The sequence below is a fragment of the Clostridium celatum DSM 1785 genome (genome assembly GCF_000320405.1).
Lineage (GTDB): Bacteria > Bacillota > Clostridia > Clostridiales > Clostridiaceae > Clostridium > Clostridium celatum.
Genome location: NZ_KB291660.1, coordinates 1 through 57671 on the forward strand (window position 1 = coordinate 1; position 57671 = coordinate 57671).

Sequence of the window (57671 nt, forward strand, 5' to 3'; positions counted from 1 at the left end):
TTGTTTTTTACACAAATCTATCTACTCTCCCTGACAATACTATTTTTAATCCATTTTTATTATCTAATTCTTTAAAAAGCTTATGAGCATCTTTATAAATATACTTACTCTTTGCTTTATGATTAATAAATTCTCCTCTATCAATTCTTTCTTCAACTAATCCTAAAATATTAATCTTCTCATTATGGATATCAATAGATATTATTTCATTTTCTAATACATATATTTTTTCTTTTTTCAATTTATAAATTATCTCTTCTAATGCTTCACATCTCATTTCATTATTACCTGGTATATAAAAAACCGCTGTATATTTGTTTAAATCTCCTAAAAATCTAACTATTTTATCTATATTCTTCATATTAGAATCTATTATATCACCTGTGGCTACTACAAAATCTGGATTATTTGATAAAATACTTTTATATAACCTTTTGTTATTTTTACCAAACTCTTTGCTATGTAAATCAGAAATTTGTACCATTCTTATACTATTTTTTATATTGCAATTTATTTTTATTTTACTAGTATCTATACAATTATTTTCAAAATAAAAAAATCCATATGCTAATGCAGCTATTGAAATTACTCCTATCATAAATATACTCCTATATATATTCTTTAAATAATTTTATCTCATTAATTATAACCTTGCAATTAAAAAGAGAGTTATCTTAAATGATATATTCTTCATTTAAGAATAACTCTCTTAATATCTTATATTATTGTTCAGCTAATTTCTTTAAATCAGCATATTTTTGTCTAGCATGTTCTTCAGCCATTTGGAATAACTCTTCCGCTTGTTCTGGGAATTGTTTAGCTATTGCTGAATATCTTACTTGATCCATTATGAAGTCTCTGAAGCTTCCTTGTGGTTCTTTAGAGTCTAAGCTTAATGGGTTCTTTCCTTGCTCTTTTAATTCTGGATTGAATCTATATAGATGCCAGTATCCAGCCTTAACTGCTTCATCCATGTTTCTTATAGAGAATCCCATTCCCTTCTTTAATCCATGGCTGATACAAGTTGCATATGCAATAATGATTGATGGTCCATTGTGAGCTTCTGCTTCAAGCATAGCCTTAACAACTTGATTCTTATCTGCTCCTATAGCAACTTGTGCTACATAAACATTTCCATAAGACATCATCATTCTTCCTAAATCTTTTTTCTTAGTCTTCTTACCAGAAGCTGCAAGTTTTGCCATAGCTGCTACTGGAGTTGATTTAGAAGATTGTCCCCCTGTATTTGAGTAAATTTCTGTATCAAATACTAATACATTTACGTCTTGTCCAGATGCTAATACATGATCAAGTCCACCGTATCCGATATCGTAAGCCCAACCGTCTCCTCCAAGGATCCATTGAGATCTCTTAACTAAGTAATCAGCTCTTTCTTTAATTTCTTCAATTAAAGCTTTTGCTTCTTCATTTGTAATATTATTATTTTCTAATATAGCTTCAACTTCTCTTGAATAAACCTTAGACATTTCTCCATTATTCATATTTCCTAACCAGTTAGTAAATACTGTTTTATATTCTTCTGCTATATCCATAGAAATTAATTGTTCCATATTTGAAGCTATTTTCTTTCTCATTTGTTCTGCTGCTAAGAACATACCATATCCAAATTCAGCATTATCTTCAAATAATGAATTTGCCCAAGCTGGACCTTTACCTTCATGGTTCTTAGTATATGGTGTTGATGGCGCTGAACCTCCCCATATAGATGAACATCCTGTTGCATTAGCAATCATCATTCTATCACCAAATAATTGAGTAACTAACTTAATATATGGAGTTTCACCACAACCAGCACATGCTCCTGAGAACTCTATAAGTGGTTGTTTAAATTGACTATCTTTAACTGTTTTACCTGCAGTTAAATGTTCTTTGTTTGATACTTCTTTTGATACCGCAAAGTCCCAATTTGCAACTTCTTTTTCTACTTGAGTTCCAAGTGGCTTCATTTCTAACGCTTTACCTGGTGCTGGACAAATGTCAACACAGTTATTACATCCAGTACAATCTAATGTACTTACTTGAATTCTATAGTGTAATCCTGCTAAAGTTTTACCTGTAGCCTTTTTAACTTCAAATCCTTCTGGTGCCTTAGCTAATTCCTCATCATTTACTAGAACTGGTCTAATACAAGCATGTGGGCATACAAAAGCACATTGGTTACATTGAATACATTTTGACATATTCCATTCTGGAACATCTGTTGCAACACCTCTTTTTTCATATGCTGCAGTTCCTGCTGGGAATGTACCATCTTCCATTCCATTGAATGCACTTACAGGTAATTTGTCCCCTTCTAAAGCATTCATTGGTTGCATTATATTCTTAACAAAATCTGTAACTTCTTTAGTTTCTACTTTTGGTGCATCAACAGCAGTTTTCCATGATTCAGGTACATTAACTTTAACTAATGAATTCATACCAGCCTCAACAGCTTCGTAATTCATGTTAACAACCTTATCACCTTTCTTGCCATATGCCTTCTTAATAGAAGCTTTTAAGTATTCTTTAGCCTCTTCCTCTGGGATAATTTCTGCCAATTTAAAGAATGCAGATTGCATTATCATATTAATTCTTCTACCTAATCCAATTTCAGATGCTAACTTAGTTGCATTAACAGTATAGAAGTTTACTTCATTTTCAGCTATGTATTTTTTCATTCTAGCTGGTAATTTTCTATCTAATTCTTCTTCGTTCCAAATAGTATTTAATACGAAGTTTCCACCTTTTTTAAGTCCTTTTAATAAATCATATTGATTTACATAAGCTTGTACATGGCATCCTATATAATCAGCTTCATCAATAAGGTAAGTTGATCTTATTGGTGTATCTCCAAATCTTAAGTGAGACATAGTAGCTCCACCTGATTTCTTTGAGTCATATGCAAAATAAGCTTGTACGTATTTAGCCGTATTTTCACCGATAATCTTTATAGCTTGCTTATTAGCACCAACAGTACCATCTGAACCTAATCCCCAGAACTTACATCTAACTGTTCCTGGTGTAGAAATTCTTAATTCATCTTCTACTGGAATTGAAGTGAAAGTAACATCATCTTCGATACCAACTGTAAAGAAGTTTTTAGAATCTTCTTTCTTTAAGTTATCAAATACAGCTTTAATATCTGATGGAGTAACGTCTTTTGATGCTAATCCATAACGTCCACCAACTATCTTAGGTGCATTTTCTTTTCCATAGAATGCTGAACATACATCTAAGTATAATGGTTCACCATTTGATCCTGGTTCCTTAGTTCTATCAATTACACAAATCTTTTCTACTGTTTGTGGTATAACCTTTAATAAATGCTCTACTGAGAATGGTCTGAATAAGTGTACTTTAACTAATCCGTACTTTTCTCCTCTCGCATTTAATTCATCAATTGTTTCTTCAATTGCTTCTGTAACAGAACCCATAGCAACAATTATTTCTTTAGCATCTTCTGCTCCGTAATAATTGAATAATCCATAGTTTCTTCCTGTTCTCTTACTCATTTCTCCCATGTACTCTTCAACTATTGGGATTATGTTATTGTAGAACTTATTTGAAGCTTCTCTAGTTTGGAAGTATATATCTGAATTTTGAGCAGTACCTCTTGTAACTGGATTGTTTGGAGTTAATGCTCTATTTCTAAATTCTTTTAATGCTTCTCTATCAATCATTTCTGCATAATCTTCATAATCTAAAACTTCTACTTTTTGAATTTCATGTGATGTTCTAAATCCATCAAAGAAGTTTATAAAAGGTAATCTTCCTTTAATAGCAGAAAGGTGAGATACTGGTGCTAAATCTGCTACTTCTTGAACTGAACCAGCAGCAAGCATTACACATCCTGTCATTCTTGCAGACATTACATCTTGGTGATCTCCAAATATTGATAATGCTTGAGAAGCTAAAGCTCTAGCACTTACATGGAATACACCTGGTAATAATTCTCCTGCTACCTTATACATGTTTGGTAACATAAGTAATAACCCTTGTGATGCTGTAAATGTAGTAGTTAATGCTCCAGCTTGAAGTGAACCGTGGAATGTACCAGCAGCCCCTGCTTCTGATTGCATTTCTACAACACTAACAGTTTGTCCAAAAATATTTTTTCTTCCTTGTGCTGACCATTCATCAACAACTTCTGCCATTGTAGTAGATGGAGTAATTGGATAAATTGCAGCTACATCTGTAAACGCATATGCTACGTGAGCTGCAGCAGTATTACCATCTATAGTCATCATTTTCTTTGCCATGATAATTTACCTTCTTTCCTCATAAGTTTTAAATAATAATAATTATCTTATAGTAACTATTATAATACTTACTTTTATTTTTTCTAGTATTTTTCTTTATATTTTTTAATACTATATATTAATTAATATCTTAAATATTTACAATGTCAACTAACGCTTTAAATTTTACCCTCTATATATCATATATACAAGTAGGCACTTTTTTTATATATAGTATCTTTTTTGATACTATGGTATCTTTTTTGATACTATGGTATTATAATAATAAAATACTAAATAATAACTTAAACTACATAAGATAATATAAGGAGATATCCCTTTATGAAAACAGAACTTTTACTTAATAAAGAATGTGTGCTAGATGATTCCCTATCATTTCATAGCCAATGTCATATAAAACATCGTTGTGCTAAATATGAAACATGCCCAATGATTATTTTTCAAAAAATAATCTCTGGAAAATGGAAAATACTAATATTATGGTATTTAAGTAGTGGTCCTTTAAGATTTAGTGATTTAAAAAGAAAATTACCTAATACTACTCAAAAAATGTTAACTAATCAACTTCGTAGTTTAGAAGAGGATAAATTAATTTATAGAAAAATCTATGCTGAAGTTCCACCTCATGTTGAATATGGATTAACTGATATAGGAAAAAAAATAGTTCCTCTTTTAGAAGCTATGTATAAATACGGAATAGAATATTCTTATCATAATTAGTAAAACCTAAAACAAGCTAAAAAATCCTTAGTTTGTTTTTATTTTAACTTGTTTATTGACAATAGTTATTAATAAATTATAATTATTTATATAAAGTATTTTAAATATTTTTCTTGAAGGAGATTTTTTTAATATGGTGAACTCATTTAAAATAACTGATGATTTATTTTGGGTTGGTGCCCTTGACCCTAACTTAAGAATTTTTGATATCATTATGGAAACAAAGTTTGGTACATCTTATAATTCTTATATTTTAAAAGGTACTGAAGGTATTGCATTATTTGAAACAGTAAAAGAAAAATTCTTTGATGAACATTTAGATAAAGTACGTAATGTAGTAAATCCAGAAGATATTACTTACGTAGTAGTTAATCATACTGAACCAGACCATGCTGGATCAGTAGCTAAAATTCTTGATTATGCACCTAATGCAACAGTTGTAGGTAGTACTCTTGCAATTAAATATCTTAGCAATATAATTAACAGACCATTCAAAAGCAAGGCTGTTAAAGATGGTGAAACTTTATCATTAGGTAATAAAACTCTTAAATTTATAAGTGTTCCTCAATTACACTGGCCTGATACAATGTATACTTATGTAATTGAAGACGAAACACTTGTTACTTGTGATTCTTTTGGAGCTCATTATAGTGATCCATGCATATTAAAGAGTTCTTTACCAGAATCAAAAGAAGATGATTATGTAGAAGCATATAATTACTACTTTAGAATGATAATGGGACCATTCAAACCATTTGTATTAAAAGCTTTAGATAAAATTAAGGACTTAAACTTAAGCTATATTTGTCCTGGTCACGGTCTTGTTTTAGATAAATCAAATATAGATAAATATATGGATTTATATAGAGATTGGTGTGTTGAAGTTAAAGAGAAAAACCTAGCATAGTTATTCCGTACGTAACTGCTTATGGTTATACAGAAATTATAGCTAATGATATCAAGAGAGGAATTGAAGCTGCTAACGATAATGTAGATGTACTTATGTATAACTTAGTTGACGCTGACTTAAGTAAGGTCGCTGCTGATATTAATGAATGTAGCGGATTATTAGTTGGTTCTCCTACTTTACTATGTGATGCTCTACCTCAAATCTATACTTTACTTGCTTCTGTAAACCCAGTTATTCATAAAGGTTTACCAGCAAGCTGTTTTGGTTCTTACGGTTGGAGTGGTGAAGCTTTAAAGAATATAAACGAGAGATTTAAACAACTTAAATTAAATGTTGTTTCTGAACCTTTAGGAATAGTATTTAAACCTAGTGAAGATGAATCTGAAAAAGCATTTAACTTTGGTTATGATTTTGCTAAAAAAGTTTTAAATTAATATATATTATTATATATTAAAATGAGCTGTTAAAATTAACAGCTCATTTTATATTTTAATTAATTTCTATTTTTTATTATAAACTTAATTAAATCCATTATTAATGCTGAAAGTAATGCCAAACCTAAACATATTCCAAATTGCAATAATCCAAATGTATTAGGTATTGCAAATATTCCCCTTACTCCTGGTATAAGAACAACACAATATAACAATAAACATATTCCTATTGCTCCTATAACATACTTATTTTTAAATAACCCTAATTTTAAAATAGGTATATAATCTGATCTTGCTGGTAATGTTTGAAATATTCTAGCTAAAGTCACTGTTGAAAATGCCATAGATGTACCTAATTCAGGAGATATTAAATCCCCTATATATTGTGATGATATTACCACAACTCCTATAATAATACCTCTAACTAAGACTGCTTGCCATGTACCACCTGCAAGTATACCTTCATTTACATCCCTAGGCTTTTCTTTCATTATATTAGGTTCTGCCATTTCTAAACCTAGAGCAATAGCAGGAAGTGAATCATTAATAAGATTTATAAATAATAATTGTAATGCAGTAAATGGATTAGGCCAATTTACAAACACAGCAAAAATTATTGCTATAATGGCTCCTAAATTTCCTGCAAAAAGATATGTTATTGATTTTTTTATATTACTATATACAGTTCTTCCAACTTCAATGGCAGCAACTATTGTTGCAAAGTTATCATCAGTTAATATCATAGCTGAAGCATCTTTAGCTACATCAGTTCCACTTCCCATACCTATTCCTATATTAGCCTGTTTAAGTGCTGGCGCATCATTTACTCCATCACCAGTCATAGCTGTAATACAACCTTTCTTTTGCCAAGCCTTTACTATTCTTATTTTATTTTCTGGAGATACTCTTGCATAAACACTTATATGTTCTAATTCTTTATCTAATTCTAGTTCACTTAAATCATCTAATTCTTTACCAGTTAATGCTTTATCACCATCTTTCATTATACCTATGTCTTTAGCGATTGCTGCTGCTGTAGTTTTATGATCTCCAGTAATCATTATTGTTTTTATTCCAGCACCAATAGCTTCTTTTACTGCATCATAAACTTGTTCTCTTGGAGGATCTATCATTGCCATAACACCTACTAATGTCATATCTACTTCATCTTCAAGACAAGGAACAAAATTTTCATCTGGAACATCTTTTATAGCAAAAGCTAAGACCCTTAATGCCTTATTTGAAAATTCTTCATTTTTTTCTCTATATTTATTCTTAATTTCTTCTGTAATATTAATCTCTTCTCCATCATTTAAAGCCTTTGATGAACGTGCAAAAACAACATCTGGTGCTCCTTTAGTAAACATAATTGCATTGCCATTTATAGCATTTACTGTAGACATAAGCTTTCTATCTGAATCAAATGGAATTTCATTTAATCTATCATATTTTTCACGTATTTCTTTATAATCAATTCCTCTTTTAGTTGCAAATCTAAGTAATGCTACTTCTGTTGGATCACCAATCTCCTTACCTGTATTTGTTATTTCTGAATCATTACATAAGGTTGAACCTAAATTTATGGCTTCTACTTGTTCCTTGGTATCACCATCAACCCTATTTTCTATTACCTCATATTTATTAACTCCATACATATAAAAATCAACAACTGTCATTTTATTTTGAGTTAATGTTCCTGTTTTATCGGTACAAATTACACTTGTAGAACCCAACGTTTCAACAGCAGGCAACTTTCTAATAATTGCTTGTCTTTTAGCCATATCTTTAGTTCCAACTGCAAGTACTATTGTAACTATTGATGATAATGCCTCTGGTATAGCTGCAACTGCAACTGCTATAGCAAACATAAAAGAATCAAATATTAGAGATTTAAAATTATTTCCTGCAAAATATCCTCTAACTACCTGTATTCCAAAAATAACTGCTGCGAGAATCATTATAATTATTCCTAATTTTTTGCCAAAGTCGTCTAATTTTTGTTGAAGAGGTGTTTGTTTACTTCCTGCACTTTCTAAAAGCGTAGCTACTTTTCCTACTTCAGTATTCATTCCTGTAGCTGTAACTACCAATGTGCCTCTACCATAAACTACAGTTGCACCGCTAAAGACCATATTTCTTTGATCTCCAATAGCAACTTCTTCTTCAATTCTATCTGTATGCTTAAGAACAGCTTCAGCTTCTCCTGTAAGCATTCCCTCTACTACCTTTAAGGTTTGTGCTTCTATAAGTCTTCCATCTGCTGGTATATAATCTCCCGCTTCTAAAAATACTATATCACCAACAACTAATTCTTTAACGGGTATTGTTGATTTTTTACCATTTCTAATTACCTTTGCATTAGGTGATGATAATTTTTTTAAGCTATCTAAAGAACTTTCCGCCTTTCTCGTTTGAGTAACACCTAAAACTGCATTTAGAATTACTACAACAAATATAATTAATGATTCAACGAATTCACCTAAAAACATTTGTACTATAGCTGCAATAAGTAAAATTATTACTAATGGATCTTTAAAGTTCTTCTAAAAACATCTTCCATATAGGTGTTTTTTCACCTTCTTTAAGTTCATTATAACCATATTTATTTAATCTATTTTTAGCTTCCTCCTCCGAAATTCCATTAATACTACTATCTACTTCTTTTAATACATCAGTATACTCCTTCTTATAAAGCATATAATTACCCCTTTACTCTTTAGTTTAACTCTTCTTAGATATAGTATTTCTTTTTATCCCTATTTCTATTAATTTTAAATAATTATGTTTTTATAAAAACATAGTCATATTTAGTTATAACATTGTATTTACACAACATTTAAAACTAAATATGACTAAACATTCTTATTTCAAATTTTTATATAAGCTTCAAAATAAATTCTTTAATATTATTACTTAAGACTTCCTGATCTAATTATTGAAATTAATAACCAAATTCCAAATATAGCAGATAAAAAATATCCCCCTATTCCAATTACCGATACCCCATAAATTCTCGGTTCTGGATTTGAATTTATAATGATAGATGATGCAATTAACATACCTCCTACAACTAAAGAAAAGGCTAATCTATTAACCATCTTATTTAAACTATTCATATATTTATTAGTTTCATCAACTTTAACATTTAAGCTAAGTCTTCCACTTGCTAAAGTATCCGTTAATTCCATTATCTTAGCTGGCATTCTAATCAAATTTTTAGATATTCCATATGATTTAAATAAAATGTCATCGAAACTGAACTTTGAAAGTAAATATTGCTTATGAATATCCTTAACATATGTTATTACTAAAGTAATTATGTTAGTTTCAGGAGATAATTCTGCAACTATTCCTTCTACCATAATCATACATCTAATAAGTAATATAAATTCACTTGGTAATCTTAAATTATTATTCTTAGCAATTTCCATTACTTCTTGAAGTAATAACGATAGTTTTATATTTTTAAGTGACATAGAAACATAACTTTTAAAAATATAATTTATATCTTCATATAGCTTATTTCTATTTATTTTACCTGATTTTATTGCTATTCCTATAATAAAATCTGTAATTTTATTAATATCTTCACTTGCTAACCCATCTATTGCATTATTTAATCCATCTTTAAGTTCTTTTGATAACTCTCCAACTATTCCAAAGTCTATAAAACATATTTTTCCTTCAGAAATTAGTATATTACCTGGATGTGGATCACCATGAAAAAATCCATCTTTAAGAATTTGCTTAAAATATGATAATGCTAGCTTTTTGGCGATATCCTCTTTATCATATCCTAAAGCTTCTATTGCATATCTATCATTTATTTTAAATCCACTTATATTTTCTAAAGTTAATACTCTTTCTTTTGATAATTCCTCTACAATATATGGTGCATAAATACATGAAATATCTTTATTTAGTTCTTTAAATTTTTTTATATTATTGGCTTCTAAATTGAAATTCAATTCTCTTTCTGTTGACTTTTTTATTTCAATTAATGCCTCCTTAGGATCCATGATAGTATCCTTAAGCAACCATCTAAATTTTTCGCTTAAATCTATTAATATCTCAAAGTCTTTATACATCTTTTCTTTTATATTAGGTCTCTGAATCTTTATTACAACTCTATTACCATTTTTTAATATCCCGCTGTAAACTTGTGCTATTGAAGCTGATGCTAATGGATTTTTATCTATCTTTAAAAAAACATCCTCTAAATTTTTTGAGAATTCGTTATAAAAAACATTATTCATTTCTTCAAAACTCTCACTTGGAACATCATCTTGTAATTTTGATAATTCATTTAGATATATATCATTAATTAAATCTGGTCTTGTACTCAACACTTGCCCTATTTTAATAAAAGTTGGACCTAATTCTTCAAACGCTTTACGAAGGTTTATAGGGGATTTCTTTTCTTCTTTATTCTTTTTATCAACTATATATTCAAATCCATAGTTTGCAAAAACCTTTATTATTTCCATTACTCTATTATTAGAATTCCCCATATCTTAACCTTCCTCTTTATATAAATTATAAGTTGCTACTTTCAAAATATTAAAAATATACTTCTTCTTATATTATTATTTTAAAATTACTTCCTATTCTTTATTATTAAGTTGTTTTTCTAAACTATATACCCTTGCCTTTAATATTTCATATTCATCTCTAGTTACGTAATTATATGAATCTATTTTTATATCGCTATTTTCTTTATGAATTTTATTTGTATTTCCCAATGTATCTTTATTTGAAAGCTTCGCTGATTTTTCCTTAAAACTTCTCTTTAATTCATCTCCTAACTCTTTCCCCTCTTCTACAGTTATTTTCCCTTTCTTAACCAATTCATCTATAAGATCTACTGCCTTATCATACGTAGTTGCAACTGCCCCTACTCCAAATAACATAACTTTTTTTAATTCATCCATCATTTTTAAAACTCCTTTAACTATATTCTATTAATGATATTATTCCATTTTATTGAAATTATACTCATATTTATTGTTGCTATTCAATTCTATTACTTTTATTTATATTTAATTACTAATAAAAAGGCTAGTAAATAAAATTTTTACTAGCCTTTTTATAGTGGTTTATATTAAATTAATTCTAATAACTTCAATACTTCTATTGCAATCTTTCTTTCTTTGCCTTTATATGGATAAGAGTGTATATGAATTGCAGGATTAAAATTCAACTCTATTATTGCATAATTAGTGTTTTCATCTCTATAATCTTCAAGCATCATATCTACACCACATATTTTAGCACCAGCTGCTTTTGCAGCTAAAACTGCAATTTCTTTAAATTTTTCTGGTATATCATCAGTGTAATCTATACTATCTCCACCAGTGCTTATATTAGAGTTTTCTCTTAGGTATACAACTTCGTTAAGTAATGGTATATAATCAAAATCCTTCCCTTGCTGTTTCAAGAAAAGTTTAGCATTTTCCTCTAGATTTATTTTTTCAAGTGGTGTTACATATCCCTTACCTCTTAAAGGATCTTGATTTTTGATTTCTACTAATTCCCTTATAGACTTTTCTCCATCACCTATAACATTTGCTGGCACTCTATGAAGAATTCCAACCACTTTATCATCTATAACTAAAAATCTATATTCTTTTCCCTTAATAAATTCCTCAATTAACACCGTATTATCATGTTTAAACGCTAATTCAAAAGCTCGAATGATATCTTCTAAAGTTGCACCTTGTGGGAAAATATTTATTCCTATTCCAAAATTAGTACTTTTAGGTTTAATAACAATAGGTTTATTTACATAATTTTTTGCCATAAGCTTTGCTTCTTCTAAACTATTAAACTCATAGCCATTTGGTACCTTTACTCCCTTTTCTTCCAATACCCTCTTTGTAACAGTCTTATTTTCCATGATTAAAACTGACACATAAGTATCCTTTGAAGTTTTAGTCGCTTGTTTAACATACTCAATTTTATTATCTTTTTTTAGTGAAATAAAATTTTCACTTCTATCAACTATATTTACATTAATTCCTCTTTTAATAGCTTCCTTCATTAATATTTGAGTAGATAATTCTAAATCTTCATAGCCTTCAAGCTTAAATCTATTATTATAAGCATTTTTCTTATATTCATTAGCTAAAGTAATAAAGGATTCAATATATCCATTTTCTTCAATTAATTTAGTTACTTTATAAGCATATGTCAACTTACTATCTTTAACTTTTTTTATCATATTGCTTATAACATCTTCTTTACCTAAAGATAGTTCATTATTTATATACATAATCTCATTTAATATTTCTAATCCTAAAGATTCTCTACTTTTTAATAAACCATCACTTTTTAAGTTAACATCTTCTAATCCATTAATGGCAATTATTTGTTGATTTTCTAATGCCTCTTCTTGCCAATTTTTATAATCACTTTCCTCCTTAACTAATAAGAAAATATTAAATATTTGTAAGAATTTCAAATCATCTAATGCTATTCCACCCTTTTCAAAAGGATTAACATCTATACTTCTATATTCTAAATATTTTATCCCGTCATTAAGTAAAGATGTTGTAAAACTCTTTGTATCACTTGGCTTTAATCTAACTTGACTATAAAGTTCCTTATGACTTTCTATTATTCCATCTTCAATATAGTTAGCTATGCTTTCTAAATATGCTCCTATAGTATTATAGCTTGGAAATAGATCTATTTTATTCTTATATCCACATTTACCATTTCTATGAGATATAGCCCCTATACTACTATATCCAGCATTAGAAACCTTTTTTAGTGGACATTTGCATCCATCTATAAAACTTTCATGTACAACTGGTGCTGCTCCCAATAAATAAACAATTAACCATCTATATCTTAAATAATTTCTTGCAACTTTTAAGTAAATATTATTTTTAAACTCCTTATAACTAAGATTTTCATTGCTATTTTCATATAACCTTTTAATTATATTTTCATCAAAAGAAAAGTTATAATGAATTCCTGATATAAGTTGCTTTTTACCACCATATTTTTTAAGTAAATTTTCTCTATACTCCTCTGATGCTTTATTATCTTCACTATACTTAGCAACTGGTATTTTCTCATCTTCTGGTATTATACATGGCATTGACTGTGGCCATAAATACTCATCTCCAATCTCCATGGCAGCTATATCATAAAGTGCCCTTGTAAAATTATAGGTTTCTTCTATATTATCAAAAGCTGGTGTTATAACTTCTATTTGACTTTCTGAAAAATCAGTAGTTATATACGAATTATTTGCTTTATCTCCAAACTCCTCAGAGTGTAATGTCATAGCCAACTTCCCATCATTATCAACCCTTAAAGTCTCTCTTTCTATACCATAATTACCTTTAAGTATTTCATTTGATATAAATAAATTTTTAATCTTTTCTAACATATAAGTCTCTCCTTACCTTTATTGCATATATTAAATACGCTGCACTCCCCTTTAAAATACTTGATATTGCTATACTCCACCATATACCGTTTATTTTAAAATATTTCATTAATACTAATGCCATTGGAATTCTAAGTACTGTAAAAACTATACTTATAATAGCTGGTATTTTAGGCTTTCCTAGTCCAGTAAAAAATCCATTAGATACCATTTCTACAGTACTAAATGCTTGAGAAAATGCAACTGCTTGTAAATACCCATATGCAATTACAATAGTATCTTTTTCTCTTATAAATAGCCTTATAATTGGCGCTTTAAAAAATATAAATATAATTGACATAATTATAGAGTATGTAATCCCAATTAATAGGGCTGTATTATAACCTTTTATTATTCTATCAAATTTTTTAGCTCCAAAGTTTTGACCAGTAAAACTTGATATAGCTCCATTTAATCCTCCAATAACCATATATGTTATAGATTCAATTTGAAGACCTATCTTTTGAGCTGCTATAGCATCTGAACCAAATATAGCTATAATCTTTGCTAAAATAATATTTACAAGAGTAAATAAAATTCTTTGAAATGCCATTGGAAATCCTAATCTTATTATTTCCTTAGATTTATTTAAATCTATTCCTAACTTTTTATCATACTTTAATATTCCATTTGATTTAATTTTATATAAAATAAACATTGCTATATTTGCTATTAATGTAGCTATCGCAGCTCCTAGTACTCCAAATTTTAATATATATATAAATATTGGATCTAAAAGTATATTAATTATAATACCAGTAGCATTTATTTTCAGAGTTTCACTATTGTTTCCAAAACTTCCGAATATCCTAGAATATAAAAAATTAAAAAAAGAAAAGAATAATATTGGACCATTTAGTGCTAAATAATAATACGCATCTCTTTCTACAGTGGGATTATTAATATTTAAAAAATTTATGAAATTTTTTCCTAAAAAAATTAAAATCAATGCATACAATATAGCTATTACTAAATTAATGAATATTCCTGTATTTATATATTTTTTAACTTCAACTTTTTCTTTTTTGCCAATTTCAAGAGATACCTTAATTCCAGTTCCTATAACAACTAGTGAATTTATAGCATATCCTAATCCCACAAAAAAACTTGATGACCCTATACTTGCAACTGCATTGCTTCCTAAACCACCAACCCATAGCATGTCTATTAGATTATATGTAAATTGAAGCAATGAACTTCCCATAATTGGTAAAGCCAAAGCTGTAAGAACCGAAACAACCTTTCCTTGTGTTAAATCAACTTTTTTCATTATTCCTCCATTAATTAATTTTAAAGTAAAATCCACATAAAATAATAGGAATGTTAAAAACATTCCATATTCTAAAATAATTATTTATTGTTCGCCTTCACAAAGTTCTTTTTTAGAAATCAAATCATTTAAAAATGAAACAATTTTATTACAATTATTTATATTTTAACTATAATAATTCCATGTGCCTTTTTTTCTTGATATTACTAATCCACAATCAATAAGCACCTTCATATGATGTGATAACGTTGGCTGGGTTAAATTAAAATGTTCTAACAACTTACAGGCACATTGTTCTTCTGAAGATAATAGTTTTATTATTTTAATTCTATTAGAATCGCTAAGTGCTTTAAATACCTTTGAACTTACATCATATTCATTTTCCATTGCTTCCTCCTATATAGATAGTTATCTATATATTAATTTATTCTATATTTTTTAAATTGTCAAATTATAAATCTATATTTTACCTCACACTTATTACTCTAATATCAATTTTCCAGTAACACTTGATCCATTTTCTAACCTAAAACTCTTTTTAACTTTTTCATCTTTAAAAAATACATTTCCTTCAACTCTAAAGTTATCAAAAATTACATCACTTGCTTCTATATACATATTTCCTACATAAATTCCATCTTTTAAGATAGTATGATTACTTTTTATAATAAGTTTGGGAGAAGTTATAGTATAATTTGCATTATCATAACTAAAATTCAATCTTCTTTTTACTACCCTAACCTTATGTTTTTCGGTAGTATCGGTAATTAAAAAATCTCCTTCCATTACGAGATCATTATTAGCTGTTATATTATTTTTTATTGTTACGCTATAATTTTCTTTAAGCCCTGTTGTTAATTCATCTTCATTGGTTACTAGATATGTATCTCCCTGTACATCTGCTATTTTATTATTTTCTATATTATCTATTTCTTCTAATTCATCAATCTCTTTATTAACATCATTTTTTCTCTCAAAACATCCATAGCTTATTGTTGCATATATTAATATTAAAATTACAAAAAGCACTCTTTTCATAGCTACAACTCCTAACAATTCTATTAAAATATACAATAGTATTTATTTTAGTTTTTCTCTATTAATTTCAAATTATTCCTGAAACATCGCTTATATAAATTAAAAATCCAGTAAATATGAACTGCTTCTTTCATAATAGTAACAGTCCTATTATTTAACTGCTTACTATAACAGAAACATATCATATTTCACTGGATTATCTTTTACCTACATTTTTTTTGTCCTCTCAAAGCATACTTAAATCCACATTTAAATCCTACTTTTCTTCCCTCTTCATATCCTGCTTTATATGCTGATTCCCTACCTGATTCATCTCCCTCTTCTTTACCTACTACAAATCCTTTTTTATATCCTAATTCATATCCTCTTCTGCGACCTCTTTCAAATCCTTCCCTAAATCCTACTTTCTTTCCTTCTTCGAATCCTTCTCTATATCCTGCTTTCTTTCCTTTTTCAAATCCTTCTCTATATCCAATACTTCTACCCTCTTCAATACCGTCTTCTTTTCCACAACGATATCCTAGCTTTTTACCGGCTAAAAAAGCATCTCTTAATTCATCACATGTACATCCTTCTTTTTCTCTAGGTCCTTCACACCTAAAATCATCTTCACGATCTTTTTCTGATCTACACTCATCTTCATCTTCGTATTCACACTCTTCTTGATTACAATCTTCATCATAATTAAATTCTTCTTCATTATCATAATCATCTTCTGTATCATATATCTTTTGTTCATTATCCTCTTCTTTATAATAACTATATTCAATATATGCATTATCATCTACTTGCGCTTCTTCAACTGTCCCTAAATTTTCTGATTCCATATCTTTTGATTCCATATCTTCTGAATCCATATCTTCCTCTGGATCAAATTGGTCAAAAAATCTTTCGTCCATAATTTTATATCTCCTTTGAATATTTTATTCATAATTCATTATATGAAGATTAAAAACAAGTGTTATTCTTTACACTATAAATTTTACTTTTTCACCAATCTTAGACCTTATCTATTCTACTCTGTGATTATTTTTCAAATTTTCCAGCTGCATAATCCATTACACTTTCTAAGTTACTACAATTTTTTCCTGCTCCTTGTGCTTTAAATTGACTTCCTCCTCCTCTTCCGTCAATTAAAGTTATAGCATCTTTTAATAAATCATTCATAGATATATCTTTTAAATTATTGGAACTTGCAAAAATTAAATTTGCTCTATCTTCAAATTTTACAGCAAATAAAACTACTACATTTTCTTTTTGAACTAACTTATCTGCAATTTTAGTTAAGTGCTTAATATCACCATTTTCATATATCTTTTTAATTATAGAAATACCTTTTACCACTTTTGCATTTTCAAGCATTTCTTTAATTTGATACTCTCCTATTTCCATTTTAATTCTTCTATTTTCATCTAATATATTTTTTAAATCATTTGTAATATTTATTATAGTATTCTTTGCATCATTCTCTCCACAATTTAAGAATTTACATATTGCATTTCTAAAATCATATTTATTAAAATAATCATTAACTGCTCTTGTTCCTGCTAAATACTCTATTCTAGTATTTCCCTTATGTTTTTCCCATCTTATAATCTTTATTGCTTGCAAATCTAAAGTTCTACTTGGATGAACTCCACAACAAGCATTAATATCTAATTCACCTATTTTTACAATTCTAATCTGTTCATCTGTATTAGGTAGATCTCTTCTTAAATCAAGCTTTTTAAGTTCTTTCTTAGATGGTGTTAAAAAATCAACTTTTATATTTTCTTTAATTATTTCATTAGCTCGTATCTCAGCTTTTCTTATAGTTTCCTCATCTAAATATCCTTTAATATCAACTGTACTAACTTCCTTACCCACATGTACGCTAACTGTGTTAGCATTAAACATAGTGAAAAAACACCCTGATAATACGTGTTGTCCTAGATGTTGTTGCATTCCATCTAATCTTCTCTCCCAATCAATTTTACATTTTACTCTATGTATTTTTATTGGCTTTGTCTCAGTAACATGGTAAATAACACCCTTTTCTTCATATACATCAATAACCTTATGATTATCAATATATCCCAAATCACAATGTTGTCCTCCTCCACCTGGGAAAAAAGCACTTCTATCTAATTCAATATGAAAATTATTTTCCTTTTGTATTATATTAGTTATTTCAGCTGTAAACTCTTTCAAATATTGATCTTCATAATAAAGTTTTTCCATAATAATTAATCCTCCTCATTTATAACGACATTTCATCGTTAAATCCTTTTATTTTTAATTTATATATTTAATCAATTAAATTAAACTTATATATTTATATAAGTTTCCAGTAAATAAAAGGATGTTTTCTATTTTATTCTAAATTTTATATTACATATAATAATAATTCAACTTTTATATTTTCATCCACTCACCTTCCATTATTTGCAAAATATTCAAAAGTTGTGTTATAATTGTGTTTATTAACATCTATATTATTCTAATTTTTTCCTATTATTTGTTTTTTTCACTCTATTTTATATGTATTTTTAACACTTATAAGTAATATATAGGCAAAAAATTTGACATACAAACAATATTTATAGTATATACTATGTAAATGCAATTATTATTTTTAGGAGGTGCATTTTTCTGTTTAAGAAAATAATATCTTCTGGTGTTATAATATCACTTTTACTTTCAAGCGTAGATCCTATAATTGCTTACGCTGATACACCAGAATCGACAATCGAAGAAAATAAAGCTAAATATCAAGAACTTAACAGTAAAATAATAGAGTTAAATTCTGAAGTTGCATCATTAAATATTGAAATAGAACAACTTAATGCTAAGCTAGACGAAAATAAAAATGAAATTTCTACTATAAATGATGAAATTGATTCAACAGAAGCTGAACTTGAACAAACCAAATTAGATATTGAATCTGGACAAAAAGTATTAGATAACAGAGTTAGATCAATGTATAAAAGTAATATGTCTTCTAACATTATCTTAAGTATACTAACTTCAACAAGCTTATCTGATTTTGTTTCTAGAGTTCAATCTATATCAAGATTAGTTACTGTTGATAAAGAAATTTTGACTGATATTAACGAAAAAAAGGACAAGCTAAATGATTCTATAGAAAGACTTAATTCAAAAGAACAAGATTTAAGAAACCTTAAACTATCTATAGAAAATGATTTAGAAAAAATTACAGAGATTCAAAAATCTCAAGAAGAAGCATTAGAAGAGTTAAATAGTCAAAAAGATTCTGTTGCTGCAATAATAGAAGAAAATGAAAATCAATTAATTTCTCATTCATTATCTATAATTAATTCATCTACTTCTACTTCAGAACTTCAAAATGCAATAGATACATTAAATCTACTATTACCTCAATTAAGTAGCTCTAATGTTATTTCTAAAGCTAATGATGCAATTTATAATGCCAATTTAAAGATTGAAGAACTCAATACTATTGTAGTAGATAAACCTGTAATAGGCGAAAACATGGGTACATCTAAAAAGACTTTTACTATGGAAGCTACAGCTTATACAGGTGGTGGAATAACTGCTATGGGGTTACCCGTTGTTAGAGATCCTAATGGATTAAGTACAATTGCCGTAGATAAATCCATTATTCCTTTAGGATCTAAAGTTTATGTTTCAGGTTATGGTGTTGCAATTGCTTCAGATACAGGGGGAGCTATTAAAGGAAATATTATTGATGTTTACTTAAATACTTATGAAGAGTGTGTCCAATGGGGTAGAAGAACTGTTACCGTTGATATACTAGCATACCCTGGCGAATGGTAATAGCCAGATTTTGATTCTAAAAGTTCATGATATTATCTTCAGAAACTAATATAATTTTGCTAAGAATTTTAAAGCTGATTATAAATGTTCCTTATGATAATATCATGATTTTTTTATATAACCTATTTTTCAATAACTTTGAAAAATATCATAATAGTTAATGTTTTTACTAAAGTTAGTTGGTCGCTATATAATAGAGCATTATCTATCTTATGCTTATCTACAATAAATTTAAATCTACATAAAAAAATAGTATATAAATAAAAGACGTACTTCTTATAATTTAACTTTTTAGTATCCTAAATCTTCATTTATAAAAATTACATAAATTCTATTTGGTACAGGTCTTTTTATAACTGTATATTCTCTACAAATTCTATCTTCACTTTTGCAATCTATACACTTTCCAAGCTTTACACATGGAGTTTTTTTGTTTAATCTCATAGCATTAGCTGGAGCAACACAGTTTTTAACTCTTGAAATAGCCTCATTAATATCTTTAACAATTTTATTTACACCAGCAATTACTATTACCTTATCTGGTCCATACAGCATTGCAGCCACTCTATTACCATTTCCATCTACATTATATAATTCTCCATCTTCTGTTATAGCATTACTGCTTGTAAAATATGCATCACAAAAGAAGCTCTCTCTAAATATGTTTTTTATTTCCTCTTTACTTAAACCAACCTTATATCTGTCTAAAAAATCATATCTTTCACTTCTTAAATGATCTATAATGCCATACTCAAATAACGTCATAGATCCACCACAACTTATCTTGCTACCTTCTTTAACTAATTCATCTATTTTGTCAATAAGCTCTTCCCTTGTATTAACTAAGAAACCTTCCATATTATTTTTTCTTAAAGCTTCAATTGTTCTATTAATTTTAAGTTCATTTACTAATCTTTTATTTTTATCCATTTTTACTCCTTAAAATCTTATTTTTCCATAATTGTATCATAAATATATAATACATTTCTAATCTTTATTTAATTATGATATTATTAGACTATACACTATATTGTACCAACTCTTTAACAAATGTCATAACGAAAGGATTTTTATTATGAATTGGATTGAAAAAATAAAAGAATATATACCTTATAATGAACAAGAACATAGTGACAAAGCTTTAATAGTTAATTGTATTGACAAATATGACAACATTTTATCTCGTGAAAATACACTTGCTCATATAACTAGCTCCGGCTATATAGTAAATAAAAATAGAACAAAAGTTTTAATGATTTATCATAATATTTATCAAAGTTGGGCTTGGACAGGTGGTCATGCTGATGGTGATTGTGATTTACTTCATGTAGCTATTAAAGAGGCAAAAGAAGAAACTGGTTTAAAAAATGTAACTCCTGTATTAGATGATATCTTTGGTTTAGATGTTCTTACTGTTAATGGTCATATAAAAAGAGGACAATATGTTTCATCACATTTACATTTATCTATTGCTTATCTTTTAGAAGCTGATGAGGATGATTTGCTTATTGTAAATGAAGAAGAAACTAGCGGGGTTAAATGGTTACCAATTAATGAACTTCACATTCATTGCAATGAACCTTACATAGTTAAATCTGTATATGACAAATTTAATAAAAAAATTAAAGAGCTGAATTTATAAAACTCAGCTCTTTATCTTTATTAATTTTCTGCTAATTTCTTATATTTTTCATATCTTTCTTTAGCATCTTGTTCAGTCTTAGCAAATAATTCTTCTGCAAGTTCTGGGAATACTTTAGCTAATGCTGCATATCTAACTTCACCCATTAAGAAATCTTTAAAGTTTGCCTTTGGTTCTTTTGAATCTAAAGTAAATGGATTCTTTTCACCCTTAAGAGTAGGATTATATCTATAAAGTGTCCAGTATCCACACTCTACAGCTTTCTTTTGTTCGTCAGGAGTATTACTCATACCATTTTTAATACCATGACTAATACATGGTGCATATCCAATTATCAATGATGGTCCATCATAAGCCTCCGCTTCAGCAATTGCTTTTATAGTTTGATTCTTATCTGCTCCTAAAGATACTTGTGCTACATAGACATAACCATAGCTCATAGCCATCATTCCTAAATCTTTTTTCTTAGTTCTCTTTCCTGAAGCTGCAAATTTAGCAATAGCTGCTGTTGGAGTAGATTTTGAACTTTGCCCTCCAGTATTTGAATATATTTCTGTATCAAATACAAATACATTTACATCTTCATTACTTGCTAGTACATGATCAAGTCCACCATATCCAATATCATATGCCCAACCATCTCCACCAAATATCCATTGTGATCTCTTAATAAAGAATTCTTTATCTTTTAATATTTCTTTTGCTATTTCATCACTACATCCTTGTAATGCAGCTTCTAATTTTTCTGCTCTTTCTCTTGATCCTTCTCCAATATCTTTATTACTTAACCATTCTTCCATTGCTTCTTTTGCAGTACTACATAAATTTTCATCTAATGCCTTTTTTATATTTGAAGCAATTCTTTCTCTTATTGTTTTAACACCTAAGAACATTCCAAGTCCATATTCTGCATTATCTTCAAATAATGAATTTGCCCATGCAGGTCCATAACCTTGTTGATTTTTTGTATATGCTGTTGCAGCTCCTGATGATGCCCAAATTGAAGAACAACCTGTTGCATTCGCAATCATCATTCTATCACCAAATAACTGAGTAATTAGTTTTGCATATGGAGTTTCTCCACAACCTGCACATGCCCCTGAGAACTCTAAAAGTGGTTGCTCAAATTGACTACCTTTAACAGTCTTTTTATTCATAGGATTCTTCTTATTCTTAATATCTTCTACAGCAAAATTCCAAGCTTCTATTTGATCATGTTGTGAGTCAAATGGCTTCATTATTAATGCTTTTCCTGGTGCTGGACAAACTTCTGCACAATTTGAACATCCTGTACAATCAAGTGGAGTTACCCCAATTGTATAAAAATAAGGTGTTTCACTCTTAACACCATTGGCTTTTAATTTCTTAAAGCTTTCTGGTGCATTTTTTAACTCTTCTTCAGTTGATAAGAAAGGTCTTATACATGCATGAGGACATACATATGAACATTGATTACATTGGATACAATTTTCTGGTATCCATTCAGGTACATTAACAGCTATACCTCTCTTTTCATATGCTGTAGTTCCATGCATAAATGTACCATCTTCAAGATTATTATTTACAAATGTTGAAACTGGTAAGTTATTACCTTCTAATCTATTGATTGGTATACATACTTCTTCAACAAACTTTGGTACTTGCATTTTTTCATCTAATTTATCATCTTCAGCATTTTTCCATTCATTAGGTATATTAACTTTTACTAAAGATTCTAAACCTTTATCTATAGCTGCAAAATTCATGTTTACAACTTTTTCACCTTTTTTTCCATAAGATGTTACAACTGCATCTTTTAAATATTTAACAGCTTCATCAACTGGAATTATATTTGCTACCTTAAAGAACGCAGCTTGCATTATCATATTTATTCTTCCGCCAAGTCCTATCTCTTGAGCTATCTTAACTGCATTTATTGTATAAAAATTTATATTATTTTCAGCAATATATTTTTTCATTTTAGCTGGTAATCTATCATTTAATTCTTCTTCATTCCAAATAGTATTTAATACAAATACTCCATTTTTTCTTAATCCTTCAAGTACATTATATGAATATACATAAGATTGATTATGACAAGCAACAAAATCTGCTTTATCAATTTCATAATGTGATTTTATTGGATTTTTACCAAATCTTAAATGAGATACAGTTATTCCTCCTGATTTTTTAGAATCATATGCAAAATATCCTTGAGCATACATATTAGTATGATCACCAATTATTTTTATTGCATTCTTATTTGCACCAACTGTACCATCGGAACCTAAACCCCAGAACTTACATGCAGTTGTTCCTTCTACTGCTACATCTATTTCTTTATTTGGTTCTAATGATAAATTAGTTACATCATCAATTATTCCAATAGTAAATCTATTCTTTGGCTTATCCTTTGCTAGATTTTCATAAACAGCAACTATATCTGATGGATATGGATCTTTAGAACCTAATCCAAATCTTCCTCCAACTACTTTTGGTGGATTCTCCATTTCATTTACTGCTCTTAATACATCTAAGTATAAAGGTTCTCCAATTGAGCCAGGTTCTTTTGTTTTATCTAAAACAGCTATTTTTTTAACTGATTTTGGTATAGTATTTAATAATCTTTCTATACTAAATGGTCTATAAAGTCTAACCTTTATAAGTCCTACCTTTTCACCTTTACTCATTAAATAATCTATTGTTTCTTCGATTACTTCACTTACTGCACCCATAGAAATTATAATTCTATCAGCATTATTATCACCATAATAATCAAAGCAATGATATTCTCTACCTGTTAACTCAGTGATTTTGCTCATATATTCTTCTACTATTGCTGGAATATCATCATAATATTTATTTAGAGATTCACATAATTGGAAGTATACATCTGGATTTTGAGCTGTACCTCTAGTAACAGGATGACTTGGATTTAATGCATTCTTTCTAAAATTTTCAACTGCATCATAATCTAAAAGTTTAGCTAACTCATCATATTCTAATACCTCTATCTTTTGTATTTCATGAGAAACCCTAAATCCATCAAAAAAGTTTACAAATGGCATTCTTGCTTTAATTGCTGTTAAATGTGCTACTGGTGATAAATCCATTACTTCTTGAACAGAACCTTCTGCTAGCATTGCACATCCTGTAGCCCTTGCTGCCATAACGTCTTGATGATCTCCAAAAATACTTAATGATGAAGTTGCTAATGCTCTAGCTGCAACATGAATAACTGCTGGTAACCTTTCCCCAACCATCTTATACATATTGGGAATCATAAGTAATAATCCTTGTGATGCTGTATACGTAGTTCCTAATGCACCACTTTGAAGAATTCCATGTAATGCACCTGCTGCTCCTGCCTCCGATTGCATTTCCACTACTTTTACTGTTTGATTAAATATATTCTTTTTGCCTTGAGCTACCCATTCATCTATATGTTCTGCCATAGGAGATGATGGAGTGATAGGATAGATTGAACTTACTTCTGTATATGCATATGAAATATATGCAGCTGCAGTATTTCCATCCATGGTTTTCATTTTTCTCATAGCTTTACCTCTCTTTCTTTAACATTCTAGATTTCATATATTTATAAGCTATTATCAATATTTTTACTCCTTAATAGTATTTAAAAAAATAAATATAAATATGTATTTATATAATGTATTAATATTTTTTTCCTTTTTTTGTAATTTATATATTGACTCTATATTTTTATAGTAGTATACTAATACTATAGTTAATAATTTAAATCTTTAATATCGCGGGGTGGAGCAGTCGGTAGCTCGTTGGGCTCATAACCCAAAGGTCATAGGTTCAAATCCTTTCCCCGCAACCAAAAAAGGATGTCATTTGACATCCTTTTTATTTAAATATAAAATTTTAAACCTTACCCTAAATCAATTTTAAGTCCTACAACTTACTTTTCTAGTATTTCCTTTAATAAATGAAAGCAATCTGTAAAAATTCCATCAACATTTGCTTCAATCAAATTTCTCATATAAATTGGGCTATTTACAGTATATACATTTACTTTTAAATTTTTCTTATGAGCCTCTTCAATAAGTTCTTTAGATACTAAGCTTATACTTGGATTTATTGCATCCACATCTAAGCTATTTGCATAATTTATAATATTATCAATTTGCTTTTCATATAATATTGCTGTTTTAATGCTCTTATCTATATTTTTACATCTTTTTACAGTTTTATGATTAAAGCTAGATAATAACACTCTATCTTTCATATTATGTTTATATATTAACTTAATTACATCATTTTCTATTCCTTCGTATTCAAAAATATCTGTTTTTAATTCTATATTTAAAAAAACATTATTATCTCTAAATAACTGTAATACTTCCTCTAAAGTTGGAATTAAGCAACTATCATTATTTCTAAAAAGTATCTTTCTACATCTAAATTTCTTTAATTCATTTAATGTAAAATCTTTTACTAATCCTTTTCCAATTAATGTTCTTTCAATATCTTCATCATGAATTACTACTATTTTATTATCCTTTGTTTTATGAACATCTAATTCAATTCCATTAGCACCTAATCTAATAGCTTCTTTAAATGATAATAGCGTATTTTCCGGATAATCAGAGCTTGCTCCTCTATGGGCAAATTTTATCATTTTTCTCTCTCCTACTTCAACATATTTTGTTGTTTCACTTTAAACTTTTACTATAATCAAATTAACCTTCGTTGAAGCTTCCTTACACATAATATTATATCTTATTTTCATTTATTTTATTTCTATAAAAAGATACTTTAAATTTTATAGTTTATCTAATTACACTAACTTGCAGAAATTCTATTACATCTAATGCTTTTTCATGTAGTGAGTCATCAAAACTTGCACAAAGCTTTCCATTAACTACAATTTCAGCATTTATATATTGAGATTGTAATGTAACAACATTGCTTATAACACACATATTTGTTACAACTCCTACTATTTCTATATAATCAATATCTTTTCCTATCTTTTCACTTAGTTCTATCACTTGCTTTGGTGACATGCCAAAGGCAAACTTATTTATATGAATCGTATTCTCTTCATTTTCAAACTTTTTAAGCTTTCCATATAACTCATGTCCATAAGTTCCTTCTATACAATGAGCTACAGGTAAGTTTTTACCTTCTCTTGTGTTTAAATATTGTTCATTATGTGTATCATAAGTAAATAAAACATTATCTTTATTTTCTAAGTATTCTTTAACTTTATTATATATGCCCTCTTCTAAACTTTCAGCTCTTTTAAATCCTAATACTCCATTAACAAAGTCATTTTGATAATCTACAACTACTAATAGTTTATTCATAAAACCATCCTCCATTTTTATAATATATATATTATATTACCACATTTTCACCATTAACGTTACTGATGTATATACATCTAATGTTGTTTTATTAGAATCTTTATACACCATATATTATTAACATTTTGTACTATTTTACTATTTTACCTTTTATAAATTATGAATTTTATATATAATAGTGAAGTGGTAAATTATATAATTATATATTTGGAGGTATTTAAATGGAATTTTTAGAAATTATAAAAGCCATAATACTTGGTATTGTGGAAGGTATTACAGAATGGCTTCCTATTAGTAGTACTGGACATATGATATTAGTGGATGAATTCTTAAAACTTAATGTTTCACCACAATTTATGGAAATGTTCTTAGTTGTTATACAGCTTGGTGCCATTTTTGCAGTTATTGTTCTATACTGGAAGAAGATATTTCCATTTACTTTTGATAATGGAGTTAAAATAGAAAAAGATACTATTTCAATGTGGTTTAAAATAATTGTTGCTTGTATTCCTGCAGCAGTTGTTGGACTTTTATTTGATGATGTACTTAATGAACTATTTTATAATCCTATAACAGTTGCAATAATGCTAATTTTATTTGGTATTTTATTTATTGTTATAGAAAATTACAATAAGAACAAAAGACCAACAGTTACTACTTTATCAGAAATAACATATCAAGTTGCAATAATGATAGGTATTTTCCAACTTATAGCTGCAGTATTCCCTGGTACTTCTCGTTCAGGTGCAACTATTGTTGGAGCTTTATTAATCGGTGTTTCAAGAACTGTAGCAGCAGAATTCACATTCTTCCTTGCTATCCCTGTTATGTTTGGTGCTAGTGCCTTAAAACTTCTTAAATTTGGTTTTAGTTTTACAGGAAATGAAATGGTATTATTATTAACAGGTATGATTGTTGCATTTATAGTATCTATTATGGCAATTAAATTCTTAATGTCTTATATTAAGACAAACGACTTTAAAATTTTTGGTTGGTATAGAATTATACTTGGTATTATTGTTCTTGCATACTTCTATTTTATTAAATAGTAATTAGATAAATAATAAAAGGGAGCAGATACTTAAAAAGTATCTGCTCCTTTTATTTACTTTTAGTATAATTCATATATATCTGAAAATTCTATATCTATTTTTTGTACTAATGGTTTGTTATCAACATCTATTATCCTACTATTTCCTTCAGATTCCGCCACCTTAACATTTGGAAGTTTTACCACAAACTCACTTCCTTTTTCTGTATTATTTTCTAAATAAACCATACCTTCATGAAGTTCAATTAATGATTTTACTAAAGCTAAACCTATTCCACTTCCTTCATTTTTTCTATTAAAAGATTTATCTTCTTGAACAAATCTTTCAAATATATCATCTTTAAGCTCTTTTGCAACACCTACTCCATCATCTTTTATTCTTATAGTTAAATACTCTTCATCTGCATCCATTAAAACAAAAATATTTCCTCCATCGTCAGTAAATTTAATAGCATTTGAAAGTATATTTAAAATTACCCTCTCTATACTTTCAGGATCACACTTTATTTCTAACTCTTCAATATATGTATCAAATATTACATTTATATTCTTAGATTCTACATATGGTACTATTGACATAGTTATATCTTCTACTAAGCTAATTATTTCATAATTTACAAATGAAAGTGTCATATAACCAGAATCAATTTTAGTTATATCGACTAAATTATTAACTAATCTAAGTAACCTATAACAATTTTGCTTTATTGTTTTATCATATTTTTTATATGCTATGGATAATGCTTCATCACTATTTTCTTTATTAATTTCAAGTAACTGCATACAGGAATAAATTATATTTATAGGTGTTTTAATTTCGTGAGATAAATTAGCAAAAAATTGCCCTTTTGCTTTTTCTACTTCTTTTATTTCCTTATATTTTTTCTTTAAATTCTCAAGTTGTTCTCTATAACTATAATCCCTTGCAACAATTACTCTTTCTATAGTTTCCCCCTCACTATTATTTACACTAGTAATTATACTTTCCGTCTGAAATACTTTTCCTGTTTTACATTTCCACTTTTGTTCTAGTAGTATAGTGTTTGCCTCTAAATCATTATTTAATATATTCTCTTCATAAATTATTTTACTATAATTATGTCCTATAATATCTTCTTTTTCATAACCAAGCTTACTTAATACTATCTTATTTACATATAATACTTGTCCTTCTTTATCTGTAGTTAATATTAAATCTTTTACACTTTCAGAAATATTAGAAATTATTTTTTCATTATTGCTTACTTCATTATTTAATACTATACTCTCTTGAATTTTTCTTACGACCTCAATATATAATCCAACCAATAATATAAAATAAGCAGTAACAGTTATTAACTTATTATACTCGCTAACCTTATAGCTATATAATGAAAATATTTTAAGATAAAATATTCTCCTTATTGTAAAAACACTTATACTTGCTACAAAAATAGTATATATACATTCACTTTTCTTAATAGCTCTTTTAGCAAGTAATATTAATGATATAAAATAATATACTACTAATGCTACTTGAAATATCTCTCCTTCAATAGTATATATTTCCCTTAATTTTAGTTCAAAATATGTACCTAATAAATTTATTAAAATAGATAAAATAATGCAAAACTTCTTTTTATCAACTAAAAATTTAGCATATTTACTATTATTATGTATAGCTATCGTTAATAGCAATATTCTAAAAATAAATGGAAATGTTATTAATCCCTCACTAATAAAATTTATAAGAATATACTCAATAAATATACTTATATAAGAAATATTCAAAATAAAAAACTCATTATTTTTATACATATAATAATATAAAAAACAGCATGGTATTGAAATAATACCAAGTATAATATTAATTCCATTTAAATCATTCAATATAAAATTATTTGCCATGAAGTTAGAATCTATAAAATTTATTCCTAAAATAAATATATTTAAAATTATTACAGTTCCAATTAACATAAATTTAAGATATCTTTTATTCCTTTTTTCATAACTTTTTTCTTTTGTGTCGTACTTCATTAATTCATCCCTTTACACTTTGTAATTTCTAATAATTATCATATTAACATATTTATTGATTATATTTCTATTCCTAATTTATATTTTATTTGTAAAATATAATAAATTTTCACTTTTAATACAATATTCTTATTTAATTGCATATATTATTATAAGCAATAAGTAAAGTGATATTATGAAATGTGTTATTGAATTAAATGATTGCATTTTATTAGGTAGTGGCTCTGAAGGTAGTGTATATCTAACACCTGAAGGATACGCCCTAAAAGACTTCAATACAATTAAAGGCGCAAAAAGTGAAGTTGATATTTTAGAAACAGTAAAAGATAGTAGATTTTTTCCTAAAGTTTTAATTAGAATTAGTAATATTGTAATACGTGAATATGTTAGCGGAGAAAATCTTTATGACTTTCTATCCAAAAACAAACTCTCTTATAAAATCTCTACTGAAATAATAGATTTAATAGAAGATCTTAAATCTTTAAATTTTAAAAGAATTAATATCAGAAATGCTCATCTTTTTATAGATAAAAATGAAAATTTAATGGTTATAGATCCTAGAAAATCTTTTACTAAAGTTACTCCTTATCCTAAAGACATAATAAAAATACTTCTAAAGCTTAATTTATTTGATGAGTTCCTAAAACATTTAATTTCCTATAATCCTAAACTGCTATCTTATTGGATTGCTGGTTATAATTATGTTGTCTTCAATTATAGGCATGTTCTCCGATACAAATAAGGAATTTATAATTGTAGTAATAGGCTAAGATAACCTACCAAAGTATATTAAAAAATTGTAAGCTTAAACTTCTAATACAAAAATCTTAGCTAAGTAAAAAAGTCGCTCTAAAGCGACTTTTTTTATTTATTCTCTACTTATAAACCTTAACTATAATTAAGCTTCCTCTATTGAAACAACATCATATCCTTCATCTTCAATTTTTTCTTTTATTTCATCATTGTTAGATGATGTTTCTACTACTGCATATTTTTCTTCTAAATTAACTTGTATCTTTCCTGAATCTTTTAGCGTTGCTAAAGCTTCCTTAACATGATTTACACAATGATTACAACTCATACCTTCAATAAATATTTTTTTTAACATATCTTATCTCTCCTTTTATACTAGACTACCCATATTAAAATAGTCATATATTGTATTTAAAAATTAAAAACTATTTTTATATTTATTTAATAGCTAATAACTTAGTTTATGCTTTAAATCTTTTTAATCTTAATGCATTTGCAAGCACTGATACTGAGCTTAAACTCATAGCCGCTGCTGCAATCATTGGATTAAGTAGTGGTCCACCAAATATATGAAGAACTCCCATTGCTACTGGTATTCCCAAAACATTATATCCAAATGCCCAAAATAAATTTTGCTTTATATTTCGTATAGTTGCTTTACTTAATTTAATTGCTGTACTAACGTCCATTAAATCACTTCTCATAAGAACTATATCTGCACTTTCCATAGCTACATCAGTCCCTGATCCTATTGCTATCCCAATATCTGCTTGTGCAAGAGCTGGTGCATCATTAATTCCATCTCCAACCATAGCAACCTTTCTATTTTCATTTTGTAGTTTTTTAACTTCATTTGCTTTGTCTTGTGGTAATACTTCTGCTAAAACTATATCTATTCCAACTTGTCTTGCGATAGCATTTGCTGTCTTTTTATTATCACCAGTAATCATTGCAACCTTTATTCCCATACTATGAAGAGTCTCAATAGCCTTTTTGCTACTTGGCTTTACTGTATCTGCAACGGCAATAATACCTTCTAAGGAATTATTAATTGTAATATACATAGGTGTCTTACCTTCTTGTGCCAATCTATCTGATTCCTTATTTAAATTTCCAATACTAATTGAATTTTCTTTCATTAATTTTAAGTTTCCTAATAAAATAGTTTCTCCATTTATTACAACTTGTATCCCATGCCCTGGTATAGCATTAAAGTTTTCTATTTTTTTTAAGTCTATATTTTTTTCTTCTGCCTCTCTTACTATTGCCTCTCCTAATGGATGTTCTGAACCTTTTTCTGCACTAGCTGCTAATGCTAATAACTCATTTTTATCTATTCCATTTGTAACTATATCTGTAACTACTGGTTTTCCTTCAGTTATAGTACCTGTTTTATCAAATACTATTGTATCTATCTTATGAGTTGTCTCTAAAGCTTCCCCACCTTTAATTAACACTCCATTTTCAGCACCTTTTCCAGTTCCAACCATAATTGCTGTAGGCGTTGCTAATCCTAAAGCACAAGGACATGCTATTACTAAAACTGAAATAAATATAGTCAGAGCAAATACTGGTGTTTCTCCAGCTATTAGCCAAGCTCCTGCTGAAAATATTGCAAGTCCTATTACTGTTGGTACAAAATAAGATGATATAATATCTGCCAATTTTGCAATTGGTGCCTTAGATCCTTGAGCATCTTCTACTAGTTTAATTATTTGAGCAAGTGCTGTATCTTTACCTACCTTAGTTGCTTTATATTTAATAAATCCTGTTTTATTAATACTAGCTCCTATTACATTGCTTCCAGCAACTTTTTCCACTGGAATACTTTCACCTGTTAACATAGATTCATCAATTGAAGTGCTTCCCTCAATAACTTCTCCATCTACCGGAAGCTTTTCTCCTGGTTTTACTAAAATTATATCTCCAACTATTACTTCATCTACTGGAATAATAGTTTCCTTATTATCTCTTATTATTGTTGCTGTTTTAGGAACTAATCCCATAAGCTTTTTAATAGCTTCTGAAGTTTTTCCCTTTGAAATAGCTTCTAAATATTTGCCAAGAGTTATTAAAGTTAATATTGTTACAGCCGCTTCAAAATATAAATGCATTGCATAACTATTATCCCCTACATATATCTTATACATTCCAAAAACACTATAAATAAATGCTGCACTTGTTCCTACTGCTATAAGTGAATCCATATTAGGACTTAATTTTATTAAATTCTTAAAGCCTACTAAATAAAATTTATATCCAATTGCCATAACTGGAATTGTTAATATAATTTGAAATAATGCAAAATTCATTGGATTTGTCATAGGGTCTATTATCTTAGGCAATGGCATTCCTACCATATGTCCCATAGTTACTATAAGTAATGGAATTGTAAATATACATGAAAATATAAGCCTGCGTAATAATTTATCTTTATCACTTAGCCTTTTTTCATTATTCTCCTTTTCCTCTTCTCTAATTAATTTATATCCTGCTTTTTCTACAGCTCTCTTTATATCTCCATATGTTACTATATCATCATCAACTGTTATACTTAATTTTTCTGTAGTAAGGTTAACAACTGACTTTTGTACGCCCTCTATTTTTTTTGTTACTTTCTCAACTCTTCCAGCACAAACAGCACAAGTCATGCCTTCAACCTTATACGTATGTGTTTTAATATTTTTTATAACACTATACCCTAATGACTCTACTTTTTTTTCTATATCTTCCGATGATAATTTACTTTCATCAAAATTTACAGTTAGAGTTTCAGTAGTTAAATTTACATTGGCATCTAATATGCCGTTCATCTTTTTTATACCACGCTCTACTCTATTTGAACAAGCAGAACATGTCATTCCCCCAATTTTATATTTTTTATTCATTAAATCCACCTTCTATTATTTAGAAATTTTTTCAAATAAACTCATTATTTCATTTATTTTTTCATCACCGTTATTATTTAAAATCGCATCTTTAACACAATGATCTAAATGTCTTTTTAGTATTTGAGTATTTGCCTTTTTTAATAAAGATTGAACTGCTATTATTTGATTAGAAATATCTATACAATATCTTTCATCTTCAATCATTTTTATAATTCCTTCTATTTGACCTTTTGCTATTTTTAAATTTTGAACTGCTTTTTTTCTTTCTTCCATAACTTCCTCCACACCACCCCCGGGTAGGGGGTATATTAATATTATAAGTCTTCATTTTTATAAGTCAATATAAATTATTTATATTATGCCTTAATATTGCCAGTAATATTTTATAAAACATAGTACAAACTAATATTAAATTATTTAAAGAGGTGAATTTAATGAGTAAATGTAAAACTAATTCTGACCCTACATGCAAAAATTATGCCGAAAAAGTAAAAAATAAAGCAAATGAAAAAACTCCATTTGAAATTGATAAACCAACAAAACATTTTTAGCTTATCATAAATATAAAAATCCCTGTAGAGTAAACTTATTTTAATGTCTATCCTACAGGGTAAATATAATTATATTTAATTATAAAATAATTCAACATTCTCCTTTAAAACCTTAGTATGTTTAACCTTAAAGTACTTACCATCCAATAAGTCGATACACTCATCTATATCACCATTTTTCCCCAAAGAAAACGCTATATTAAAAATAGCACTCGCTTGTTCTTTTGCATCACTTATAACTGTTCCTATCATTTTTCCTTCTTTTATCTGCTGTAAAGCTTCTTGAATACCATCTACTCCTACAATTAATGGCCTATCCACTATATCTATATTTAAACTATCGTATGCATTAATTGCTCCTAATGCCATATCGTCATTATTGCTAAAAACTACTTCTATATCATCACCATAGCTTTTTATCCATTGAATCATTTTTTCACGTGCCTGTGAATTTTCCCAGTTTGCTATATCATCTGATAATTTCTCTACCTCTAATCCATTTTCAATCATACTTTTAATGCAATATTCTGTCCTTATAGAACTGTCTTGATGGCCTGCTTCACCTTCTAACATTACATATTGAATTTTGCCATCACTATTTTTATCTACAATATTACTATTTTCTTTATATGCGTCTAATATTATTTCCGCTTGCATTTTACCTGACTTTTCTGCTTCAGCTCCAACATAATAAATTTTATTCCATCTTTGCATATCTTCTTCAACAGGTTCTCTATTAAAAAATATTACTGGAATATTAGCAAGCTTTGCTTTATCAATTATTGTTGATGCTGCTGTTCTATCAACAAGATTAACACAAATTACATCATATTTTTGATTAATAAACTTTTCAACCTGCTTAGTTTCATTTACTGTACTTCCATTTGAATCCGCTATATTTAAAATAATTTTTATATCTTCAGAGCTTTCTTTTTCCTTTGCAATATCTATTAAATTCTCTGCTATGCTTGATATGAACAAATCACTTTCTTTATATAAGGTTACTCCTATCTTTATCTCTCTAATCCTTTGTGCTTTTTTTGCTCCTTCACTGTTGCATGACCATAATAAAGTTACTGTTAAAATAACCATAATTATATTCAACACCCTTTTAAATGTTTTCATTTTACCCTCCAATAATCCAATTATTTAATTAATGGAAATAATAATCTTTCATTTTCTTCAGTATACATACTTCTTTTATCTATTACTGCTGAATAAATAAGTGTATTTTCTACATATTTATTATTAATTATATCAACTGCCATCTTTACTCCTAAATACCCTATATTAAATTCATTTTGTATTGCAGTTGCTTTAATAATATCATCCTCTAAAAAAGATGTAACCTTGCTAGTTCCTCCAGTACCATAAATCTCTGTTTGTATTTGTTCTTCATTTAAAGCATTTATATCTTTTTTACATTGTGCTAATAATTCTAATGTTTTAACATCAAAAGTTACAATAGCATCAAATTCTTTCTTATTTAAAACTTCTAAAACCTTATCATACGAATCTTTTTCATCTAGTAATATATCTATGAACTCAACGTAATTATTGCTTTTTAATATAGCACTCATAAAGCCGTTATATCTTTCCATTACAGTGCTATACTCTAAATTTCCGTTTACAATTGCTATCTTTCCACGAGTATTACCCATTTTAATTACTTCATCTGCTAGACTTGCTCCTAGTTCTTCATTGTTACAACCTATATATGGTATATTTTCTTCTGTTTTTATATTAGAATCTATTAAAATTACTGCGGTCTTCTTTCTAGCTGATTCTATTTCATCACTCATTCCCTCATATACAGCGGGAGCAATTAAAATCGCATCTGCTCCATTTTTAACTTCTCTGTCTAATAATTTCTTTTGCTCTTCAACATTATTTTCTTCAGATAAAGTTATAAAACTTATATTTACATTCATCTCTGAAGCAGCTTGTTCTATCCCCTCCTTCATTATCATTAAACTTTCATTACTTTTTCCACTTGTTATAACTGAAATTTCATATATTATTACATCATTATTAGCCCATATTTCTTCATTAAGTAACAATATAGAAGATAACGCCATTATAATAAATAATATAATAAACACATACTTTTTTCTTATCTTCATATCTTGTCCACCTCTTTTACATAACAATCATTAATATTTATACACGGCATATGAATTCTTATTGTAGTTCCCTCATCTGGTTCGCTATAAATTTCTAATCCATATTCTGCTCCAAAATATAATTGTATTCTTTCATGAACATTTTTTAGTCCAATTCCTGATCCTGAGCCCTTGCTTGTGCTATTATTAGTTAAAAGATTTTTAGCAACCTCCTCAGTCATTCCAAATCCATTATCTATAACATCAATATATAAATTACTATTTTTTATATATGCTTTAACTAAAATTTCTCCATCTCCAGACATAAATTCCATTCCATGATAAATTGCATTTTCAATTAACGGTTGTATTATTAACTTAATTGTAGCTAACTCTAATGTTTCTTCTTCATACTCAATATAATATTCAAACTTATCTTTATAACGTATATTTTGAATAGTCAAATAATTTTTTGCATGTTCTAGCTCATCTTTTACTGAAATAATATTTTTTCCTTTGCTTAAACTAATTCTAAATAATCTTGCTAGTGAGGTAACCATAGTTATTGCTCCATCATAATTTTCATTTTCTATCATCCATATAATAGAATCCAAAGTATTATATAAAAAGTGTGGATTAATTTGAGCTTGAAGTGCATTTAATTCACTTTTTCTCTTAGCTTCATGTTCCTTAGTTATATTTTTCATAAGTACTTGCATTTCTTTTACCATAGAATTAATAGCTTTTCCTAGATGTTCAACTTCTTTAGAGCCACTAATAGGAACTTTTAAATCTATAACTCCACTTTCAAATTTTTTTACACACTCTTCTAACTCTTTTATTGGATTTGCTATACGTGTAGAAACAAACATATTTATTGAAATAACCATAAATATAGCAAAAATCATAATATAAATTGCAAATCCACTAATTTGGTTATGATCTGATCTTATATCTGATACATTTATAACTCCAACAATTTTCCATCCTGTATATCCTACTGTTTTAACTGTTACTAGCCTTTTTATACCATCATAGCTTTCTATGATACTACCATCTTCATAGCTAGCTGCAACTATATTGTTTTCTTCTATTAAATCAGAATAAATTAACTGTTGCCTTGGGTGATATATAATCTCACCATTTCCATCTATCAAATATGTATATCCTGATTTTCCTAAATTTATATTTTTAAATATTTGTTCTATTCCACTAAAGCTCATATCTACAAGTAAAACTCCTGAGCTTGTTTTCCCATTTTTAGTTATTTCTACAGATCTACTTAATGAAACTACCCATCTATATCTATAATTAAGATCTATAAAGAGGTTTTGAACATGTGGCGTAGAAAAATGAAAGTTCTCTTTTTTTTCCATAGCATTTGTAAACCATTCATTATCTCTTGGTTCTATTGAATCCTTAAGTTGCGATATAGGTGTTGCAGCTAAAACTTCCCCATATTCTGAAAATAAACATATACTAACTAAAGAATCTTTATTTGCCTCATATAATAAATCCATTTCAGTAGTAATATTTTCATTCTCCAAATCTTTCTTTTTTATTCCTTTATAATAAATTGTATCTGACACTTTCATAATGTTTCTTAAGTATCTATCTAAATTCATGTTTGCTTGCTCTAACATTGCAATACTATTTTCAGATGCCATTTTTTCCACTGAATGTATAGATCTTAAATAAAATGCTAATCCAACAATAATAGCTCCACTAACAGCAATTGTAGTAAATGATACAGATAAAATATTTTGTATACTAAAATTTTTATAACTAATATTCTTAAACTTACTTTTTTTGATAAACTTTTTCATTTATTTATCTCTTTCTATACTTCAATGGTGAAACTCCATATTTTTTCTTAAATACATAACTAAAATAATTTGCTTCTGGATACCCTACACTGGCTGCTATAACATAAGTCTTATCATCTGTTGTATTTAGTAATTTTACAGCTTCCTCTAATCTAATGGTTGTAAGATAGTTTACAAAATTCATTTCTGTTTCTTTCTTAAATATAGTTTAAAAATAAGTTGGACTAACGTGTAATTCCTTACACATTTTTTCAACAGATAGTTCAGAGTCAGAATAATTCTCATAAATATATTTTTTTGCTTTTTCAACTAATAAATGTGTTGAATTAACTCGTTCTTTTTTTATGAAATCATTTACTATAATAGCTTTACTTATAAACCATTCCTTCATCAATTGTATTGATTCAAAATGTTCTAATTTAGCATAACAATTAAAATCTTCTCCAAAAATATCATTTATATCGAATTTATAAGCTTGTACTAATTTTAAAAGTGATGTCATAATTTCCATTAAATATATTCTATATTGATTAAAAGGCAATAATGATTCTTCTGCCTTCTTAAAGATATTGTTTATTTCATTTCTTATTTCTATATGCCCACCTATTTTAATTGCATTTAACATATTTCTTTCATTACTATCATCAAGTTGGAGCTTTATTACTGTATTTGGTTCAACATCTTCAATATATATACCTTTACCACTACCTAAAATAAATCTATATTCCAATGCATTTTGAGAACTTTTATATGATGATTTCATTTCAGCTATTTCCATAAAAATATGTCCAATTCCTGCAGATATCTTAAAGTTCATAATACGCTTATAAATACTACATATTTCATTTATTCCTTTTATTATATTTAAAATTTCCTCCTTAGTATTAAAATTAACTATAACAACAGTATTATCATAATAAGGAAAACTAATAAATTTACAATACTTCCCCAATTCCTCATCAACAATATTTTTTATAGATATTGATATTAATGATAAATCCTTTTCAATAGCTATATTTTCTAAATTATTAAATAAAAAGCTTCCATCTCCACGAATACTGATTACCGAATAATACTTATAATTTAAATCTATATCTAATGTTTTTATTTCTTCATTCCATTTATCATCATTTATACGGCCTTCTATTGCACCAATTAAAAATTGCTCCCTAATTACAGGAATACTTTTCTTATAATTGTTATAAATGCTTTCTATATTCCTTTTTTCATCATACTCCCTATCTAACTGAATTTTTAATTTACTTAATATTTCACTAAATTCAGCAGAATTAATAGGTTTTAATACGTAATCTATTACATTAATTTTAATAGCTTCTCTTGCATACTTAAAATCATCAAATCCAGTTAATATTATTAACTTTGTAGATGGCATTATCTCTGTAATTTTTTTCCCTAATTCTATCCCATCCATAAAAGGCATTTTTATATCTGTTATTATTATATCTGGCTTAAGTTTTTCTGCTTTTTCTAATGCATCCCTACCATTTTCAGCATCAGCAATTATCTCAAATCCATAATCTTCCCATTTTATTTTTTTTATTATTCCTAACCTTATTTCCTCTTCATCGTCTACTAGCATAATACGATATAGACCCATATGTTATTCCTCCTGATTAAAACCCAAATATACTTTAAGTATATCCCATTATAACACATTTTTCTATTTTTGTTTATACTTTATAATTCCATACTTGTTCCCAAAAAAAGCCAGAACCACAAAAAGTGATCCTGACTTTCTAATAATCCTTAATTTTAAACTATTATACCAAAAATAAATGAGGCCGCTAATGCTATTAATAATACCATTATTACTTTATCCATAGTTTTTACTGATACATCTATATTCCCATATATACAATCTCTCATGTTTCTTTTAGGAACTTCTTTATTTCCTTCAGCTTCATTATTTAAAGCTTCAGCTTTTTCTATATCATTTTCTATGTGTTCTTTATCTGTTACTACATCTTCCATTACTATTCCTCCTGATATTTTTATGTACTTAAGACTGTATCAAATCAATATACTTTTGATACAGTCTTGTTATATTCTTTAATTATTTCTTAGATAAATATTTTCTTACGTCAAGTGACACAGCTGTTATGATTATTAAACCTCTTATGATATATTGCCAATAAGCATTAACCCCTATGAAGTTTAATCCATAGTTAATTACTTGTAATAACACTGCTCCGATTAATACCCCTGGAATTGTACCAATACCACCAGTAAATGATACACCTCCAACAACACAGGCAGAAATCGCATCAAGTTCATAGTTAAATCCTGTAGCTGTAGTAGTAGAACCCGCTCTTGCAGCTTCTAAGAAACCAGCAGCACCATAAAGAACACCAGATATAATGAATATTATCATTATATTTTTAACTACGTTAACACCTGAAACTGCAGCTGCTTCTGGATTTCCACCAATAGCAAACATATTTTTACCAAGTTTAGTTTTATTCCATACAAACCACATGATAATTGCAGCAATTGCTAAATAGAATATTAAATATGGAATTTCTACTGGACCTAATTTCAAGTATCCATTAACGAATTTTGTATATCTTTCGTCTAAGTTAGCAACTGGTTGAGCTCCTAGTGGAGGTCTATCAATATAAAGACAAGAAATACCATACGCTATAAGCTGAGTACCCAATGTTATGATAAACGCATGAACCTTAAGCTTGGCCACACCAAATCCATTAATTGCACCAAATATTCCACCTATTACAATTGCAGCTATAAATGGCACTATTAGTGGTAATGCTGGTAAATCTGGATACATTCTTGCAACATAAGTTGTTGATTGTAATAATGAAGCAGAAACTATTGCTGTTAAACCTAAAATACGTCCTGCTGAAAGGTCAGTACCTTGTAATACTATAAGTCCTGCTACCCCCAGTGCTAGAATACCTCTAGTAGAAGCTTGGCTTAAAATATTTGTAAAGTTTTTAAATGATAGGAACGATGGTTCCTTTACTATAAAGAATATTATCATTATAAATAAAACAATATATAAAGCATAATTCAAGAAGAAATTTTGTACGCTTTGCTTGTTAACCTTTGACTTTTCCATAAATATTGCACCTCTAATCTATATATATTTTGCAGCTAATGTCATTATATCTTCTTGGGATAGCTTGTCTGTATCATCTACACCAGCCACTCTACCATTAGACATTACTAAAATTCTATCGCATATACCTATTAATTCTGGCATTTCTGATGAAACAACAATTACCCCTTTACCTTTATTAGCTAAATCAATTATTAATTGATATATTTCATATTTAGCACCAACGTCTATACCTCTTGTTGGTTCATCAAGTAAAAGTATTTCTGGTTTTGTAAGTAACCATCTTCCAATAATAACCTTTTGTTGATTACCACCAGATAATGTTCTTATAGCAGTCTTTTGACTTGGAGTTTTAACCTTCATACTATCTATTGTCCATTTTGTGTCTTCTGTAATCTTTTTATTATCTAATACTCCAAATTTGCTATATCCATCTATGTTAGCAATCATAGTATTAAATTTTATATCAAGTTGTCCAAATATACCTGTTGCTCTACGCTCTTCTGTTAATAAAGCAAAACCATTTTTTATAGCTTGTCTTGAAGTTGAGTTATTAACAAGATTTCCATGTAATTTAACTTCACCTGAAGCTTTACTTCTAATACCGAAAATTGTTTCTAATAATTCTGTTCTTCTTGAACCAACTAATCCAGCAACACCTAATATTTCACCTTTTCTTAACTTAAAAGATGCATCTTTAACTGCTGGCTCGTAAGCACCAGTTAAATTATTAACTTCTAATATAACTTCTCCTGGTTTATTAGTCTTAGGTGGGAAACGATTTGTTAAATCACGTCCAACCATAAGCTTTATAATCTTATCTGTTGTTAAATTTTTAGCTTCTATAGTATCTATCCATTTACCATCTCTCATGATTGTAACATCATCAGATATTTCAAGAATCTCTTCCATCTTGTGAGATATATAAATCATTCCACAGCCTTTTTTTCTAAGTTTATTAATAATTCTAAATAAATGCCTAACTTCTTGTTCTGCTAATGATGATGTTGGTTCATCAAGTACTAATATTTTCGCATTATATGAAACAGCTTTTGCTATTTCAACCATTTGTCTTTCTGAAACTGATAACTTAGCCATTTTTGTTCTAGGATCAACATTAATTTCTAATTCATCAAAAATCTTTTTTGTTTCATCATACATTATTTTTTCATTGATAACTCCACCTTTACTTGGATATCTACCAAGCCAGATATTATCCATTACATTTCTTTGAAGCACTTGGTTAAGTTCTTGATGCACCATTGCAACTCCATTATCCATGGCTTGCTTTGGATTTATAAAATTACTTTTTACACCATTTATATATATATCACCTTCATCTTCAATATAAACACCAAAAAGACACTTCATTAAAGTGGATTTACCAGCCCCATTTTCCCCCATAAGAGCATGAACAGTTCCTGGTCTTACTTTTAATTGAACTTTGTCTAATGCTTTAACACCTGGGAAGCTTTTACTTATCCCAATCATCTCAAGTACATATTTTGTATCAGCCATACTTTGTTTCACCACTTTTCCATTTATTTTTATTTATACTTTTAGTTACTATATAAAATTTATGTATTCTAAAAGTTACTAATTTTATCTTTAAAACTGCATAGCAATTAATTTACCATGCAGTTTTATATCACTATTTAATACTATTTAACAAACTCTTGATATGGTATACGAACTGCAACCCCTGTATCATCAAATTCATATGAAGTTCCATCTATAGCAGTTTTACCTTCAGCTAAGTTTAATCCACATTCATATAATGCTTTTGCCATACCTTCAGCATCTTGAAGAACTGATCCAGTCATATATCCTTTTGAAATTAAATCTTGAGCTGCTGCAGTTGCGTCAACACCAACAACTGGAATAAATTTAGATTCATCTCCATTGTTGTATCCTTGAGCTTGAAGTGCTGCTATTGCACCTTGAGCCATACCGTCATTATTAGCAATTACAACTTCTATTTTTTCACCATCTTTAGCAAACCATGCTTCCATAGCATTTTGAGCTAATGCTTGGTCCCAGTTACAAACTTGTAATGCAAGCTCTTCAGTTTCAATTCCATTATCATTTATAGTTGAAACAGAATATTTTGTTCTTGCTACAGCTTCTGGATTATCAGGTTCACCTTGTAACATAACATATTGCATTTTTCCATCGCCATTTTTATCTATAGCACTAGAATCTTTGTTCCATACATCTGAAAGAATCTTTCCTTGCATAACACCTGCTTCTATAGCATTTGTTCCGATAAATACTGCTTTATCATATGATTTTATTACATCTTCTGATGGTTCTCTGTTGAATAATACTACTGGAATATCTGCATCTTTAATCTTATCAACAACAGTTTGTCCAGCTCCTGTATCAACTAAGTTAACTAATAATAAGTCAACTCCTTTTTGAATTAATGTATCTATACTATCATTTTGTGTAGCTTGGTCACCTTTTCCATCATAGAAAGTAAATTCAACTTTTCCATCACTTTCTTTTGCTAACTTTTCTAAGTTTTGACGAACTGTAGAAATATAAGTATCATCAAATTTATATAAGCATACTCCAACCTTTAAAGTTTTTTCAGCTGTATCTTTTTCTGTATCTGTTGCATTTGATCCATTACTGCTTGTATTATCTTTAGCTGCATCATTTCCTCCACATCCAACTAAAGCTGTTACCATAACTGTAGTAACCGCAAGTGCTACTAATTTTTTTATATTTTTCATAAAAATTCCCTCCCATTTTTTAAAGCCTGTATATGTTCTTAAATTTTGTATATCGTTTACATTTATAATTATATAGTTTTCATAATCTTTACTCCATACGAAATTCTTCACATTTTTATTGAAATTCTTAGATACTTATATAAAAACATCTAAAATTTTTATATAAATTTTATTTAGCACCTTATTACTTAGCAATAAGAGGTTACTTTATATTAAAAATAAAAAGCAAGAAATAATTAAATAAAACATTTCTTGCTTTTTATTTTATGAATTTACTATTTCTCCACCATTAATATGTATAGTTTGACCAGTTATATATGATGCTGAATCAGATGCTAAAAAAACATATGCCCCTGCACATTCAATTGGTTGACCTGCTCTTCCTAGTGGAGTATTTAAACCAAACTGTGGTATTTCATTTTCTGCAAAACTTGAAGGAATAAGTGGAGTCCATATTGGCCCTGGTGCAACTGCATTTATTCGTATACCAGACTTATTTTTTGCTAATTGTGTTGATAGTGATCTTGTTAAAGCTACTATTGCACCTTTAGTCATTGAATAATCTACTAACTTTTCATTTCCTGCATATGCAGTAACAGATGCAGTATTAATTATAGATCCACCTGATTTCATATGTTTTAAAGCTTCTCTAGTCATATAAAATGTACCGTAAATATTAGTTTTTATAGTCTTATCAAATTGATCATCTGTTATTTGTTTAAAATCCTTACATTCATACTGAACTGCTGAATTATTTACAAGTATATCAATTTTATTATATTGACTTATAACCTTTTCTACTGAAGTTCTACAAAAATTAACATCTGAAATATCTCCAGAAATAAGTGTGCATTTTCTTCCTATAGCCTCTATAAGTTTCTTTGTATCTTCGGCATCTTTGCTTTCATTATAGTAAATTATTACTATATCAGCTCCTTGATATGCATATGCTATAGAAACTGCTCTTCCTATTCCACTATCTCCACCTGTTATTATAGCAACTTTATCTTTTAATAAATCTCCTGTTTGTGTATAATTTTCATCATAATATATAGGTGTTGGTGTCATTTCATATTCAAAGCCTGGATGATGATTTTGATGTTGTGCTTTAAATGTTATTGGAAAGTTCATTTTATCACTCCATTAATAATATAATAAAATTCTATTCTAATCTCTCTTATTTTTTAATAATTCTTCAACAACAGCTTTAGCTTCTGCTAAACATGAACCACAACCTTTTCCACAATTAGTTGCTTCTTGAACCTCATCAAAAGAATCTGCACCATTTTCTATAGCTCTTTCAATATCATCTACTGATACATTAAAGCAATAACAAACTTTTTTATTTTTATCCATTTCCTATACCTCCAAATAATATTAATTAATATCTACTTATATAATTTGCAATTCTTCTTATTGTTATTCAAAATATAAACCATTAGTAATGAAAGCTATATCTTTTTAAAGATATAGCTTTCATTACTAATGGCGATATAGCTTTCATTACTAATGGTTTTAATTTACTTATAAAAGTGAATCTATTATTCTTCTTGCTATTGTTGTTTCATCAGGTATCATAGGTAGATTATCTTTTTTATACCAAGCTGCATGAACTATTTCATCTCCATCAACTTTTATTTCACCTGATTCATATTCAGCTGTAAAACCTATCATTATGGAATTTGGATAAGGCCATGGTTGACTATCAAAATACTTAATATTTTTGACCTTAATCCCAACTTCCTCTAAAACTTCGCGTTTTACACAGTCTTCTAAAGTTTCATTAACATCTAAAAAACCAGCAATTACACTATGTAATCCTTCTGGAAAATTTTTATTGTTAGCAAGCAATATTTTATCTCCATTTGTTATTCCAACAATTATTGCAGGACAAACATTTGGATAAGTTGTATATTTGCAGCTTGAACATTCCATTGAAAATTCATTTTCTGAAATCTTATTTTCAGCTCCACATACACTACAATATTTATTAGTTTTATGAAAATGTATTATTTGGGACGCTCTACCCCATATAGGGAAAATATCTTTATCTATAACTGCAGCTCCTTGCCTTAATGATAAAAGTTCAAACTCTCCATCTGTTTCAACGCAAGAATTTATTTCTCCACAAAAGCAATGAATGCCATTTAATTCTCCTAAATGATATTTAGTTTCTAATCCATCAATAAAATTTTTAACATCTTTAAATGTTGGCGTTATTATTCTTCCTTTATTCTCTTTAATAAGTATTTGTTTATCTTTAAATATAAGCCACAAATCTTCCTCTCTATTTCCCTTAGGAAATTTTGCATCAGAAATAAAATTCAAATATTCATTGTTATTTACCATCTTAACCTCCAATTTAATCTTATATTATTTCACAATGCATATAGCTCTCTGCTTCATTCCAAGGTACAATGAATCCTTGCCCTTTTGAACAAAATACAGAGTTTGAACTATATTCTATATCTGCATCTTTATTATATCCCCTTTTTTCAATTACATATTCTGTGTTATGACAAATATCATATCCATCAAATATTAAACTAATACTACCTTTTCCTTTTGTAAAAGCTATAAGTTCCATGCTATAATCCATAAATGTTGCTACCGGTCCTCTTCCAGATATACTAACTTTATTTAAGCTAGTATTTGGTGAATCAAATGTACCATTTAATTTTTGAATATCAGATAGTACCCTCCCCATATAATCTAGTTCTACATCTATTTTAAATTTATAATATGGTTCTAACAATATGTTTTCTGCTTTTTCTAATCCTTGTCTTAACGCTCTAAAAGTAGCTTCTCTAAAATCTCCACCTTCTGTATGTTTATTATGAGCTCTTCCTGTTAATAACGTAATTTTAACATCAGTAAGTGGTGAACCTGTTAAAATTCCATGATGTTCTCTTTCAAAAATATGACTTCGTATTAAATTTTGATTTCCAGTTGTTAAATGATCTGTATGACATTTATTTTTAAATACTATTCCAGCCCCTCGTTTAGCTTTTTCTATCATTAAATGTACTTCAGCATAATGTCTTAATGGTTCAAAATGACCATATCCTTTAACATTATTATTGATAGTTTCCTTATACATTATTTCACATGGTCCAAAATCAACTTTTAAATTAAATCTTTCGAACACAACTTCTTTTAAAACTTCTAACTGTATTCTTCCCATAATGTGAACATGAATTTCTTGATATGCTTCATTCCATAAAACATTTAAAGATGGATCTTCTGCCTCTAATATTTTAAAATATCCTAAAACTTCTTTAATATTATACGACCTATCAAATAGTACACTAGACATTAAAGTAGGAACCATTTGAAAATTAGTTTTTTCTTTTAAATTCCCTATCCCATCACCAGAATTAATTTTTGAAATTCCTGTAACTGCAAATATATCCCCCGCTACAACCTTGTCCACAGTAACAAACTTATTTCCATTATAAGTTCTAATACTGCTTACCTTTTCTTTTACTATATTTTCATCATCATTTAAAACATTAATTTCATCTCTCACCTTTAGTATTCCACTTAAAGCCTTAATAAATGTAATTCTAGTTCCATTATCATCATGACGAATTTTATAAACTTTTCCTGAAAACTCTGTATTCTCATCATATTCAGTATAAGTTAACCTATCTAATGCTTCTAAAAATTCTACTATTCCAACATCTTGAAGAGCAGAACCTCCAAAGCAAGGAAAAAGCTTACTTTCTTTTATTAATTTTTTTAATTTATTAATCCAAATTTCTTGTTGATATTCTCCATTAAAATATCTTTCTAATAGTTCTTCATCTCTTTCTGAAATAAATTCTATTGCATCTTCATTAAGATTGTTTAGATTATCTATATAACATATGTCATTAGTTAAATTAATCTGTATTTCTTTAATAACCCTCTCTAAATCAGCTCCAGTTCTATCTAATTTATTAACAAAAAATAAAGTTGGTACATTATATTTTTTAAGTAAATTCCATACTGTTTCTGTATGTCCTTGTACTCCTTCTACTGCACTTATTATAAGTATTGCATAATCCATTATCCCTATAGCTCTCTCCATTTCACATGAAAAGTCTATATGCCCTGGAGTATCTATTAAATAATATGTTGAATCTCCCATTTCAAAAACACCTTGATCAGAAAATACAGTAATTCCTCTTTCTTTTTCTATATTATGGTTATCTAAAAAAGAATTTTTATGATCTACTCTTCCTCTACTTCTAATACTTTTTGTATGATATAATATTTGCTCTGAAAATGTTGTTTTTCCCGCATCAACATGTGCAAGTACTCCTATGCACTTTTTCATAAATCCACCTTCTATCTAATTGTTTATTTTAATTTATACTATCTTAATACAAATAAATAATCTATATTTCACTTATAAATATTTAAATAATAGCTTTTTCTTCTTTGCTCATTAATAATTTTATAATTTAATATTATATCATAAGTAAAACTTAAAATTTTATATTTAAGCTGTCTAGGTTAAAATTCAATTCTTAACTAAAGCTTATACATATAATTTTTCACTTAAATTTCCACATAGTATCTATCATCTACTAAAAACAATAGCTACTTAACACCTTTAATAATTTATTTTTTATACTTTAAAATTAAAATAGGAGCTATTTCCAATAATGAAATAACTCCTATTTTAATTTTATCCATATAACTCCATAACTTTTACAAAATAACCTTGCGTTGCATATAAAAGCTCACAAGTAGTTTTTATTGTAAAATAAATATCATTAATACAATCTTCATCTAAATCCAGATAGTCTTTTCTATTACTTTTTAACTTTTCCAAATAACATCCTGTTTCTTCAATGTCATCTAAAATGTTTTCAAATAATTGCTCATTTTTACTTAATGTTTTCTTTAATATTCTATGAAGAATAACTTCATACTTAAAATGTTCCATCATATCTTTACCATAATACTCTTCTAGATGGTATTTACAAAAACAATCTGCAATATAGTGAGCTATTTGCCCTACAATAAATGATATTTCATCTATGCTTAAATCATTATTTTCTATATATCTCTTATATTCACCCATCTTATCTTTTGAAACACTATATGTGTGCTTTATTTTATTTTTTCTTTTATGAAGATCAGGTTCTATACACCCATATAGAAAATTTCTCTTATTTAAATTTAAATTATACTTTTCATTACAAATCTTATAACAATATGAACCTATAGCTAAGTGAGAATTAATTAACATTAAGCCCTCCCTTGTTAGAAGTTTTAAAGATTTAAAATTTTAAATAAACTCTAACACTATTTATTATACATCACTTTTTTGTTTTTGATTATATAAGTTTAATTTTTTTGTTGGTGGAGTTTGAAATTTATAACAAATAAATTAAAATATTTTTATTATTAAAACTCTCACAATCTATTAATAAACATATGCTTTTACTTATATGGACATACTATTTTTATAAAATAAAATTCTACATTATTATCGGAGGAAAACTATGAAAGTTAGACTTGGCTATGTTGCTATCTCAAAAAAATTAGGTAAAAAAGTTACATCCTCTAGTACAGTTACTTTTACTAATTATAATAAAATAACTACTCCAGAAAAAAAACTTGAAAAGCTTAAATTAGTTTCATCATCCAACTTAAAAGATTTAGAAACAATTATTAAGTATAATATAGCTAATAATATTCATTTTTATAGAATAACATCTGCTCTTATTCCTCTTGTTACCCATCCTGAAGTTGGTTATTGGGGACATAGAGAATTTCTAAAAAAAGATTTTGAATATGTAGGAAAATTAATTAATAATTCTAATATGAGAGTTGATACTCATCCCGATGAATTTAACGTAATTAATAGTATAAATCCTAAAGTAGTTGAAAATACAAAAATTAATTTAATGCGGCAAGCAGAATGGTTTGAAGATTTTAATTATAATTTAGGAAAAATGGTTATCCATGTTGGTGGTGCTACTAATGGAAAAGAAGCTGGTATAGAAAGATTTATTACTAACTTCAATACATTTCCTGAAGAGATAAAATCAAAACTTATAATAGAAAATGATGATAAGACATATACAGCAAAAGAAACTTTATATCTGTGTAATGAACTTAAATTACCTATGGTTTTAGACATACACCATCATAATTGTAATAATAATGGTGAAGATATTTATAGCTTAATACCTGATATATTTTCTACTTGGAAAAATGAAAAACTTCCTCCAAAGCTTCACTTTTCTTCACCTAGAGATGGAGAAAAAGATAGAAAACATTCTGACTTTATTAATGCCAATGATTTTGTGAGCTTTTTAGAAAAAGTTAAAGTATTTGATATAGATATAGATGTAATGCTTGAATGTAAGGAAAAAGATTTTGCTCTTTTCAAATTAACAGAGGATATTAAAGCATTAAAATCTGAATATTCTTGGATTGATGAAACCACTTTTGTTGTATAATTGAATATTAGCCGCTGATGTTCTAAATTAGGAATTCTTTATAAAATCAATGATATCATTTATGATTACAAAAATGGTTATATACAGGAACAGCTTTCATTTTTTTAATAAACTAAATATAATATTTTATATTTTAAAAGTATAAATAAAAAATAATAGGATTCAAAAAACATTTAATATATTTTTTTGCATCCTATTATTCAAATTTTACTCTACTAATAATTTCAAAGTAAATTTTATTTTATTATTCTTAATTTCATATGATAAGCTTCCATTATTTTTTCTACTTAACTCATTACATAAGTATAAGCCTAATCCTGAACTACTAACTTCTTTATCAATATTTTCATAAGTATTATATTTTATAAATGGCTCTAATAATCTATATTTTATATCCTCTGGAAATTCACCACACTCATTACTTATTTCAAATATAATATTTTCTTCACGCTTATATAATTTAATATTAATACTACTACTTGTACTATATTTAATACTATTATCTAAGAGATTACTTATTATTTGTTCTATATCATTTAAAACTGCTATTAATCTTATTTCATCTAAATCAGCATCTATTGTTAACTTTCTATTATGTATCTTTACTTCAAAATCTTCAATTATTTCTCCTATAATCTCTGTAATTGAGAATTCAACTTTGTTTTTATTTGGCTTAACTTCACCTTTAGAAACCTCAAGTATCTTTTCAACTAAAGTTTTCATTTTTTCACTTTCTAGCACCATTCTATTTGTTGCTCTATAAATAAAGTCTTCATCTAACTTCTTTACATCCTCATCTCTTAAAATCTGTGCATAAAGCGAAATTGAAGTAATAGGAGTTTTTAACTCATGAGTTGCATTGTTAAAAAATTCTCTCGAAATTTTTTGTAGTTTTTCTACCTTTTCTTTTTCTTCAACTATTATATTCATTTGATTTTTTATTTTATTTTTCATTAAATTATAGCTTTTAGATAATTCACTTATTTCATCATTGGTTTTTATTAATACATCATTTTCATCTTTAGATTCTATAAATTTCTCCATAGAGTTTTTCAACACTTTAATTGGTTTTGTAATTTTATTTATTAAAATTGAAACTACACTTATTATTATAATTACTATAATAAATTGTCCTAATAAAATTATTCCTATAGCTTTAATATTTATACTATATTTATCACTATAATCCTTTTGAATAATTAAATTACCATAAAATTTTCCATCCAAATATACAGGATAATTATACGTGATATAATAATTATTATTTAACCTTTTAAACTTAATTATTGAACTTATATTATTACTTTCATTTAAAATTCTCTTAATTTCTTTCTCGTTTAATGTATCCCTGACAAATACTTCTATTTCCATATTCTTATTGGCAATAGCAACATATGAATCCGATAGCCCCTGTATTATTGTTAATATTTTCCACAAAGACTCTTCAGTTACTTTCCCTTGCTTAATGCTATCTAGGGAAAAATTTTTTACTTTTTCCATTTCTAAAATAATATCATCTTTTAAAGTGTTTTCTAAAAAACCTGCTACAAAAACTGTAAATATCAAATTTATAAGTACTATACTACTTATAATTCCAAATAAAAGCTTTCCCTTCAAAGTATTAAATAAAACTCTATCTAACCACATAGCCTACTCCAAAAACAGTTTCAACTATAGAATTATCTTTTTCTTCATTGAGCTTATTTCTTAACCTTCTTATATGAACATCAACAGTTCGTGTATCTCCACCATAATCATATCCCCAAACTTTTTCCAACAAATCTTCTCTTGAAAATATTATGCCTCTATTTTCATATAAAAAATTTAGCAAATCAAATTCTTTTTTTCTTAATGGAACTTCTTTTTTATTCTTTAAAACAATTCTATCTTTTGATAAAATTGTTATTCCCTTTATAACCTCCGGACTTTCTTTTGGCAAAGTATTTTTTAAATGCTTTTCTTTTCTCCTAAAAATAACCTTTATTCTAACTAAGACTTCTCTTATTTCAAAAGGCTTTACTATATAATCATCAGCACCTAGTTCTAATCCTACTATTTTATCAAAAATATCTCCTCTAGCTGTTATCATTATTACATAAGTACTTTTTGATATTTCTCTACAAATATCAAATCCATCAATATCAGGTAACATTAAATCTAAAAGTACAACTTCTGGATTAAACTCTTTAAATAACTCTAGGGCTTCTCTCCCATTAAATGCACTTCTAACATCATACCCTTCTTTTCTTAAGGCAAATGTTAATCCATCATTTATTGAATATTCATCTTCAACTACTAGTATCTTTCTTTTATCCATAATCAATTATATAAAGCTTAAATTAAGCGTTTCCCCTTCCCCTATATATATTTATATAAAATCTAACTATATTGTATAAGCAACTCTCTTATCTCTCTATTTCAATAAAAGAATACTCTACCTTTTTAATATAAGATATTGGTGATTCATCTACTGTCGTATCATTATAAAGAACCTTTCTTAAAAAAATAGTATTTCCTTTATCATTTATTACTCCATCAAAATTATCATACTCCTCTGCCTTAGCAATTTTATATATTAAATCTATTTTTAATTCATCATTTATTTCCGATAAATAAATATCACCATTATAACTACTAATTATATAATCACTATTATCTATATTATTAACTATAAATTTATCTAACTTAATTACTTCATTAGAATATATATTGTATATAACCTGTTCATGAAATGTATTATCATCATATAAGTTTAAAATTATATTATCACCTTTTGTATAATTATTTAAATACCATATATCAAATCTTAACCCTTTCAAATCAATAGTTTTATAATATTCAAATACTATTTTATCATCTATAATTTCTACTTTACTAACTTTGCCAGTTTCATCTATAGCCATTATATTATTTTCTTTAATATCATAATAAAAATATCTATAGTTTGCTTTAATTACATAAGTATTATAAACTTTATTGTTTTTTATATCTATTATAGTAATTTTTTCTTCTTCTCCAAACCCTCTTGTATCTCCAGTATTGTTTATATTAAGCAAGTTTACATAATAATCTTCATTTACTTTAAAACCTATGTAATAATAGTCTTTTTTACTATCCTCTAATTCATAAATAAGAGTTTCATAATTATCTAATTTTATCTTTATATTATTTTTGATATCAGCATAATAATAAGTTCGATCTCTTAAATGTAATCCTTCACTATAAATTCCATAGCTTCTATCAACATCTATTAAATTACTCTTTTCTGCCCTTGTAAAATAATTTTCATCTAACTTCTCTACTTCACCATTTAAATTAATTAAATATGGCATGTCTATCTCATCACTTTCATATCCAACATTAAGTTTGGTAGGTGATAGTGTTCCATATACTTTATCTTCATTGAAAAATACTGGTTCAAAAATAGTATACTCTTCTTTATCTTCTATAACTTTTTCTGTTATTTCATATTTATTTAGACTCTGCTCTATCCTTGCATCACTTTCTAAAACTATAGTATCATCCGTACATCCTATAATAAATATATTAAACACTATTAGTATTGCTATAATTAATTTCTTCATAAATAAAAAACCTCCACATATTATTTAATTATATAATACGTGAAAGTTTTTACATAGTTTTGTTTACTTGTTACAAAGTTATTAACTTTTTTTATTAACATACTATTTAAATCTTTATAGTTGTTTTTTACCATTTCAAATATAATTTCTTTATTATTTAATTTCCTGTAATAATTCATTATAATACTTATTGGTTTCCTCTACACTTTTACTATTAAAAAATATATAGCTATTATCCTTTAATTTAATACATATATACTCTTGATTTTCAAAATAAACATATAATTTACACTTACCATATCCATTTATACTAAAATTACCTAAATTATAAGTTGATGCCCCAACTCCATTAGTTCTAATTCCACTTGGGATTCCATTTTCCATTGATATAGATTCTATGTTACTAGTTTTAACTTCAGTTCCATAGATTGGTGCATTAATTACAATAGTATTATTGTCAACTTTTAAAGTAAATGTAGAAAAATCAAATACCATCATCATTGAAGTAAGTCCTAATAGTAAAATACCTGCAAATGTTAAATTTCCATAATAAATTAATCTTCCTTTTTTAGTACCTAAATTATAAGTCATCCCATAGCCTGTCCTATCTGGTACTGATACTGTTCTATCATTAGGGTTATTATAAACACCTTTACTCCAGTACTCATCATTATCAGTATATATTACTTTCTCACAATTTTTTAAAATTTCACTTTGCTCTTTATTAATTTTGTTATTTATGAAAAATATACCACCTATTATTAATATTACTGGTACTACTATTGCTAAAATAAATAATATTTCACTATTACTACTATTTATTAAAAGTAAAAACATAAATAACATACTAATACTTTGAATCATAGCAGCAATTACTGTTCCAGCTGTCCAATTTCTTTTAAAAATAGTATTATAAGCTATATTTATTTTAGAATCTTCACTTATAACCTCTGATTTTCCCTTTGAATATATTTTATACATAATTATAAATATTATATTGGCAATTAAGGCATTACAAGCTGATATTCCTAAGTATCCATAAATATTTATTCTTTTAAATATAATCGCTATTGGAATTAAAGAAATTATTATACTTGGAATAAACCAAAGAATAGAAACAGGCATTTTATTTTTTACTCTTGTGACTTCAGTATCAATAGTTACTAAATACTTACTAGGTAATAACCACTGGTTTTCCCTTTTCATATCCATAAGCTTTTTATTATACTTAATAAATAATCTTCTAGATAAATATAACACAATAAATATCCATAAAAATAAATATATAGTTTGTATTGAATTCATTATTATAAAAAATGATGGTATAAACAATATTAAATCAATCACCATTATTATAAAATTTTCTTTCTTAAATTCTTTTAATATACTTAAAACTTTTTCATTTTTAAGCTCTAAATAGGGAATAGTTACTCCGATTAATATGTTTTTATTTCCATTTGTAATACACTTACTTTGATAATAAATAGTTATTAAGAATACTATTGCTACACTTCCCCAAATTAAATTGAATATCATATTTTCCCCTCATTCCATACCTTATTTAAACCATTCATATTTTTATAAATCTCTTCACACATTCTCATGAACTCTTTATATTCAATTCCCTTTAGTCCAGATTCTGCAATTATGAGTTCAAGTTCACTTTCAAGCTTTTCTTTAAATTCTCTAGTTGTATCTAAAGATGGATTAATTTTTGCTCCATGTCTTCTATCTATCTCTATATATCCTTCATTTTTTAATATAGAGTATGCCTTATTTACAGTCATATTATTAACTCCAATATCTTCCGCCATTTGTCTAACCGTAGGAAGGCCTTCCCCTTTTTTAAGATCACCTCTTCCAATTCCCATAACAATTTCATTTCTAAGCCGAACATAAATAGGAATATTGCTAGTCATATCTAGTTTTATAATCATTATCTCACTCCCTTTGTATACTTTGTATTATATATTATAATACAAAGCATACAAATAAGCAATATTATTCTAATACCTTATTATTTATAATTTTTCTTAGTAACTTTTAATAATATTATAAACTTTCTATATTTTTATTTTACTCCCTATTATATAATTAATATGAATTTATATACTTTTAAGATAAGGAGAAATATTTATGAGAATTGGAATAATTGGTATAGGTGATATATGCAAAAAAGCTTATTTACCTGTAATAACACTTAGAAATGATATCGAAATAATTTTATGTACTAGAAATACTGAAACTTTAAACGAAGTAAAAAAAACTTATAGATTATCTTCAGCTGTCGAGAGCATACAAGATCTAATAAATTCTAAAATTGATGTTGCTTTTGTTCATTCTTCTACAGAATCTCACTTTGAGATATGTAAAACATTAATTGAAAATAAAATACATGTATATGTTGATAAACCTCTTTGCTATACTTATGCTGAAGTATTAGAATTATATAATTTATCTAAGAACAATAATGTAAAGCTTATGATAGGCTTTAATAGAAGATTTTGTCCAAAAGTTAGAGAATTACATGCATTGGGACATGCTGATATTATAATTATGGAAAAAAACAGAGTCAATTTACCTGGTGATATTAGAACTTTTATTTTTGATGATTTTATTCATGTTATAGATACTGTTAGATTTTTAATGATGGATGACTATACAAACTTTACAGTAGATTTTAAAACAGATAAAAATCTTTTAAATAATGTAGTATTAAAATTAAGTAATTCTACAACTACGTCATTAGCAATTATGAATAGAGATAATGGAGTTACAGAAGAAACTATAGAATATATGGCTTCTGGAAAAAAAGCTTTAGTAACTTCTTTAGTTGAAACTACATCATATTGTAATAATAATAAATCAATAACTAGCTTTGGTGATTGGGATAATACTTTATATAAAAGAGGATTTGTAAGTATAATAAATGAATTTTTAGATGCTATAAAAAACAATTCTAAGCTTCCTATAGATTTAGAAGATTCACTTAAAACACATAAATTATGCGAGGATATTGTTAATTATATTGTATCAAATAGTTAATGTTGCTATGTAATTAAATATAAAAAATACTGTGTTAATTAGATAGCACAGTATTTTTTATACTATAATAATTTTTATCTATAGTATTATAAATTCAATTTCTTACTTTTTTAAAACTAATCCTTTACTTCTTATACAAGTGCATTCTCTTGCTTCTTCAGTATGTAAGCATTGATATTTAATCCTTTTTGGTGCTTCTATTTCTACTTCTTTCTTTTCTTTTGATTCTTTTGTATTCATATCATAATCTCCTTAAATATATTACTTAAAAACTTACTATTTACTAAATATTTTTTATTATATAATAATTACTATCTTTTAATATGTATTATATAATAATTTTAAATTTAAGTACATATAATAAATTTAGTAAATTACAAAGGAGAAAACAAATGTTAAATTTAATCAGCCTAATAATTTCTTTATCTCTAATTATGTATTTAGCATATAAGGGATATTCAACTATAGTAACTGCTCCAATTATAGGGTTATTAACTACTTTAATTTCATTTGGTCTTAATAGTCATTTAATGGCTAATTATACAGAAGTATATATGAATGGATTTGCTGGATTTGTTAAAAGTTATTTTCCTCTTTTCTTAACTGGATCTATTTTTGCAAAACTTATAGATGAAGTAGGTTATGGTAAATCTATAGCTTCATTTATAAGTAATAAGCTTGGAAAAGATAAAGCAATTCTTGCTATAGTTCTATCTGGAGCATTTCTAA

At 27.3% G+C, this 57671-nt stretch carries 49 protein-coding genes, 1 tRNA gene and 1 pseudogene (1 of these 51 running past the window's edge); 11 read left to right on the forward strand and 40 right to left on the reverse strand.

The genetic code is table 11. The features are described from left to right. Positions 1-7: 7 nt before the first annotated feature. Both HMPREF0216_RS11385 and nifJ (HMPREF0216_RS11390) read right to left on the reverse strand, forming a co-directional pair. Positions 8-598, reverse strand: coding sequence for a metallophosphoesterase (locus HMPREF0216_RS11385; RefSeq protein WP_005214396.1), 591 nt, complete (start codon positions 596-598; stop codon positions 8-10). Between the two features lie 124 nt (positions 599-722). Then, positions 723-4259: a pyruvate:ferredoxin (flavodoxin) oxidoreductase gene (gene nifJ / locus HMPREF0216_RS11390; RefSeq protein ID WP_005214398.1), complete on the reverse strand. Its 3537-nt coding sequence runs from the start codon at positions 4257-4259 to the stop codon at positions 723-725. A 321-nt stretch (positions 4260-4580) separates the two neighbouring features. Between nifJ (HMPREF0216_RS11390) and HMPREF0216_RS11395 the strand changes: the two genes are divergently transcribed. The 3 genes from HMPREF0216_RS11395 (at position 4581) to HMPREF0216_RS18150 (ending at position 6323) form a co-directional block, all read left to right on the forward strand. Continuing rightward, positions 4581-4979: a winged helix-turn-helix transcriptional regulator gene (locus tag HMPREF0216_RS11395; RefSeq protein WP_005214400.1), complete on the forward strand. Its 399-nt coding sequence runs from the start codon at positions 4581-4583 to the stop codon at positions 4977-4979. Positions 4980-5112: 133 nt separating this feature from the next. Continuing rightward, positions 5113-5886 (forward strand): FprA family A-type flavoprotein, encoded by a 774-nt coding sequence (locus tag HMPREF0216_RS18145; protein ID WP_005214401.1) that lies wholly within the window; start codon positions 5113-5115, stop codon positions 5884-5886. Positions 5887-5948: 62 nt separating this feature from the next. Continuing rightward, on the forward strand, positions 5949-6323 hold the full coding sequence (locus HMPREF0216_RS18150; protein ID WP_341349491.1) for a flavodoxin domain-containing protein: 375 nt from the start codon (positions 5949-5951) through the stop codon (positions 6321-6323). 59 nt (positions 6324-6382) lie between these two features. Here the strand turns inward: HMPREF0216_RS18150 and HMPREF0216_RS11405 are convergent, their stop codons facing one another. From HMPREF0216_RS11405 to HMPREF0216_RS11445, 10 genes and pseudogenes are all read right to left on the reverse strand, one after another. Beyond that, positions 6383-8812, reverse strand: a complete 2430-nt coding sequence (locus HMPREF0216_RS11405; protein ID WP_005214404.1) for a cation-translocating P-type ATPase — start codon at positions 8810-8812, stop codon at positions 6383-6385. A 43-nt stretch (positions 8813-8855) separates the two neighbouring features. Next, a complete protein-coding gene (locus tag HMPREF0216_RS18155) occupies positions 8856-9020 on the reverse strand; it encodes a cation-transporting P-type ATPase (RefSeq protein WP_005214405.1) in 165 nt (54 codons plus the stop codon). Between the two features lie 212 nt (positions 9021-9232). Next, complete coding sequence (locus HMPREF0216_RS11410) at positions 9233-10834, reverse strand: ABC1 kinase family protein (protein ID WP_005214413.1); 1602 nt, start codon at positions 10832-10834, stop codon at positions 9233-9235. Positions 10835-10927: 93 nt separating this feature from the next. Further along, positions 10928-11257: a phasin family protein gene (locus tag HMPREF0216_RS11415; RefSeq protein ID WP_005214415.1), complete on the reverse strand. Its 330-nt coding sequence runs from the start codon at positions 11255-11257 to the stop codon at positions 10928-10930. A gap of 167 nt (positions 11258-11424) precedes the next feature. Then, positions 11425-13722, reverse strand: coding sequence for a bifunctional glutamate--cysteine ligase GshA/glutathione synthetase GshB (gene gshAB / locus HMPREF0216_RS11420; RefSeq protein WP_005214417.1), 2298 nt, complete (start codon positions 13720-13722; stop codon positions 11425-11427). Then, positions 13706-15031: an MATE family efflux transporter gene (locus HMPREF0216_RS11425; protein ID WP_040419784.1), complete on the reverse strand. Its 1326-nt coding sequence runs from the start codon at positions 15029-15031 to the stop codon at positions 13706-13708. Before HMPREF0216_RS11425 ends, gshAB begins: the two co-directional genes overlap by 17 nt. Before the next feature lie 84 nt (positions 15032-15115). Next, positions 15116-15418: pseudogene (locus HMPREF0216_RS11430) on the reverse strand (ArsR/SmtB family transcription factor). 93 nt (positions 15419-15511) lie between these two features. After that, positions 15512-16069 (reverse strand): hypothetical protein, encoded by a 558-nt coding sequence (locus HMPREF0216_RS11435; protein WP_040419790.1) that lies wholly within the window; start codon positions 16067-16069, stop codon positions 15512-15514. 203 nt (positions 16070-16272) lie between these two features. Then, positions 16273-16968, reverse strand: coding sequence for a Yae1 family protein (locus HMPREF0216_RS16385; RefSeq protein ID WP_005214425.1), 696 nt, complete (start codon positions 16966-16968; stop codon positions 16273-16275). 127 nt (positions 16969-17095) lie between these two features. Continuing rightward, a complete protein-coding gene (locus HMPREF0216_RS11445) occupies positions 17096-18289 on the reverse strand; it encodes an alanyl-tRNA editing protein (RefSeq protein WP_005214426.1) in 1194 nt (397 codons plus the stop codon). 654 nt (positions 18290-18943) lie between these two features. On the opposite strand from HMPREF0216_RS11445, the gene HMPREF0216_RS17935 reads away from it, so the two are divergent. Beyond that, positions 18944-19867, forward strand: a complete 924-nt coding sequence (locus HMPREF0216_RS17935) for a 3D domain-containing protein (protein ID WP_423219174.1) — start codon at positions 18944-18946, stop codon at positions 19865-19867. Between the two features lie 291 nt (positions 19868-20158). On the opposite strand, the gene HMPREF0216_RS11455 is transcribed toward HMPREF0216_RS17935, so the two are convergent. After that, positions 20159-20797, reverse strand: coding sequence for a lactate utilization protein (locus HMPREF0216_RS11455; protein WP_005214428.1), 639 nt, complete (start codon positions 20795-20797; stop codon positions 20159-20161). A 145-nt stretch (positions 20798-20942) separates the two neighbouring features. Here HMPREF0216_RS11455 and HMPREF0216_RS11460 point away from each other — a divergent pair, with 145 nt between their 5' ends. After that, positions 20943-21509 carry an NUDIX hydrolase gene (locus HMPREF0216_RS11460; RefSeq protein WP_005214429.1) on the forward strand — a complete coding sequence of 189 codons (567 nt, stop codon included), beginning with the start codon at positions 20943-20945 and terminating at the stop codon, positions 21507-21509. 20 nt (positions 21510-21529) lie between these two features. Here HMPREF0216_RS11460 and nifJ (HMPREF0216_RS11465) read toward each other — a convergent pair whose 3' ends face one another. Next, positions 21530-25045, reverse strand: a complete 3516-nt coding sequence (nifJ, locus tag HMPREF0216_RS11465) for a pyruvate:ferredoxin (flavodoxin) oxidoreductase (protein WP_005214430.1) — start codon at positions 25043-25045, stop codon at positions 21530-21532. 214 nt (positions 25046-25259) lie between these two features. Between nifJ (HMPREF0216_RS11465) and HMPREF0216_RS11470 the strand changes: the two genes are divergently transcribed. Next, positions 25260-25335: transfer RNA gene (locus HMPREF0216_RS11470), tRNA-Met, on the forward strand. An 81-nt stretch (positions 25336-25416) separates the two neighbouring features. Here the strand turns inward: HMPREF0216_RS11470 and HMPREF0216_RS11475 are convergent. Together HMPREF0216_RS11475 and HMPREF0216_RS11480 are read right to left on the reverse strand one after the other, a co-directional pair. Then, positions 25417-26136, reverse strand: coding sequence for a glycerophosphodiester phosphodiesterase (locus tag HMPREF0216_RS11475; RefSeq protein WP_005214435.1), 720 nt, complete (start codon positions 26134-26136; stop codon positions 25417-25419). Between the two features lie 151 nt (positions 26137-26287). Further along, positions 26288-26827 (reverse strand): cysteine hydrolase family protein, encoded by a 540-nt coding sequence (locus HMPREF0216_RS11480; RefSeq protein WP_040419793.1) that lies wholly within the window; start codon positions 26825-26827, stop codon positions 26288-26290. A 221-nt stretch (positions 26828-27048) separates the two neighbouring features. Here HMPREF0216_RS11480 and HMPREF0216_RS11485 point away from each other — a divergent pair, with 221 nt between their 5' ends. Continuing rightward, positions 27049-27876, forward strand: a complete 828-nt coding sequence (locus HMPREF0216_RS11485; RefSeq protein ID WP_005214437.1) for an undecaprenyl-diphosphate phosphatase — start codon at positions 27049-27051, stop codon at positions 27874-27876. A gap of 62 nt (positions 27877-27938) precedes the next feature. Here HMPREF0216_RS11485 and HMPREF0216_RS16390 read toward each other — a convergent pair whose 3' ends face one another. After that, positions 27939-29894: a PAS domain-containing sensor histidine kinase gene (locus HMPREF0216_RS16390; protein WP_005214438.1), complete on the reverse strand. Its 1956-nt coding sequence runs from the start codon at positions 29892-29894 to the stop codon at positions 27939-27941. 175 nt (positions 29895-30069) lie between these two features. Here HMPREF0216_RS16390 and HMPREF0216_RS11495 point away from each other — a divergent pair, with 175 nt between their 5' ends. Further along, positions 30070-30636 carry a hypothetical protein gene (locus HMPREF0216_RS11495; RefSeq protein WP_005214439.1) on the forward strand — a complete coding sequence of 189 codons (567 nt, stop codon included), beginning with the start codon at positions 30070-30072 and terminating at the stop codon, positions 30634-30636. A 156-nt stretch (positions 30637-30792) separates the two neighbouring features. Here the strand turns inward: HMPREF0216_RS11495 and HMPREF0216_RS11500 are convergent, their stop codons facing one another. From HMPREF0216_RS11500 to HMPREF0216_RS11575, 17 genes are all read right to left on the reverse strand, one after another. Further along, positions 30793-31002, reverse strand: coding sequence for a heavy-metal-associated domain-containing protein (locus HMPREF0216_RS11500; protein WP_005214441.1), 210 nt, complete (start codon positions 31000-31002; stop codon positions 30793-30795). 106 nt (positions 31003-31108) lie between these two features. Further along, on the reverse strand, positions 31109-33535 hold the full coding sequence (locus tag HMPREF0216_RS11505; RefSeq protein ID WP_005214442.1) for a heavy metal translocating P-type ATPase: 2427 nt from the start codon (positions 33533-33535) through the stop codon (positions 31109-31111). 15 nt (positions 33536-33550) lie between these two features. Then, complete coding sequence (locus HMPREF0216_RS11510; RefSeq protein ID WP_040419794.1) at positions 33551-33811, reverse strand: metal-sensing transcriptional repressor; 261 nt, start codon at positions 33809-33811, stop codon at positions 33551-33553. A 353-nt stretch (positions 33812-34164) separates the two neighbouring features. Then, positions 34165-35214 carry a galactose ABC transporter substrate-binding protein gene (locus HMPREF0216_RS11515; protein ID WP_005214444.1) on the reverse strand — a complete coding sequence of 350 codons (1050 nt, stop codon included), beginning with the start codon at positions 35212-35214 and terminating at the stop codon, positions 34165-34167. 20 nt (positions 35215-35234) lie between these two features. Then, the gene (locus HMPREF0216_RS11520) at positions 35235-36212 is read right to left on the reverse strand and encodes a substrate-binding domain-containing protein (RefSeq protein ID WP_005214446.1); all 978 of its coding nucleotides are present in this window, start codon (positions 36210-36212) and stop codon (positions 35235-35237) included. Continuing rightward, the gene (locus tag HMPREF0216_RS11525) at positions 36209-38017 is read right to left on the reverse strand and encodes a sensor histidine kinase (protein ID WP_005214447.1); all 1809 of its coding nucleotides are present in this window, start codon (positions 38015-38017) and stop codon (positions 36209-36211) included. The genes HMPREF0216_RS11520 and HMPREF0216_RS11525 overlap by 4 nt, the downstream gene beginning before the upstream one ends. Positions 38018-38021: 4 nt before the next feature. Continuing rightward, complete coding sequence (locus tag HMPREF0216_RS18160) at positions 38022-38222, reverse strand: helix-turn-helix domain-containing protein (RefSeq protein ID WP_341349492.1); 201 nt, start codon at positions 38220-38222, stop codon at positions 38022-38024. A 3-nt stretch (positions 38223-38225) separates the two neighbouring features. After that, positions 38226-39635, reverse strand: coding sequence for a response regulator (locus HMPREF0216_RS11530; protein ID WP_005214449.1), 1410 nt, complete (start codon positions 39633-39635; stop codon positions 38226-38228). 155 nt (positions 39636-39790) lie between these two features. After that, on the reverse strand, positions 39791-40009 hold the full coding sequence (locus tag HMPREF0216_RS11535; RefSeq protein WP_005214450.1) for a hypothetical protein: 219 nt from the start codon (positions 40007-40009) through the stop codon (positions 39791-39793). Between the two features lie 82 nt (positions 40010-40091). After that, a complete protein-coding gene (gene mglC, locus HMPREF0216_RS11540) occupies positions 40092-41114 on the reverse strand; it encodes a galactose/methyl galactoside ABC transporter permease MglC (RefSeq protein WP_005214451.1) in 1023 nt (340 codons plus the stop codon). Between the two features lie 18 nt (positions 41115-41132). After that, positions 41133-42632, reverse strand: a complete 1500-nt coding sequence (gene mglA / locus HMPREF0216_RS11545; protein ID WP_040419795.1) for a galactose/methyl galactoside ABC transporter ATP-binding protein MglA — start codon at positions 42630-42632, stop codon at positions 41133-41135. Positions 42633-42775: 143 nt separating this feature from the next. After that, on the reverse strand, positions 42776-43852 hold the full coding sequence (locus HMPREF0216_RS11550) for a galactose ABC transporter substrate-binding protein (protein WP_040419796.1): 1077 nt from the start codon (positions 43850-43852) through the stop codon (positions 42776-42778). 264 nt (positions 43853-44116) lie between these two features. After that, positions 44117-44983 (reverse strand): SDR family oxidoreductase, encoded by an 867-nt coding sequence (locus tag HMPREF0216_RS11555; RefSeq protein ID WP_005214455.1) that lies wholly within the window; start codon positions 44981-44983, stop codon positions 44117-44119. Positions 44984-45019: 36 nt separating this feature from the next. Continuing rightward, positions 45020-45208, reverse strand: coding sequence for a (2Fe-2S)-binding protein (locus HMPREF0216_RS11560; protein ID WP_005214456.1), 189 nt, complete (start codon positions 45206-45208; stop codon positions 45020-45022). A gap of 168 nt (positions 45209-45376) precedes the next feature. Then, complete coding sequence (gene nudC / locus HMPREF0216_RS11565) at positions 45377-46201, reverse strand: NAD(+) diphosphatase (RefSeq protein WP_005214457.1); 825 nt, start codon at positions 46199-46201, stop codon at positions 45377-45379. Between the two features lie 19 nt (positions 46202-46220). Continuing rightward, entirely contained in the window at positions 46221-48173 is a 1953-nt protein-coding gene (locus tag HMPREF0216_RS11570; RefSeq protein WP_005214458.1) for a GTP-binding protein, read from the reverse strand. Positions 48174-48527: 354 nt separating this feature from the next. After that, positions 48528-49094 carry a zinc dependent phospholipase C family protein gene (locus HMPREF0216_RS11575; RefSeq protein WP_005214459.1) on the reverse strand — a complete coding sequence of 189 codons (567 nt, stop codon included), beginning with the start codon at positions 49092-49094 and terminating at the stop codon, positions 48528-48530. 256 nt (positions 49095-49350) lie between these two features. Between HMPREF0216_RS11575 and uvsE the strand changes: the two genes are divergently transcribed. Next, positions 49351-50313 carry a UV DNA damage repair endonuclease UvsE gene (uvsE, locus tag HMPREF0216_RS11580; protein ID WP_005214461.1) on the forward strand — a complete coding sequence of 321 codons (963 nt, stop codon included), beginning with the start codon at positions 49351-49353 and terminating at the stop codon, positions 50311-50313. A gap of 207 nt (positions 50314-50520) precedes the next feature. Here the strand turns inward: uvsE and HMPREF0216_RS11585 are convergent, their stop codons facing one another. The 5 genes from HMPREF0216_RS11585 to HMPREF0216_RS11605 all read right to left on the reverse strand — a co-directional run bounded on the left by HMPREF0216_RS11585 (position 50521) and on the right by HMPREF0216_RS11605 (position 55834). Then, the gene (locus tag HMPREF0216_RS11585; protein WP_005214463.1) at positions 50521-51960 is read right to left on the reverse strand and encodes a sensor histidine kinase; all 1440 of its coding nucleotides are present in this window, start codon (positions 51958-51960) and stop codon (positions 50521-50523) included. After that, a complete protein-coding gene (locus HMPREF0216_RS11590; RefSeq protein WP_005214464.1) occupies positions 51947-52630 on the reverse strand; it encodes a response regulator transcription factor in 684 nt (227 codons plus the stop codon). Before HMPREF0216_RS11590 ends, HMPREF0216_RS11585 begins: the two co-directional genes overlap by 14 nt. A gap of 88 nt (positions 52631-52718) precedes the next feature. Continuing rightward, the gene (locus HMPREF0216_RS11595) at positions 52719-53897 is read right to left on the reverse strand and encodes a hypothetical protein (protein WP_005214465.1); all 1179 of its coding nucleotides are present in this window, start codon (positions 53895-53897) and stop codon (positions 52719-52721) included. A gap of 153 nt (positions 53898-54050) precedes the next feature. Further along, on the reverse strand, positions 54051-55433 hold the full coding sequence (locus tag HMPREF0216_RS11600) for a PH domain-containing protein (RefSeq protein WP_005214473.1): 1383 nt from the start codon (positions 55431-55433) through the stop codon (positions 54051-54053). Next, positions 55430-55834, reverse strand: a complete 405-nt coding sequence (locus HMPREF0216_RS11605) for a GntR family transcriptional regulator (protein ID WP_005214474.1) — start codon at positions 55832-55834, stop codon at positions 55430-55432. The genes HMPREF0216_RS11600 and HMPREF0216_RS11605 overlap by 4 nt, the downstream gene beginning before the upstream one ends. Positions 55835-56033: 199 nt before the next feature. Here HMPREF0216_RS11605 and HMPREF0216_RS11610 point away from each other — a divergent pair, with 199 nt between their 5' ends. After that, positions 56034-56942 (forward strand): Gfo/Idh/MocA family protein, encoded by a 909-nt coding sequence (locus HMPREF0216_RS11610; protein WP_005214475.1) that lies wholly within the window; start codon positions 56034-56036, stop codon positions 56940-56942. Positions 56943-57044: 102 nt separating this feature from the next. Here HMPREF0216_RS11610 and HMPREF0216_RS17355 read toward each other — a convergent pair whose 3' ends face one another. Then, complete coding sequence (locus HMPREF0216_RS17355) at positions 57045-57182, reverse strand: hypothetical protein (RefSeq protein WP_005214476.1); 138 nt, start codon at positions 57180-57182, stop codon at positions 57045-57047. Between the two features lie 152 nt (positions 57183-57334). Here HMPREF0216_RS17355 and HMPREF0216_RS11615 point away from each other — a divergent pair, with 152 nt between their 5' ends. Next, positions 57335-57671, forward strand: partial view of a GntP family permease gene (locus HMPREF0216_RS11615; RefSeq protein ID WP_040419797.1) — the beginning only. It continues 1043 nt past the right edge of the window; 337 of the gene's 1380 nt are visible here — the first part of the coding sequence; its start codon is at positions 57335-57337; the stop codon falls past the right edge of the window.

Bases quoted from the DNA above. Each gene is read 5' to 3' on its own strand.
- HMPREF0216_RS11385 (WP_005214396.1), bottom strand. From the start codon at position 598: ATGATAGGAGTAATTTCAATAGCTGCATTAGCATATGGATTTTTTTAT.
- nifJ (WP_005214398.1), bottom strand. From the start codon at position 4,259: ATGGCAAAGAAAATGATGACTATAGATGGTAATACTGCTGCAGCTCAC.
- HMPREF0216_RS11395 (WP_005214400.1), top strand. From the start codon at position 4,581: ATGAAAACAGAACTTTTACTTAATAAAGAATGTGTGCTAGATGATTCC.
- HMPREF0216_RS18145 (WP_005214401.1), top strand. From the start codon at position 5,113: ATGGTGAACTCATTTAAAATAACTGATGATTTATTTTGGGTTGGTGCC.
- HMPREF0216_RS11405 (WP_005214404.1), bottom strand. From the start codon at position 8,812: ATGTTTTTAGGTGAATTCGTTGAATCATTAATTATATTTGTTGTAGTA.
- HMPREF0216_RS18155 (WP_005214405.1), bottom strand. From the start codon at position 9,020: ATGCTTTATAAGAAGGAGTATACTGATGTATTAAAAGAAGTAGATAGT.
- HMPREF0216_RS11410 (WP_005214413.1), bottom strand. From the start codon at position 10,834: ATGGGGAATTCTAATAATAGAGTAATGGAAATAATAAAGGTTTTTGCA.
- HMPREF0216_RS11415 (WP_005214415.1), bottom strand. From the start codon at position 11,257: ATGATGGATGAATTAAAAAAAGTTATGTTATTTGGAGTAGGGGCAGTT.
- gshAB (WP_005214417.1), bottom strand. From the start codon at position 13,722: ATGTTAGAAAAGATTAAAAATTTATTTATATCAAATGAAATACTTAAA.
- HMPREF0216_RS11425 (WP_040419784.1), bottom strand. From the start codon at position 15,031: ATGAAAAAAGTTGATTTAACACAAGGAAAGGTTGTTTCGGTTCTTACA.
- HMPREF0216_RS11435 (WP_040419790.1), bottom strand. From the start codon at position 16,069: ATGAAAAGAGTGCTTTTTGTAATTTTAATATTAATATATGCAACAATA.
- HMPREF0216_RS16385 (WP_005214425.1), bottom strand. From the start codon at position 16,968: ATGGACGAAAGATTTTTTGACCAATTTGATCCAGAGGAAGATATGGAT.
- HMPREF0216_RS11445 (WP_005214426.1), bottom strand. From the start codon at position 18,289: ATGGAAAAACTTTATTATGAAGATCAATATTTGAAAGAGTTTACAGCT.
- HMPREF0216_RS11455 (WP_005214428.1), bottom strand. From the start codon at position 20,797: ATGGATAAAAATAAAAGATTAGTAAATGAACTTAAAATTAATAGAACA.
- HMPREF0216_RS11460 (WP_005214429.1), top strand. From the start codon at position 20,943: ATGAATTGGATTGAAAAAATAAAAGAATATATACCTTATAATGAACAA.
- nifJ (WP_005214430.1), bottom strand. From the start codon at position 25,045: ATGAGAAAAATGAAAACCATGGATGGAAATACTGCAGCTGCATATATT.
- HMPREF0216_RS11475 (WP_005214435.1), bottom strand. From the start codon at position 26,136: ATGATAAAATTTGCCCATAGAGGAGCAAGCTCTGATTATCCGGAAAAT.
- HMPREF0216_RS11480 (WP_040419793.1), bottom strand. From the start codon at position 26,827: ATGAATAAACTATTAGTAGTTGTAGATTATCAAAATGACTTTGTTAAT.
- HMPREF0216_RS11485 (WP_005214437.1), top strand. From the start codon at position 27,049: ATGGAATTTTTAGAAATTATAAAAGCCATAATACTTGGTATTGTGGAA.
- HMPREF0216_RS16390 (WP_005214438.1), bottom strand. From the start codon at position 29,894: ATGAAGTACGACACAAAAGAAAAAAGTTATGAAAAAAGGAATAAAAGA.
- HMPREF0216_RS11495 (WP_005214439.1), top strand. From the start codon at position 30,070: ATGAAATGTGTTATTGAATTAAATGATTGCATTTTATTAGGTAGTGGC.
- HMPREF0216_RS11500 (WP_005214441.1), bottom strand. From the start codon at position 31,002: ATGTTAAAAAAAATATTTATTGAAGGTATGAGTTGTAATCATTGTGTA.
- HMPREF0216_RS11505 (WP_005214442.1), bottom strand. From the start codon at position 33,535: ATGAATAAAAAATATAAAATTGGGGGAATGACATGTTCTGCTTGTTCA.
- HMPREF0216_RS11510 (WP_040419794.1), bottom strand. From the start codon at position 33,811: ATGGAAGAAAGAAAAAAAGCAGTTCAAAATTTAAAAATAGCAAAAGGT.
- HMPREF0216_RS11515 (WP_005214444.1), bottom strand. From the start codon at position 35,214: ATGAAAACATTTAAAAGGGTGTTGAATATAATTATGGTTATTTTAACA.
- HMPREF0216_RS11520 (WP_005214446.1), bottom strand. From the start codon at position 36,212: ATGAAGATAAGAAAAAAGTATGTGTTTATTATATTATTTATTATAATG.
- HMPREF0216_RS11525 (WP_005214447.1), bottom strand. From the start codon at position 38,017: ATGAAAAAGTTTATCAAAAAAAGTAAGTTTAAGAATATTAGTTATAAA.
- HMPREF0216_RS11530 (WP_005214449.1), bottom strand. From the start codon at position 39,635: ATGGGTCTATATCGTATTATGCTAGTAGACGATGAAGAGGAAATAAGG.
- HMPREF0216_RS11535 (WP_005214450.1), bottom strand. From the start codon at position 40,009: ATGGAAGATGTAGTAACAGATAAAGAACACATAGAAAATGATATAGAA.
- mglC (WP_005214451.1), bottom strand. From the start codon at position 41,114: ATGGAAAAGTCAAAGGTTAACAAGCAAAGCGTACAAAATTTCTTCTTG.
- mglA (WP_040419795.1), bottom strand. From the start codon at position 42,632: ATGGCTGATACAAAATATGTACTTGAGATGATTGGGATAAGTAAAAGC.
- HMPREF0216_RS11550 (WP_040419796.1), bottom strand. From the start codon at position 43,852: ATGAAAAATATAAAAAAATTAGTAGCACTTGCGGTTACTACAGTTATG.
- HMPREF0216_RS11555 (WP_005214455.1), bottom strand. From the start codon at position 44,983: ATGAACTTTCCAATAACATTTAAAGCACAACATCAAAATCATCATCCA.
- HMPREF0216_RS11560 (WP_005214456.1), bottom strand. From the start codon at position 45,208: ATGGATAAAAATAAAAAAGTTTGTTATTGCTTTAATGTATCAGTAGAT.
- nudC (WP_005214457.1), bottom strand. From the start codon at position 46,201: ATGGTAAATAACAATGAATATTTGAATTTTATTTCTGATGCAAAATTT.
- HMPREF0216_RS11570 (WP_005214458.1), bottom strand. From the start codon at position 48,173: ATGAAAAAGTGCATAGGAGTACTTGCACATGTTGATGCGGGAAAAACA.
- HMPREF0216_RS11575 (WP_005214459.1), bottom strand. From the start codon at position 49,094: ATGTTAATTAATTCTCACTTAGCTATAGGTTCATATTGTTATAAGATT.
- uvsE (WP_005214461.1), top strand. From the start codon at position 49,351: ATGAAAGTTAGACTTGGCTATGTTGCTATCTCAAAAAAATTAGGTAAA.
- HMPREF0216_RS11585 (WP_005214463.1), bottom strand. From the start codon at position 51,960: ATGTGGTTAGATAGAGTTTTATTTAATACTTTGAAGGGAAAGCTTTTA.
- HMPREF0216_RS11590 (WP_005214464.1), bottom strand. From the start codon at position 52,630: ATGGATAAAAGAAAGATACTAGTAGTTGAAGATGAATATTCAATAAAT.
- HMPREF0216_RS11595 (WP_005214465.1), bottom strand. From the start codon at position 53,897: ATGAAGAAATTAATTATAGCAATACTAATAGTGTTTAATATATTTATT.
- HMPREF0216_RS11600 (WP_005214473.1), bottom strand. From the start codon at position 55,433: ATGATATTCAATTTAATTTGGGGAAGTGTAGCAATAGTATTCTTAATA.
- HMPREF0216_RS11605 (WP_005214474.1), bottom strand. From the start codon at position 55,834: ATGATTATAAAACTAGATATGACTAGCAATATTCCTATTTATGTTCGG.
- HMPREF0216_RS11610 (WP_005214475.1), top strand. From the start codon at position 56,034: ATGAGAATTGGAATAATTGGTATAGGTGATATATGCAAAAAAGCTTAT.
- HMPREF0216_RS17355 (WP_005214476.1), bottom strand. From the start codon at position 57,182: ATGAATACAAAAGAATCAAAAGAAAAGAAAGAAGTAGAAATAGAAGCA.